The following is a 57,671-nucleotide window of genomic DNA, read 5'->3' as shown; positions in this document are numbered from 1 at the left end:
CATCGACCCGCGCGCCGTCGGGCCGTTCGCCCTCACCCCGGACGAACGCGCCCAGCTGCGCGCCCAGGCCGGCGCGACCGCGGACTGCCTGCGCACCCGCGGATTCGCCGCCGAGACCGGCACCGACCCGAGCGGCCGACCGAACGTGACCGTCGCCGGACCGACCCCGGACGACGGGACCGCCGCCGCCTGTGCCCTCCCCCAGCTGTCCGCACCCACCCCGACCGAGCAGCAGGCCCTGAGCAGGCTCGGCGAGCTGGTCGACGCCTGTCTGTCGCCCGAGGGGCTGGGGCCGGTCAAGCTCGGCATCGACCCCAGCGGAGTCGTGCCGGGCCCCCAGGTGCAGGGCGCCGGTCGGCCCCCGGCGAGCAGCGTCATCCCGCCCGGCCCGGTCGTCTCCCCCGCCGCCCCCAGCGCCCCGGCCGCCACGCCCGCGCCCCGGCCGAACCCGAGCGCCGAGCGGGACGACCAGGCCGTGGCGGCCTGTGTCGACTCCAGCCGCCGCCAGCAGCTCGCTCCCTATGTCGCCCCCGCCGCACTGCTGTTCATCAGCGACAGCAGCGGAACCACCGCCCCCGCCTTCCACCTGACCCGGGCCGGCACGCTGCGCATCGCCGGTGTCAGCGGCCTGGTCCTGGCCCTGACCGTGGCGCTCTCGGTCCTCCTCGCCACCCGGCTGGTCCGGCCGCTGCGCGCGCTGACCGACGCCGCCCAGCACCCCACCGAGCCGCACGCCCGCGTCCCGGTGACCGGCGACGACGAGATCGGCTACCTGGCCGCCGCGTTCAACGACCTCTCCGAACGCCGCGAGCGGATCGAGGAGCAGCGCAAAGCGATGGTCAGCGACGTCGCGCACGAACTGCGCACCCCGCTCAGCAACATCCGGGGCTGGCTGGAGGCCACCCAGGACGGCGTGGCCGTCCCGGACCAGGCGTTGATCGCCTCGCTGCTGGAGGAGGCCCTGCTGCTGCAGCACATCATCGACGATCTGCGGGACCTGGCGGCGGCCGACGCGGGCAGCTTCCGCCTGCACCGCGAGCCGGTCCGGATCGCCGAACTCCTCGACCAGGTCGCCGAGGCCCACCGGGCCCGGGCCGAGGCCGCCGGCGTGCTGCTGAGCGTGCCGCCCGCGGACGGCGGGACCGAGCTGGTGGCCGATCCGGTGCGGCTGCGCCAAGCCGTCGGCAACCTGGTGGACAACGCCGTGCGGCACACCCCGCGCGGCGGGAGCGTCACGGTGGGCGCCCGCCCGGCGGGCGATGAGCTGCTCATCGAGGTGGCGGACACCGGCACGGGCATCGCCGCGGCGGAACTGCCGCACGTCTTCGACCGGTTCTGGCGGGCCGAGAAGTCCCGCAGCCGGCAGACCGGCGGCAGCGGCCTGGGGCTGGCCATCGTGCGCCAGCTCGCACACGCCCACGGCGGCACGGTGACCGCGACCAGCCGGCCCGGCGAAGGCGCGGTCTTCACCCTGCGGCTGCCGAGGACGCCGGCGAGCGCCACGGACTGACCGACTCCCCCGGCGGCTCAGTCCCGGCCGGCCAGCTCCGCCACCGCCCGCCGCCGGACCTCGGCCACCGCGGCGGCGCCGCCGAAGGCCTCGGTCACCTGGATCAGCCAGTCCGCCTCGGCGTCCACCGTGCCCGCACCGGGCACCGGCTGGGTCACGCAGGCCGCGGCCGCCGTGGTGTCGCGGGCCCGGCGGCCCGCCCGCCCCGCCTCCAGTGCCGCCGCCAGGGTGGCCGCCTCCACCAGCGCACCGTGCGGCGGGCCGCCGACCGCCTGGGTCACCCAGCCCGCCACCTCGGGGTGGACGTAGGGGCGCAGCGCCAGCTGCCCGTCGCGGATCTCGATGATCCGCCGGTAGAGCGCGAACTCCGCGTCCCGCAGCGCGGGCCGCCGCCCGGCGCCGGCTCCCTCGCCCAGCGCGATGCCGGGCACCGCCGAGTGCAGCGCCGACCAGAGCGGCTCCAGCGCGGTGTAGCGGCGGCGGGCCCGCAGCCAGCGGGCGGGGGCGGTGATCCGCGCACCCCAGCGGGTGCCGCCCCAGACGGTGGCGGTGGCGCCGCTGACGGTCAGTCCGGTGCAGAGCGCGCCGAGGATGTTGGAGAGGGTGTCCTCGCTGTCGCTCTGGCTGCCGTGGACGATCAGCCGCACCGCGTCGTCCAGCGCCCACAGGCTCCACAGCGCACCGACCGCCGCCGCCAGCGTCATCAGCCGCAGGCCGGTGCGCAGCAGGTTGCCGGCCGCCAGCCGGGTCTGGTGGGTCAGCACGCCGCCGAGCACCAGCAGGCAGCTCACCGAGTAGCCCGCGAACAGCAGGTTGTAGCCGACCAGGAACCAGCGGCCGTCGCCGTGCACCATCAACTGCCCACCGTGGTGGGAGGCATCGGCACCGCAGAAGAGCAGCACCAGGCAGAGCGGCACCACCGTGGCCGGCACCGACCAGCGGCGCAGCCGGGCCCGCACCACCAGCGGGTCGCTGCCGCGGGCCTGGAGCAGCAGCGCGACCAGCACCAGCAGGCTCACCGCGCCGATCTTCATCACGTCGCCGACCAGCAGCAGCAGTCCGGAGCCGATGCCGGTGGGGCCGGTGGCGGCCACCAGGCCGGGTGCCCGGGTCACCAGCGCCACGCCCATGCAGAACGCGAAGCCGCAGGCGTAGCGCTGCACCAGGTCGCCACGGTTGGCGCGGACGGCGGCCAGGCGCTGGCCCGCGAAGCCGAGCAGCAGCGCGGCGGCGCTGTACGCCGCGAGGTCGGCCGGACCGAGCTCAGCCACGGCCCGCCCCCGGACCGGCCGGCCGGCCGGCCGTCGGCTCCGGGCCGCCCGCGCCGAAGACGGAGTCCGACCAGGAGCCGGGCGTGCCGCCGGCGTCGAGCACCGCGCGGTGCAGGATCAGCGAGGCGACCAGCTCCGCCTCGCGCTCCTGCGGTTCGGAGTAGACCGTGCGCCCCAGCACCCGCTGCACCAGGCTGCCGTTCAGGTGCGGCAGCAGGGTCTGGGTGGCGGGCGCGCTCTCGTGGTGACGGCAGATCAGGTGCGCGGCCTCGTGCAGCAGGATGTGCTGCTGGTGCAGCGGCGTGGTGTCGGCGGCGTACAGGATGCAGTCGGCCTCGTCGGTGGTGACCAGCAGGCCGCACGGCAGGTTCGGCCGCCCGCTGACCGGGATCAGCTCGATCGGCCGCCCCCGCTGCTCGGCCAGCCCGGCGATGAACCGCACGGCGTCGAACGGAGCGGGTAGCTCCAGCGCGTCGACCGTCTGCTGACATCGCTGCCAGGTCCTGCCACGCCGCGTCCGCCACCCGATCCGCACCGCGCATCCTCTCTTGGAGCCGCCGGACCCGCGCAGGCCCGTGCAGGTCCGGTCCCCCCGGCGCGGTCGGCCGGCGGGGACCGTCTCACCCTCTCCCGCCGCCCTCGCGCCGGGCGATCACGTCGATCAGGTCGTTGATCGTCCCCACGCCCTCCGGCGAGAGGTTGACCGCCCGCAGCGCCATGCTGCGGACCCCGGCGTCGCGCAGCGCGCCGAGCAGTTCGAGCTCCTGGGCGATGGCTGCACCCTGGTCGTCGTCGAAGAAGTAGGCCACCGGGACCTGGAAGAACTGGGCCAGCGCCTCCAGGTGGCGCTTGGTCGGGTTGTCCCGGCGCCCGGTGCGCAGCTGCCAGAGATAGGTGGCCGAGAAGCTCTCGCCGGTCGCCTCCCGACAGGCCTTGGCGACCTCCTCGTGGCTGTACTGCTCGCGGTTGGACCGGCGGACGACGCGGAAGAGGCCGTCGATCTTGTCGGCCAGCGTCGTAGCCCCGATCACGGCACCCGGTGCCGCACCCTCGGCTTCCGTCATCCCACACCTCCCGGTCCGCCCGGCGCGCGCGGACCCGACATCAGTGGCGTTCATCCTAGTTCACGCCGTGACCCGCTGTCAGCGCACCGCTTCGCATCCGATCCAGAGCGCTGCCCGCCGACCGGCTGCGGGACAAAGAAGTTGATCGGTCATCCACCCAGGGCCTGTGCCGGCCCGCGGGTCCGCCGGGTCGACCGCCCGCCACCCTTGCCAGCGGCCACCGATGGGAGTTGGATGACCGGTATCGGGTCAGTTGCGCCGATTGCTCCGACCGGCGCCTGCCCCGGGCCCGAGGAGTGTCGCCATGATCACTGAACTGGCTGTGGAGCACGTCGAGTTCACCTGCGGACACTGCTGGCACCAGTGGAGCGCCGACTACGACGTCCAGCACTACCGTGACGAGAGCGGAGCCGACTGGGAGAGCTTCTCCCGCGCCGGCATCCCGGCCGACTCCCCCTATTCGACGGACGGCGCGCCCGCCTGCCCCGAGTGCCACCGGCACTGGCTCGGCCACCTGGCCGGCCGCCACCTGCTCCCGCTGCCCACCGCGCAGTAGGGGCCCGGCGGCGCAGCGGTAGCCGCCCGGTGACGCAACGGACGCGCCCGTCACCGGGCGCGTCCGTCACCGGGCGCTTCGCCTGCCGAAGGCCTCAGACGCCGACCGCCGCCTCCTCCTCTTCCTCGATCTCCTCCTCGACCGCCGCGGCCGACACCGCGGCCGGGGTGGCCGGCGCCGCCGCCGGGTGCCGCCGCTCGAAGCGGGCCGCACCGGCCAGCGCGAGCAGTCCGGCCGCCAGCCAGAGCACCAGCGAGAGCACCCGGCCGCCCAGGCCCGCGCCGCCGTCGAAGTACAGGACGCTGCGCACCCCCTCCACGAACCCGGCGCCGTTCCAGAAGTGGTGCAGCACGCCGAACATCCCGGGCTGCAGGTCGGGGCGGAAGATGCCGCCGGAGCTGGTGAAGTTGAGCATCACGAAGAGCACCATCAGGGTCAGCGTGGTCCAGCGCCGCAGGAAGGTGTGCAGGCCGATCCCGAGCAGCACGATGCCCGCCGAGTAGAGCCAGGCCAGTGCCCAGACGGCCGCGTAGTCGTGGTCCACCACATGGAAGACCGGCCCGGCGGTGACGATCCCGATCACGCTGACCACCAGTGCGGTGACCACCCCGACCGCCGCCCGCAGCCGCACGCTCAGCGCGGCCCCGGCCGCGCCGATCACCGCCACGCTGCCGTAGGAGCCGATGCTCAGCGCCACCAGCAGGAAGAAGACCCCCTGCCCGGTCGGGTCGCCCGGCGCGGTCGGCACCAGGTCGGTGACCTGGAGCGGGCTGCCCTGGGCGGCCGTGACCTGGCGGAACACCTGCTCGGCCGCGGTCGCGGAGGTGTCCGAGCCGGCGGTGGCGACCAGCAGTTGCGGGCTCTTCTGGTCCGGCAGGAAGGCACCGACCAGGTCCCGGTCGCGCAGCTGCTGCTCGGCCGCCGCCCGGGTCGGCACGCTGCTGACGTCCAGCGCCGGGCCCGCCTTGGCCTGGATGCCCCGGGTCAGGGCGAGGGCCTGCGGCGACTGGCCGACCACCGCGACCTTGAGGTGGTGCGGGGTGGGCTGGTGGAAGGCGCCCTGGTAGGCGAGCGCCATGCCCAGGCACATCAGCAGCGGGGTGAGCAGGTGGGTGGCGAGGTGGCGCAGCGTGTGCCGCAGGTCGGGTGTGCTGGTCATGACGGTGAGCAACCCTTCTGGCGAGAAAGCTAGGTGGTAAATGCAACCGATAGTCCGCATGAGCCGTTGGTTTTTACAACTCATCTTGATGCACTTTACAACCAAACACTCGACGAGCCTATTCCTCGCCCACCCTGCGGCCACGCGTGCGGCGGCCGGCGTGCGGCGTGCGGCGTGCGGCGTCCGGCGTCCGGCGTCCGGCGTCCGGCGGCTACGGCACCACGGTGACCGGCCAGCGTCCGGCCCGCACCAGCCGCACCGCCAGCGACCCGATCAGCCGGTGCCCGAGGTGCTCGGAGGCCCCCACCACCAGCGCGTCCGCCCGCACCTCGTCCGCGAACCGGGTGATCTCGGTGTACGGGTCCCCGGTGCGGGTGCAGAAGCGGATCGCCACCCCGCGGTCGCGGGCCGCCTGGTCGGCCAGCTCCTGCAGCAGCTTGGCGGTCTCCTCGGCGCCCTGCCGCAGCGCCAGCGCCGCCTCCGCACTGGTGCCGGCGAGCGCGCCGATCACCGGGACGTAGACCGCCAGCAGCTGGGCGTGCTGGCGCCGGGCCATCCCGGCCGCGTAGGCGCAGGCACGCAGCGAGGTCACCGAGCCGTCCACCGCCGCGACGATGGTGGTCGGGCCGTCGGTGCCGATTTCGAAGAGGTTCTCAGGCGCGGACATGGCCTCAGTATCGCCTGTCCACTCCTGGCACCCGAGCCCGCCCGGCCCCACCGGAGCCCAGGCTGGGCACGGCCGGGGGTGCGAAAATGGCCAGGCGGGCAGCGCCGCGGAGCGGATGGTCGACCATGGGCGAAGTCGAGCACGGCAGTGGGCAGGGCCGGAACCCCGACCCCTGGGGTGGTGCCGGTGCTGCCCCGACCCGCCCCGAGGCCCTGCTGATGCTCCCGATCGCCACCGCCCTGGTGCAGAGCGACGGCCGGATCCTGCACTGGAGCCACGACGCCGAGGAACTGCTCGGCTACTCCGCGAAGGAGGCGATCGGCGCCCCCGCCGCCCAGCTGCTGGTGCCCGAGGAGCTGCGCCCCCGGGTGCTCGCGCTCTTCGCCCACATCCTGGCCGGGCACGACTGGGCCGGGGTCTCCCCGGTGCGCCACCGCGACGGCCACCTGATCACCCTGGAGTTCCGCACCCACCTGCTGACCGCCCCCGACGGTCAGCCGCTGGTGCTGGCGCTGGCCGCCGACGTCACCTCGCTGCGCCGGATCCAGAGCGATCTCGCCATCCTGAACGGGTTCTTCACCCAGTCCCCGGTGGGCATGGCGGTCTACGACGACCGACTGCGCTTCGTGCGGCTCAACGAGGCACTGGCCGCCATCAACGGGCTGCCGGTGGCCGACCACCTGGGCCGGCGGATCACCGAGCTGCTGCCCGGACTCAACGCCGACGAGATCGAGACGGTGATGCGCCACGTGCTGACCACCGGCGAGCCGGTCCTGGACGCCCGCTCGCACGGCAGCACGCCCGGCGATCCCGGACACGAACACGCCTGGTCCGCCTCGTACTTCCGGCTCGAGGGACCGCCGGGCGAGGTGCTCGGGGTCAGCTCGACCGTGGTCGACGTCACCGGGCGCTACCTCGCGGAGTCGCGCGCCGCCAAGGCGCAGGAGCGGCTGGCCCTGCTGGTGGACGCGACCGCCTCGATCGGCACCACGCTGGACCTGCGCCGCACCGCCCGGGAGCTGGCCGAGGCGATGGTGCCCCGGGTGGCCGACCTGAGCGGGGTCTTCGTGCTGGAGCACCTGGTCAGCGGCGTACCGGAGGACGAGGACCAGGTCGCGCCCCGGGTGCGCCGCCTCGCCATCGCCAGCGCCGACCCGTCCTACCCGATCGAGATCCTGCCGGTGGACGAGGTCTACACCATCGCCGCCAGCTCCCCCTACGCCCGGGCGATGGACGGCGGACGCACCGTGGTGGTGCCCTCCTGGGACCTGCCGCCGCTGACCACCCGGCTGCGCGGCGACGCGCTGCGGGCCTTCCTCGGCCGCCGCTCGCGGTCGGTGCGGATCACCCCGCTGACCGCCCGCGGCACGGTGCTCGGCATGGTGGTCTACTCCCGGCGCGGCGAGCGCGAGTCGTTCGCCGAGGCGGACATCACGCTGGGCGACGAGCTGGCCTCCCGGGCGGCGGTGGCGATCGACAACGCCCGGCTGTTCACCCGCGAGCGGGAGGCCGCCGAGGACCGCCGCCGGGCGCTGGACGAGGTGCGCAGCGCCACCCAGCGCCTGGCGCTGCTCAACGAGGCCAGCTCGCGGATCGGCACCACGCTCGATCTGCCGCGCACGGCCGAGGAGTTGGTGGAGGTGGTGATACCCCGGTTCGCCGACTTCGTCACGGTGGACCTGCTGGACGCGGTGCTGGCCGGCGACGAGACGCCGACCGTGCCGCCCTCCGGCTCGGCCACCATGCGGGCGGTGGCGGTCGGCGAACTCGGTCCCGACGGCCTGCTGACCGGGGCGGCCGATCCGGTCGGCGGCACCTCCGAGTCGGCCAAGCTGTACGCGCAGAGCCTGCGCACCGGGCGCTCGATCCTGGTGGCGGAGGTGAACGAGGAGAACCTGGCGCTGATCGTGGCCTCCCCCGACCGGATCCAGCCGGCCCTCGACTCGGGCCTGCACTCCTACGTGATGGTCCCGCTGCTGGCCCGCGGGCGGGTGCTGGGCGGCGCGGAGTTCATGCGCCTGGGCAACCCCGAGCCGTTCACCCCCGCGGACGTGGCGCTGGCCGAGGAGCTGGCCGCGCGGGCCGCGGTCTGCATCGACAACGCCCGGCTCTACCGGCGCGAGCGGGACACCGCGCTGACCCTGCAGCGCAGCCTGCTGCCGCAGCGGGTGCACAACCCGCCGGGCCTGGAGATCGCCTACCGCTACCTGCCGGCCAGCCAGCTCAACGAGGTGGGCGGCGACTGGTTCGACGTGGTGCCGCTGTCCTGCGGCCGGGTGGCGCTGGTGGTCGGCGACGTCACCGGGCACGGGCTGCGCGCGGCTGCCACCATGGGCCAGTTGCGCACCGCGGCCCGCACGTTGATCACCCAGGACATGGACCCGGCCCGGGTGCTGCGACGCCTGGACGAGGCGGCGACCACCGCCGGCGACGGGTCGGACGAGGGCCAGTACGCGACCTGCGTCTGCGTGGTGCTCGACCCGGTGGACCGGGCCTGCACGGCCGCCTGCGCGGGCCACGTCCCGCCGCTGGTGACGGCGGCGGACGGTTCGCTGCGGGTGCTCGAGCTGCCCACCGGGGCGCCGCTGGGCGTGGGCGGGGTGCCGTTCGAGAGCGTGGAGTTCGAACTGCCCCCGCAGGGCCTGGTGGTGCTCTGCACCGACGGCCTGATCGAGCGGCGGGACCGCGACCTGGACGAGGGCATCGAGCTGCTGCGCGCCACGGTGGCCGCGCAGCACGGCGGGCTGGAGCGCTCCTGCGACGCGGTGCTCGCCTCGCTGGTCACCGGCTCCCGGGAGGACGACATCGCGGTGATCATGGCCCGCTCGCACCCGATCGGCCCGGACCAGCTCGCCATCCTGTCGTTGACCGGGGATCGTGCGATGGTCGGCCACGCCCGGCGGTTCGCCCGGCGCACGCTGTCCGCGTGGGGGCTGTCCGCGCTGACCGACCAGGCCGAGCTGCTGACCAGCGAGCTGATCACCAACGCCCTGGTGCACGCCGGGGCGCCGACCCAGCTGCGGCTCTTCCGCGACCACGTGCTCACCGTGGAGGTCTCCGACGTGGACAGCCACGCGCCGCGGCTTCGCCGGGCCCGTTCCGACGACGAGGGCGGGCGCGGGATGCACCTGGTCAACGAACTGGCGCACCGCTGGGGCAGCCGCAGCACCCGGCTCGGCAAGGCGGTCTGGTTCGAGCTGGAGCTGCCGATCGGCACCGCCGGCTGAGGGCGGGCGGGCCCTGCCGGCGGATTCTCCTACCGCGTCCAGCCCGCCGCCGATCCGGTCAGGCGCTGGCGCAGTTCGCGCTTGAGCAGCTTGCCGGAGGCGTTCTTCGGCAGGCCTGCCACGAAATGCACCGTCTTGGGCGTCTTGTAGGCGGGCAGCCGCTCGCGTGCGAAGGCGATCAACTCCTGTGCGAGGGCCGGCTCGTGCTCGGGTCCGACCGGCTCGCGGAGCACCACCACGGCCGTCACCGCCTCGATCCAGCGCGGGTGCGGCACGCCGATCACGGCCGCCTCGGCCACCGCGGGGTGCCCGTAGAGCACGTCCTCCACCTGTCGGGAGGCGACCAGCACACCACCGGTGTTGATCACGTCCTTGACCCGGTCCACCACGAAGAGGTAGCCCTGCGCGTCGCGCCGCACCAGGTCGCCGGAGTGGAACCAGCCGCCCTGGAAGGCGGCTTCGGTCTCGGCGGGCTTGCCCCAGTAGCCGGTGCACAGCTGCGGGGAGCGGTAGAGCACCTCGCCGACCACGTCCGGGCCGACCTCGGCGCCGCTCTCGTCCACCACCTTGACCTTGACGAAGAGCACCGGGCGGCCGGCCGAGTCGGGCCGCTCGGCGTGCTCCTCCGGGCGCAGCACCGTGGTCAGCGGGCCGGCCTCGGACTGCCCGAAAGCGTTGTAGAAGCCGGTTCCGGGCAGCGCCCGACGGAGCTTCGCGAGCACGGGGGCGGGCATGACCGAGGCCCCGTAGTAGGCCTTGGTCAGTGCGCCGAGGTCGCTGCCGGCGAAGTCGGGGTGGGCGGCGACGGCGCCCCAGACGGTGGGCGGGGCGAAGAAGCTGGTCAGCCGCTCCCCCGCGAGCAGGGCCAGCAGCTCGCCCGGGTCGGGGGCGGCGACCAGGTGGTTCTCCGCGCCGAGCAGCAGATGGGGCATCAGGAAGACGTGCAGCTGAGCGGAGTGGTAGAGCGGCAGCGCGTGCAGCGGGCGGTCCCGCTCGGTCAGGTCGAGGCCGGTGATCGCGGAGAGGTACTCGTGCAGCAGCGCCCGATGGGTCATCATCGCGCCCTTGGGGGCAGCCGTGGTGCCGGAGGTGTAGAGCAGCTGGGCCAGGTCGGTGTCCCGCACCTGGACGTCGAGCGCGGGGACCGGCCCCGCGGCGGCCGCCTCGCGCAGCTCCTCCAGGGTCGCGCGGGGCAGCGGGTCCAGCGCGGCCGCCGCGGCGGTGTAGTCGGCGTCGTGCAGCAGCAGGGCGCTGCCGGACTGGGTGACGAAATACCGCAATTCCTCCGTCGTGGCGTTGTAGTTGACCGGTACGTGCACCAGCCCGGCCCGGCCGCAGGCGAGGAAGAGGATCAGGTAGGCGTCGGAGTTGCGGCCGAGCGCGGCCACCCGGTCGCCCGCGCGCAGGCCGCGGTCCAGCAGTGCGGCGGCGGCCCGGGTGACGGCGGCGTCCAGCTCCCGGTAGCTCCAGCGGCGGTCCGCGAAGTGCAGTGCGATCCGCTCGGGCACCCGGGCCGCAGAGCGGCGCAAAACGTCCGGAACGGTACTCGGATGAGTCAGGTTCATGCCGGTGGGTATGTCCTGGCGAGCTGTGCGTGACGCCACGTCAGGCCGTCCTTTACTCTTGCTTGACCTGACATTCGGTCAGCGTACATCGAGGTTCAAACATCACAATCTTGTGATCTTCATAAAAAACTCACGGCGCGTCGAGCCGTGACAGGGCCTCCTATCTGCGATTGTCCGTCTATCGGACATCACTCCCCGATTAACGAAACCCACACCAGGTGTCAACCCCTTGTCGTGGCGGGCTTCGACACGATGAAATGCGTGAGCTTGTCGGGACGGGCGTTCCAGAAGCACGCGTGCGTCCGACCCCGGTACGCGCGGTCTGGCCGCGCCCCCTGACGTCTTATCAGACGAAGGGATGTTCATGATCGGCTGGCGCAAGTCGCAGCTCGCAGCCGTCACCCTCACCGCCGCATCCGTGGTCCTCGCTTTTGGGACCAACGCCATGGGCGCCCCGGCAGTTCCCGCCCCGAACGCCCAAGCGGCTTCGGAGAGCGGCGCGCCGGCTCCGGTGATCGTGATTCTGAAGGACCAGCTCTCCAGCACCCCGGCCGACGCCGGTCACCTGGACGCGCGCAAGCAGGACGCCGCCAAGGCCCAGGCCCCGCTGCTGGACCAGGTGAAGAAGTCCGGCGGCACCGACGTCAAGAGCTTCGTGGTCGGCAACGCCTTCTCGGCCACCGTCAGCCCCGCCCTGCGGGCGCAGCTGGCCGCCAACCCGGCCGTCGCCTCGGTCGTCGACGACCAGACCATCAAGGTCGCCCCGCCGGCGCCCAAGCCCGGTGCCGACCAGGACACCGCCGGCACCACCGCCCCCACCGGCGGCACGTCGAACGCGAAGGTCGCCGCCCCGGACACCAAGGGCGACTCGTACGACCCGAACGCGGTCTGCCCGAGCGACCCGTCCAAGCCGCTGCTCGAGCCCGAGGCGCTGTACTCGACGCACGCCGAGAGCACCCCCGGTCAGCCCGGCGCGCACGAGATCGCCGACGGCAAGGGCGTCAAGGTCGCCTACATCGCCGACGGTCTGGACCCCAACAACCCGGACTTCATCCGCCCCGACGGCTCGCACGCCGTGGTGGACTACAAGGACTTCTCGGGTGACGGCTTCTTCGCCCCCTCCGGTGGCGGCGAGGCCTTCGGCGACGCCTCGGCGATGATCGCCCAGGGCCGCCAGACCTACGACCTGTCGAAGTTCGTGAACCCGAGCCACCCGCTGCCGGCCGGCTGCAACATCCGCGTCGAGGGCATCGCCCCGGGCGCCTCGCTGGTCGCCCTCAAGGCCGGTGGCGAGCTGCTCCCGAACTCCGCGATCCTGCAGTCGATCGACTACGCGGTCTCGGTCGCGCACGTCGACGTGCTCAACGAGTCGTTCGGCAGCAACATCACCCCGGACAGCGGCGCGCACGACACCATCTCGCTCTTCAACGACATGGCCGTCGCCGCGGGCGTCACCGTCGCCGTCTCCAGCGGTGACGCGGGTGTCAACGGCACCGTCGGCACCCCGGCGACCGACCCGAACGTCATCTCGGCCGGTGCCTCGACGGACAACCAGAACTACGCGCAGACCGGTTACGGCGCCTTCCAGTTCTCCAACGGGACCTGGGCCGACAACCGCATCTCGGCGCTGTCCTCGGGCGGTGTCACCCAGGCCGGGCGCACCATCGACCTGGTCGCCCCGGGTGAGTCGGACTGGGCGCTCTGCTCCCCCGACAACAACACCTACGCCGACTGCACCAACTTCAACGGCCAGGGATCGGGCATCCAGCCCTTCGGCGGCACCAGCCAGGCCGCCCCGATGACCGCCGGCGCTGCCGCCGACGTCATCCAGGCCTACCGGGACAGCCACAACGGCGCCTCCCCGAAGCCCGCGCTGGTCAAGCAGTTCCTCACCGGCACCGCCGCGGACCTCGGCCTGCCGGCCGAGGAGCAGGGCGCCGGTCTGCTGAACGTGCGTGCCGCCGTCGAGGCCGCCCGCGGCTACCAGAGCCCGGCCGGTTCGCAGGACAGCAGCACCGTCGCGGTCACCAGCGGCCAGGTCACCGTGACCGGCCAGGCCGGCTCGGACCACACCACCGACGTCACCGTGGTGAACACCAGCTCCAAGCCGCAGACCGTGAGCGCCTCGACCCGCGTCTTCGCGCCGCAGAGCGACGCGAAGCAGACGGTCGCGCTCAACTCCTCGACCGACCCGCAGTTCCCGTACGCCACCAACGGCGCTCCCTGGGTCGCGCACAAGGTCACCTTCAACGTGCCGACCGGTGCCGACCGCCTGGGCGCGTCAATAGCGTGGCAGGGCGCGGCGCAGAAGTCCGGCAACAACGTGGTGACCCCGGTCGTCCGTCTGACGCTGCTGGACCCGTCCGGCCGCTACGAGACCAACACCCGTCCGCAGGGCGGCGCCACCTCGGCCAACTTCGGCTTCGTGGACGTCCCGCACCCGGCCGCGGGCACCTGGACCGGCATCCTCTACACCCCGGTCGGCGCCAACGGCTTCACCGGCCCGGTCCAGCTGGACACCTACACCCAGCGCGCGGTCCCGGCCGGCTCGGTCAGCCCGCAGGTCACCGACCTCAAGCCCGGTGAGACCAAGAAGCTGCACGTGCAGGTGACCACCCCGGCCACCGGCGGCGACACCACCGAGAACGTCGTGGTCGCCAGCTCCAACGGCGCCACCACCAGCGTCCCGGTCGTGCTGCGCAGCCTGGTCCCGCTCAACGGCAACAGCGGCACCTTCACCGGCACCATCACCGGTGGCAACGCCCGTAGCTCCTCGCCGGCACAGTCCAACTCCTGGGCCTTCGACGTCCCGGCGGGCAAGAAGGACCTGCGCGTCGGCGTGACCGTCGCCAAGGACCCGAACCTGGTGATGCAGGGCGTGCTGATCAGCCCCAACGGCACCCCGATCGACGCCGAGACCAACGTCGCCTTCGACGGTTCCGGCAACATCGCCTCCTACGCGGCCGGCGTCTCGGCCACCACCGTCAACCCGGCCGCCGGCCGCTGGCGGTTCGTGCTCAACGTGCTCAACCCGGTCAGCGGTGCCGAGCTCGGCCAGACCTTCAACGGCCAGGTCGCCTTCGACCAGGACCAGGCCACCGCGCCCGGCCTGCCGAACAACACCAAGACCAAGCTGGCGGCCGGCAAGCCGGTCACCGTCAACGTGCAGTACACCAACAACACCGCCGCCGTGCAGCAGCTGCAGGCCGACGGTCGTCTGAACAACCGCGTCGACCTGCCGCTGCTCCCGATCGGCGCCTCGGCCACGATCGCGCTGCCGCAGAGCACCAGCACCGTGACCCCCACCTTCATGGTTCCCCCGGGCACCGACAAGGTGACCACGGTGGCCGCCTCCACCACGCCGGCGCAGCTCGAGTTCAGCGGCCCGACCGCCTCGCCCGACCTGTTCGGCGACCTGAAGCGGGCGCAGAACGGCTCGACCGTCTCGGTCGTCCAGGACAGCGGCAGCGCCTCGCAGCCGATCGTCCCGGGTCTGTGGGGCACCTACGTCCAGCAGATCGGCCCGTTCCCGACCACCGGCGCCCCCGCGGGCAGCTCCACGGTGTCCGCCTCCGCGCACACCCTGGCGTTCGACCCGGCGCTGACCTCCAGCACCGGTGACCCGTACGCCGCCGCCTTCAACGCCACCGCGCCGGCCGTCACCCCGGTGGCCGTCCAGCCCGGTGCGACCGGCAACCTGCAGATCACCCTGACGCCCAAGGGCGCCAAGGGCACCCAGGTGCACGGCGTGCTCTACCTGGTCTCCGGCCCGGCCTCCAACCCGGTCGCGAACAGCGCGCTCAGCATCACCGGGTCGGTCCTGGCCCAGATCCCGTACAGCTACACCGTCAACTGATGCCGGGCGTCGATGACGCCTGATCGGTAGAGGCCGAGGCCGTCCCCGCTGCTGCGGGGGCGGCCTCGGTCGTTCGTCCCGCGGCGGGTGTGGCACCCTCGTGGGGTGAATCCCCCAGCTCAGACCGGTGCCCCGGCAGGCGTCCAGGCCCTCCTCCGCAACCCGATCGGCGCGCACGTGCCGGTGGCCGGGCGCGGGCTGGTCGGCACCGGGCTCGCCTACCTGGAGCAGATCGGGGGCGAGGCCGTGCAGGTCTTCGTCGCCAACCCGCGCGGCTGGGCCACCCCGGCCGGCGACCCCGCGCAGGACGAGGCCTTCAGGGCGGCCTGCGCCGAGCGCGGCATCCCCGCCTACGTGCACGCCCCCTACCTGATCAACTTCGGCTCGGACAGCCCCGCCACCCGCGAGCGCTCCACCGCCTCGCTGCGCCACTCGCTGCTGCGCGGCCGGGCGATCGGCGCGCTCGGCGTGGTCGTGCACACCGGCTCGGCGGTCGGCACCGCCGCCGACGGCTCCTCGCGGCGCGCCGAGGCGATGGCCCAGGTCCGCGACGACCTGCGCCCGCTGCTGGCCGAGCTGGACCGCCTCGGCGAGGACGCGCCCTGGCTGCTGCTGGAACCCACCGCCGGACAGGGCCGCTCGCTCTGCTCCCGGCTGGAGGAGCTGGCCGAGTACGCCGAGGCGCTGGACCACCACCCCCGGGTCGGGGTCTGCCTGGACACCTGCCACGCCTTCGCCGCCGGGCACGACCTGGCGGCCCCCGGCGGCGTCGGGCAGGCACTGGACGCGCTGACCGCCGCGATCGGCCCCGGGCGGCTGCGGCTGATCCACGCCAACGACTCCAAGGACGTGGTGGGCGCCCGCAAGGACCAGCACGCCAACATCGGCGACGGGCACATCGGCACAGGCGCCTTCCGCGAGCTGCTCGCGCACCCGGACACCGCCGGGGTCCCGCTGATCCTGGAGACGCCCGACCGCAGCGCCGCCCCCGGCTTCGGCCACGCCGCCGACGTGGCCCGGCTCAAGGAGCTGCGCGCGGCAGCCGGCGCCCCACCGGCGCGCTGACCGACCGCCGTTTCGCCTCCCCGACCACCCTTTCGCCTCCCCCGCGCACCGGTTCGCGCCCGCACCGCACCTGCGGTGCAGGAATTCTGCAAGGGTCCGGCAGGGCTTTCGCCAGCCCACCCAGGAAGGCCTCCTTCGGCCGCCGCACAGCGGCTGAACTTCCATGCTTCAAGGGGGAATTGACCATGTCGTCGGTTCAGACGCCGTCCCGCCCGGTGCACCGCGATCCCGGCCAGTGGGCGACCGTACCCGACTGCAAGAAGGTCCTGGTCGTCATCCACACCCTGGTCTACGGGATGCGGATCAAAGACCTGCTCGTGCTCTTCCGCGCCGATCTGCGGGTCAGCGTGGTCTTCACCGTCGCCCCGCACGCCTTCAACGACGGCACCGAACGGGTGCTCGCCGAGCTGGGCGGCACCGTGCTCCCCTGGGAGCGCGCCGTCGCGACCGAGTTCGACCTGATCCTGACCGCCGGCTCGCAGGGCATGGAGCAGCTGCGCGGGCCGCTGGTCCGACTGCCGCACGGCGCGGGCCACATCAAGATGTCCCGGCGCGGCGACGCCGCCGAGGGCAGCATCGGGGGCCTCGGCCGCGGCTACCTGACCTGGGACGGCAAGGTGGTGCCCCGGGCCTTCGCCGTCGCGCACAGCGAGGACCTGGACACCCTGGCGCACTCCTGCCCCGAGGCGCTGCCGATCACCGAGGTGGTGGGCGACGCCAGTTACGACCGGCTGGCGGCCGGCCTGCCGCACCGGGCCGCCTACCGCCGGGCGCTCGGGCTGCGCGAGGACGAGCGGTTCGTCCTGGTCTGCTCCACCTGGGGCCTGGGCTCGGCGTTCCACCGGCTCGACTCGCTGCTGCCCCGGCTGCTCACCGAACTGCCCGAGGGCTGCCGGGCCGCACTGCTCGTCCACCCCAATGTCTGGTCCGGCCACGGGGGTTGGCAGGTCAGGTCATGGCTGGCCGACGGCGCGGGCGGGCGGCTGCCGCTGCTGGCACCGGAGTCCGACTGGCGACCGCTGCTGATCGCGGCCGACTACATCCTCGGCGACCACGGTTCGGTCACGCTCTACGGGACGATGACCGGCGCGCCGATCCTGATCTCGCAGTACCCGTTCCGCACCGTCAACCAGAACTCCCCTGGCGCGCAACTCGCCCGCACCGCGCCGTCCCTGTCCCCGACCCGGCCGCTGACCGAGCAACTGGCGTACGCTGCCGAGCAGTACCGCCCCGAGGAGTACGCGGCGATCGCGGCCCGGATCTCCTCCGAACCCGGCGCCTTCAATCCCAACATGCGCCGACTGCTCTACCGGATCCTGGAGTTGGGCGAACCCGCGCACCGGCCGGAGACCGAGCCGCTGGAGCCGCCCAAGAGGCTCGACTCGAAGGAGGCCCGATGAACGGCGTGTTGGACGGCCAGGTGAGGGTGGCCCTCACCCCTGCCGGTCCGGACCGCAGCAGCCTGCTGGCCCAGCTGGAGCCGCCCGCGGGGGCCGACGCGGCGCCGCTGCTGGCCCAGTTGACGGCCGCGGCGCCGTACCGGGGCCCCCGGGTGGTCGACGAGCACCTCAGCGTCGACCTGGCGGGCCCCGGCAGCCGCGAGCCGGCCGATGTGCTGCACGGCGGCCCCCGCTTCGCCGGCTGCGAGGCGGAGCTGCTGACCGCCCACCCCGGCTGCCTGGTGGTGGCGGTCAGGCAGCCGGACGGGGCGGTGCGCACCCGGCTGGCCGGGACCAGCCTGTGCTGGCTGCCCGGCCCCGGTGATCGCCCGGTGCCCGCCGCGCTGCTCGGCTCCCTGCTGCACACCTGGCTGGTCGCCGGCCTGGCGCCGGGGGCGCTGCACTCGGTGGCGCTGCTCACCCCCGGGGGCGCGCTGCGGATGAACGCTCAGTCGGGTGCGGAGGCGGGCTCGGACGCGGGCGCGGGTGCGGGCTCGGGTGCGGGCGCGGGTGCGGGGGGCGCCTCGCGCAGGCGGTCGAGCTTCGCCGTCAGGCGCTGGACGTCGGGGGCGCCCAGCGCCTGGTAGCGCGCCAGGGAGGCCTCGTAGCAGTCCAGGGCCTGCTGCGAGGCCTCGCGCGCCTCGGCCAGCTCTCCGTGCAGTTCCAGGGTCCTGGCCTCCCAGGTCGGCGATCCGGTGCTGCGGAACAGGTCGGCGGCCTGGTCGAGCACCCGCTCGGCCGCCTGGTGGTCGCCGAGCGCGGTGTGCGCCCGGCCCAGGTGGGCCAGCGCCCGGGCGGCCTCGTAGGGTTCACCGATGTCCATCAACGTCTGGTACGCGACCGTGAGTTCGGGCAGCGCGAGGTCGGGTCGGCGCTGGGCGAGCGCGACATCGCCGAGCACCACCCGGGTCAGCGCGGCACCGCGGGCGTAGCCGACGGACAGCCGCAGCGCCAGATCCTCACGGAAGCACCGGGTCGCCTCGGCGAGCCGCCCGGCGAGCAGGTGCGCCTGGCCGATCCCGTGCAGCGCCTGCGCCTCGGCCTTGGCGTCACCGTCCGCCTGGGCCAGCTCCAGCGCCTCCTGGTAGCGGCGGATCGCCTCCTCGGGCCGGCCGAGGTTGCGCAACCGGCCGCCACCATCGGTCAGCATCCTCGCCAGCGCCGCCGGATCATCCGCCCTGCGGGCTGCCGCCAGCCCCAACCGGTGCGCCTCGTCCTGGAGTTCGAAGGCCCGCAGGCGGTGGAAGAGGGGATACATCGCGTCGACCAGCTGCCAACCGAGCGGGAACCAGCCGTGCGCCGCCGCTGCCCGGACGCCTTCCAGCAGGTGGCCGCGCTCCAGGTCCAGCCAGCGCAGTGCGGCCTGGGAGTCCGCCGCCCCGAACGGCGGGGCAGCGGGCGGGCAGGTGTGATCGCGCCTCAGGGTGGCGTGGTTGGGCGTGAGCAGCCGCTCGGCCGCGGTGGCAGTGGCGAGGTACCACTCGAGTATCCGGCGCAGGACCGCGTCCTGCTCGTCCTTCGCCAGCTCTCCTCGCACCTGGTCCCGCGCGTGCAGCCGGACCAGGTCGTGGAAGCGGAAGCGGCCGGTCCCCAGGTCCTCGATCAGGTTCGCCTCGGCCAGTTCGTCGAGCAGGGCGTCCGCGTCCGCGAAGGCGGCTCCGGTGAGCACCGCCGCGTCGTCGGTGCTGAAATCGGTGAACGGGAGCAGGCCGAGCAGTTGGTAGAGCCGACGGACCCCGGGCACCAGGCCGCCGCAGGAGGCGTCCAGCGCACTGCGCACCGCGGGTTCCCCGTCCACCCGCAGGGCGGTCAGCCGCTCGCTGTCACTCGCGAGGGAGGCGGCGGTGGCCGCCAGGGTGAGCCGGGGCCGGGCGGCCACCCGGGCGGCGACCAGCGAGACGGCGAGCGCCAGTCCCCCGCAGTGCGCCGCCACCTCGCGCACCGCCTCGGGCTCGCGCCCGGCCCGTGCCGGACCGATCCGACGGGTCAGGATCTCGGCGGCGGCCGACTCGTCCAGCAGCCCCAGCGGCTGGAACACCGCGCCGTCCACCCCCAGCCCGGAGAGCCGGTTGCGGCTGGCGACCACCACCAGCGCGCTCTGCGAACCGGGCAGCAGCTGGCGCACCTGGGCGGCGGTGAGTGCGTTGTCGAGCACCAGGGCGATCCGCCGACCGGCACTGACGGACCGCCACAGCGCGGCGGCCTCGGCCGGCGCCCCGGGCACCCGCTCGACCCCGAACGCGCGCAGGAGCGCCCCGAGCGTCTCCCCGGTCGGCGCCGGACCGCCGGGTGCGTGGCCGCGCAGGTCGGCGTAGAGGAGGCCGTCCGGACAGTCGGCGGCCAGCGAGCGCACCCATGCGAGGACCAGCGCCGTCTTGCCGACCCCCGCGGGGCCGTTCACCACGATCAGCCGGCGGCAGTCGGCCGGCCCGCCGCGCAGCTCCCCCAGGGCCGCCAATTCGGCCCGGCGGCCGACGAAGGGGCCAGTGGGCGGCGGCAGTTGTTGTGGCACCGGCGGCGGTGCGGCGGCAGGCCCGGCGCCGTGCAGGTGGACCGTGCCGTGGATGGCGCCGGCCTGGATCACCCCGCCGCTGATGCGGGCGGCGCCGGTGATGAGGTTGCGGGTCGCGCTCTCGTCTTCGATTGTTCCCATGAGTTACCCCCCAGATCACTCATTTGCCGATCAACCGTTCATCAGTTACTGCTCCGTTCAGTCGATTCCGGCCTAATGCTTTTCTCAACTCGAAAGAGGTGATGCAGTGTCCTCTACCCCGCTACCACTCGTGCTATTGCCCTGGCCGCCCTCCAATCTGTCATGAGCACATGCGGGGCACGGGCGGCAACCGACCAGAGGAGGAGCATCTTGCTGGAAGTACGACTCCTGGGAACGGTCGAACTCCTGGTCGGCCGCGCGGCGTTCGCGGTCAGCCCGGAAAAGGTGCGCTGCCTGCTGGCAGCGCTCGCCTGGGACGCCGGACGTCCGCTGTCCCTGGACACCTTGGCCGACCGGCTCTGGGACTCCCACCTGCCCACCGACCCGGCAGGCGGCGTGCACTCCAACATCTCCAAGCTCCGCAGGCTCCTGAACAATGCCGCGAAGGGTGGGGGCGGCTGCCCCGCGCCGCTGATCCTCTCCCGCGGCCATGCCTACACCCTCGAAGTCGACCCCGGCATCGTCGACTACCACCGCTTCCGCCGCCTGACCCAGCGCGCCCGCGACGCCGCCGAACACGGCGACGACGTCACCGCTTTGACGCTCCTGACCCAAGCCGCCACCCTGTGGGCCGGCGATCCCCTGGCCGGCCTGCGCGGCGAGTGGGCCAGCGCCGCCCGCGCCACCCTCACGGACGAGCACCTGGCCGCTGCGGTCACCCATGCCGAAGTCGGCATGCGGATGGGCCACTTCGCCGAGCTCGTGACGGATCTTGCCCCGCTGGTCGCCGCACATCCGACCCACCAGACCCTGGTGGCCCGGTTGATGCTCGCCCTGCACGGCGCCGGCCGCCAGGGCGAAGCGCTGGCCCGGTACCGGGCCACCCGCCGGACCCTCGACCAACACCTGGGCACCGCCCCCGGGCATGAGCTGACCGAGCTGCACGCGCAAATCCTGGACGGAACACCAGCGGAGCGGCTGGTGCCGAGGGCACGGAACCTGGCCGCGAAAGCGCCGGCACCGGCCCCCACACCGTCGCGGCTACCGCAGTTACAACCCCTCGTCGGGCGCGAACAGGACCTGGCGGACCTGGTCCGCGCGGTCACAGGTTCCAGCCACACGCGAACCGTCGCCATCACGGGCACCGGCGGAGTGGGGAAGTCCATGCTGGCCCGCCATCTCGCCGAGCGGCTACGCGATCTCTTCCCCGAGGGGCAGTTCCTGGTCTCGCTGCACGGCTTCTCCGCCACCCGGCAGCCGCTGACCGCCGAGGGCGCGGTAATGGAGGTGCTACGGGCCATCGGGGTGCCGCTGACGAGGCTGCCCGCCGACCATGAGCAGCGCGTCGACCTCTGGCTGCGGATGCTGGCGGAGCGCCGCTATGTGATCGTGCTGGACAACGTCGCCCACGCGGACCAGGTACGACAGTTGATCCCAGCGGACGCGAACTCGCTGCTGATCCTCACCAGTCGAGTGAATCTCAGTGAACTCCCCGCAGTCCACCAGCACGGCGTGGGCCTTCTGACGATTGCGAGCGCGGTCGAGCTCTTCCAGCGGCTGGTGGGCGAACGGGCAGCCGACCAGGAGATCGTCCGGGAGATTGTCGCCCGCACCGGCTACCTGCCTCTGGCAGTCGAAATCCTTGCGACCCGCTTCCGGTCTCGGGCGGCCTGGACCCTCCAACACCTCGCGCAACGCCTGTCCACCACCTCCTCACTGATCGATGAATTCCACTACAAGGAAAATGATCTGACGATCCATCTCGCTCTCTCCTATCGCGCCCTCAGTACCGATCACCAGCGCGCCTTCCGGCTCCTCGGACTCCATCCCGGCCCGCGGTTCGACCAGTTCGCCGCGGCAGCGCTGCTGGGCTCCCCGCTGCGGCAGTCCGAGCGTGCGCTCGAAGCACTTCTCGACTCCCATCTGATCCAGGAGCCCAGCTTCGAGTCCTACGCCTTTCACGACCTGTTGGGCGCCTTCGCAGCGAGCCTGGCCGAGTCGGAGAGTTCGACCGAGGAGCGGGCCTCGGCAGCGAACCGGCTCACCGCGTACGCCCTGTGCGCGACGGACCATGCCGACCGGCTGCTCTATCCGCACCGGCTGCGGCTCCACTTCGCCGACCTGCCACCCGGTCCGGCGACGGGCCTGTCGTGGAACTCGCCTGCACAGGCGCGCCGTTGGCTTCTCAACGAGCAGGCAAGTCTGCTGGCGATCCAGCAACGTGCCGTGAACGATGACAACCGAGCCGACGCGTTCCGCCTCACCCACCTACTGGCCGGCTTCCTTGACGCCGAATGCTTCTGGGTCGACTCCGTACGCCTCCACCAGGCCGCTGCCGAGTTCTGGCACGCGACGGGCGAGCAGCAGGCCGAGGTGCGGGCCCTGCTGGATCTGGCCTATGCCCACCAGCGCGGCACGCAGTACCCGCAGGCGGATGCGATCACGGCAAGAGCACTGAGACTCGCGAGAGCGGCGCATGACGTGGAGGGTGTGGCGGAGGCACTCAATCAGCGCGGGATGCGGCATGCCCGAGAGGGTGACCAGTTGATCGCGCTGGAACTCCAACACGAGGCGCTCGCCGCCAACCAGCGCACCGGAAACCAGCGGCAACGTGATCGGATCATCAACAACATCGGCATCTCCTTCATGCACATGGGTCAGCAGGAGCGGGCGATCGCCGCTCTCGACGACGCGTTGGCCGGATTCCATGCAGCCGGGAACTCACGGCTTTCCGCACAGCTGCTCAACAACCTTGGCTATGCCCAGTCGAAATCCGGTGACACCGCGACAGCACATGCGACCTTCAAGCGTTCCTTGTCCACCGGCACCGGTGTGCTTTCCGAGCTGGAGATCGCCATGATCCAGAACAACCTGGTGGCAACCACCCGACTGCCTGCTGACCTTGATCAAGCGCGCACGCTTCAGGAGTCGGCACTGACGACGTTTCGAAGCGCGGGTGACCGTTGGAACCAAGCCGAGGGGATGATCACCCTCGGCAACCTCCACCAGCGGGCCGAGCACCCGCGGATGGCCGCAGCGCTGCACAGCGAAGCATTGACCCTGGCCAGCCGCATCGGTGCCGACCACAAGCAGGCAGCCGCACTTCTGGGCCTCGGACTTGCCGAGGCACAGCTGGGTCACGATGAGTCCGCGCGGCGGCACCTCCTGGCAGCCGCTGATCTTGCCGCACGGATCCAGGCGCCGGTGGAGGAGGCCCAGGCGCGCACCGCGTTGGCCGAACTTCGTGACCACAGCAACGGAAATCCCAAGGGCGAGCAGCATCGGGCGCTCTGAGCATGCCAAACAGCGATAGCTTTATATTACTTTCCCAGCCGCCTCACCCGGGTCGTGCTTCACCATATCCCCATTTGCCCCAGGGGGTGACAGCTCTGTACGTTAATCCCAACGTTCTGACGATCAGTCAGGATGATGAGATGGATACGTGCATATGGAGCAAGCCAGTTGAGACTCTTTGTCAGCACTGCCCTCATACTCGGGGTAGTGACTGTGGGTACCATCAGCACTGCACCACTGGGAGCCGCGAGCACCATCACGCACCCCATGGCGGTCACACTCGCACATCAGCCGCCAGCAGCTGATCTGTCTGCCGCCGTTGGCGTGACACGGATGCGCACCCAGGAAACAGTGTTCTGGATGTGACGCAAAACGGGCTCCTCCCGCACCCCGCACGGGAGGAGCCCGCGAGCCTGGCCCAGCTCAGAGTCCGACCCTACGGTCCCCCATCCCGAATGGCGGGGTGCTCGGCCGAGACCACCGGCCCCGCCCTCTCGGCCCTCTTGCAAAGGAGTCCGAGTGAAGCACAGTGCACAAGGCAGCCAGGATCTGCGCTATGCCGTGTGGCGGAAGAGCAAGTTCAGCGCTGACCAGGGCAACTGCATCGAGGTTGCCGACGGTTTCCGGGACATCATGCCCGTCCGCGACTCGAAGAACCCCCAGGACCCGGCGCTCGTCTTCACCGCCGACGCCTGGTCGGCCTTCGTCGCGTGCGTCAGGGCTGGCGCTCTTCCGCTCGCCTGACGTGTCGGTGCCGCGTGGGAGACTCCCGCGCGAGTGCAGCGATCACGATGCGGAGGATGTGCGATGGGCATGCAGGCCAAGGGGACGTTCGAGCTCACCTCGTTCGAGCCGGAGGTGCTCGACGAGGGGCCCGGGGCCGCGCTTGGGCGGGTGCGGATCAGCAAGTCGTTCCAGGGCAGCCTGAACGGGACGAGCACGGTGGCGATGCTGTCGGTGGCCGACGTCGAGGGCAATCCCGCCGCCTACGTGGCCGTGGAGCGGTTCACGGGAGAAGTGGACGGCCGGGTGGGCTCCTTCGTCCTGCAGCACAGCGCGCCCGGCAGCCATGGGGAGCGGCTGGCGATCCAGGTCGTTCCTGGGACGGGGGCCGGGGAGCTCGTGGGGATCACGGGCAGCTTCGAGATCATCCAGTCCGGGGACAGCAGCCACTCCTACGTCCTGGAGTACGCGTTGGACTGACTTCCAGGGGCGTGATGGTGATGACGTCGGCAGGCACACGCGCCCGGCGGTGCCGCGGAAAGCGGCAGGGGGAAGCGTGGAGAGTCCACGCCAGACCCCGGGGCCAGCGCTGCTGCGTACGCAGGCTGTGACCGGCGTCTCTTGACGCACCCGGTTATCATCGGGCGTATCTCACACAAGCCGCTGGTGATCCGGGTCACGGCTCCGTAGACTTTGCGGGCCCGCCAAGAGTGAGCCGAGGGTCGTGTGGGGTACTGGAAGAAGCACACCAAAGATCATCAGCAGGTTCTGGAGCTTTTTCACCGGAATGGGTGGACAGTCGAGGACCCGCCGAAGTACTACACCCTGAAGTGCCCCTGCGGAGTACACAAGCGGTGGTATCACTTGACTCCTAGCGGGGCAGACTACGCGAAGAACGTGGTTAGCTGGGGGAAGCGTCAGCCATGTTGGAAGGGGATCCCGTGAACGAGAATCTCCGAGCGAGTGTGCGTTGGACCTTCAAGGTCGTCGGACCAGAGAGCGCCGACGAGCTTTCTGACAGTGCTGAGCGCGTGATGGATGCTCTACTCGATCTTGAAGCGTGCGACCCGCGACTCTGTGACGCCGGCGTGGCCATGGACGCAGACGCCATGACGGTTGACGTGGAGCTGACTGTTACAGGTCCAACCGCTCCTGGGAACCTGGAGCACGCTCAAACAGCGATCCGCGCGGCTATTCACGCTGCTGGAGACGCAACTCCGGACTGGCCCAATGAGCCGTTCTCACCTGGTGGTGAGCCCGCTGTGGTTCCACGACACACCGCCGGGGAGTACCACCAGAAAGAGATCGAGATGCTTGCCTCCTGAGCCGAGGATCCAGAAGCCGCCTGCCGCCTCTGCGCTAGGCGGCTTCTTCGTATCGCGAAGCCCACGTCACCATCCGTGCAGAAGCCTCCCGATGCCCCACAACCCAGTCCCTCGCTCGGTGATCCGGTGGGCGACTGGCTGCCGTGGGTGCCGTCGGCGAAGGGCCGGCGGGACGGCGACCGCGACCAGGGGCGTACGGGAGCGCGACGGGGTGGCCCGGCTGCGGGGGCGGACAGGTCGGTCCCGCCCCGCGCGGGAGTGACGCGGTCGCGACGCCCGTCGGTGCGCGCGAGGATGGGGAGACGGCCGGACGCGAGGAGGTAGGCATGACGACCGACGGATTCACCACGTGCCTGTGGTTCGACGGGCAGGCGGAGGAGGCGGCGAACTACTACGTGTCGATCTTCAAGGGCGGGAAGCTGGGCCGGATCGGCCGGTACACCGAGGCGGGACCGGGGCCGGCCGGCAGTGTGCTGGCGGTCGAGTTCGAGATCAACGGCCAGCGCTTCGTGGGACTCAACGGCGGGCCGCAGTTCACCTTCAGCGAGGCCATCTCGTTCCAGATCGGCTGCGCGGACCAGGCCGAGGTGGACTACTACTGGACCAGGCTGAGTGAGAACGGCGGCCAGGAGGGCCCCTGCGGCTGGCTGAAGGACAAGTACGGCGTCTCCTGGCAGGTGGTGCCGACCCTGCTGCTCGAACTGGTCAGCGACCCGGACCCGGTGAAGGCCGTGCGGACCACCGAGGCGATGTACAAGATGGGCAAGCTCGACATCGCCGCCCTGCAGAAGGCCTACGACGGCGGCTGACCGGAACGGCGGGCCTCAGGCGGGATCGGCCCGGCGCCCCAGGTGGTTGAAGAGCAGGTTCAGCGTGATCGCCGCCAGGCAGCCCGCCGAGATGCCCGAGCTCAGGATCGTGGCGATCTGCTGCGGGAAGGCGTGGTAGAAGTCCGGGTAGGCGATCGGGAAGATCCCGAGCGCCAGACTCACCGCCACGATCAGCGCGTTGGAGCCGGCCGCCAGGTCGGCCTTGCCCAGCGTCCGCAGTCCGGCCACCGCCACCGAGCCGAAGAGCACCACTCCGGCCCCGCCCAGCACCGGCTGCGGGACCAGCGAGACCAGCCCGCCGACCACCGGCATCAGGCCCATCACGATCAGGAAGGCGCCGCCGAGCGCCACCACGAACCGGCTGCGGATCCTGGTCAGCGCCACCAGGCCGATGTTCTGCGCGAAGGCCGAGCAGATGAAGCCGTTGAGCGCCCCGCCGAGCGCGGTGGCCAGCCCGTCCGCGCGCAGTCCGGCCGCGATCGTGCGGTCGTCGGCGGGGCGCTCCACCACCTCGCCGAGCGCGATCATGTCGGCGGTGGACTCGGTCATCGCGACCAGCATCACCACCAGCATCGAGACGATCGAGGCGGTCTCGAAGCGCGGCGCACCGAAGGCGAAGGGGTGCGGCAGCTCGAAGAACGGCAGCGAGGCGAGCGCGTGCAGGTCCACCCTGCCGAACGGGATCGCCACCAGGGTGCCGATCAGCAGGCCGAACAGGATCGCGATCCGCTGCAGGAAGCCCCGCAGGAAGCGGTTGAGCAACAGCACGGCGAGCAGCGTGACCCCTGCGAGGCCGAGGTTGCCCAGCGAGCCGTAGCCCCGCGCGTGCGAGTCGCCGCCCTGTGCCCAGTTGCCGGCCACCGGCAGCAGCGAGACCCCGATCAGGGTGATCACGGTGCCGCTGACCACCGGCGGGAAGAAGCGGACCAGTCGGCAGAGCAGCGGCGCCAGCAGGAAGCAGGCCACCCCCGCGACCAGGGTGGAGCCGAAGATCAACGGCAGTGCGGCCCCCTGCTTCGCCGCCACCACGGCCAGCACCGGCGAGACGGTGGCGAACGAGACGCCGTTGACGAACGGCAGCCGCGAGCCGATCCGCCACACCCCGAGCGTCTGCAGCAGGGTCGCGAGGCCGGCGACGAAGAGGTTCGCGGCCAGCAGCGTGGTCAGCTGGGACGGCGTCAGGCCGACCGCGCCACCGATGATCAGCGGCGGCGCGGCGACCCCCGCGTACATGCTGGCCACGTGCTGCAGCGCGACCGCCGACATCCGCCCGAGCGGCAGCACTTCGTCCACGGGGTGCACGGCGGGCGGCGCGGCGACGTCCGGTTCTGCGACGGCGGTGTCCGGGTGCGACACCAGGTCCTGACGGCCCATGACTGTGGTCCCTCCACATCTGACCGATGGTGGCTTCGGGTCCGGGAACGACGACCGAAGTGCGGGACGGAGCACGGTGACGCTGGGACGACCCTGGCGGACGGCGGGACGGCCGTCCGCCCACCGGTACCTGCGGCGAACAGGACCGGCCCAGGCGAGCAGAGCGAAATTCCAGGAACTCCAGAGGTTTCAGGAGCTCCGTAATTCCATGATGCGGAAGCCGACTTCCGCGATGCAGTGAATCTAGGAAGCCCGGCCCGGCTCGTCAATAGCTCCTGCAGGATCGGCAACGACCAGCCGGACTCTTGGACCTTCCTCCAAGCGCGCTCAGTACCGCATCCCCATCGCCCGCGTCACCTCGGCCAGCGTCGCCTCGGCGACCTCGTTGGCGCGGGCGTTGCCGCGAGCCAGGACCGTGCGCAGGTGGCCGCGGTCGCCTTCGAGGGCGGCACGGCGTTCGCGGATCGGGCGCAGGTACTCGTTGACCGCCTCGATGACCACGGCCTTGAGGGCGCTCGCACCGCCGTCGCCGATCTCCTCGGCGACCGACTGCGGGTCGCGGCCCTGGCAGAGGGCGGCCAGTTGCAGCAGGCTGGCCACCTCGGGGCGGCGCAGCGGGTCGTACCCGATCCGGCGGTCGGTGTCGGTCCTGGCGCCGCGCAGCAGGCGGGCCGTCTCGTCCGCGCTGGCCCCCAGGGCGATCGCGTTGCCGCGGCTCTTGCTCATCTTGCCGCCGTCGGTGCCGAGCAGCAGCGGCAGCGCCGACAGCAGGGCCTGTGGCTCCGGGAAGAGCGGCGAACCACCATGTGGATAGCGGGCGTTGAAGCGGCGGGCGACGGTGCGGGCGACCTCCAGGTGGGGCAGCTGGTCCTGGCCGACCGGGACCAGGGCGGCCTTGCAGAACAGGATGTCGGCGGCCTGGTGCACCGGATAGGTCAGCATCAGGCCGCTGACCTGGGACTGGCGCGAGTGCGCGATCTCGTCCTTGACCGTGGGGTTGCGGTGCAGTTCGGCGGCGCTGATCAACGAGAGGAAGGGCAGCAGCAGTTGGTTGAGGGCGGGCACCGAGCTGTGTGTGAAGATCACCGCGCGCTCGCCGTCGATCCCCACCGCCAGGTAGTCGAGCAGCAACTCCTCGACGTACTCGGCGAGTCGGTCCGCCACGTCGCGGTCGGTGAGCACCTGGTAGTCGGGGATCACCACGAACAGCTCGGCGCCCTCGGCCTGCAGGCGGACCCGGTTCTGCAACGAGCCGAAGTAGTGGCCCAGGTGGAGCGGGCCGGTGGGACGGTCGCCGGTCAGCACGCGCGGGCGGGGCTGGATGGTCATCTGCTTCTCCTGTGGGGTGGCACGGGGTTGGCCGTCCGGCGTGGGCCCGTGCGGTGGAGCAAGCAGAAGGGCCGTCCGTCCGGACGGCCCAGGGCATGCGGGATGCGCGGCCGTCCTAGGACGGCCACCAGCTGATCGGGAGCATCGGCGTGCGCATGGGAACCACTGTAACCCCCGCCGACAGACCCTCCAAGCGTTCAGGGCGGCGCCGAACTCCGTTCACCGGGGCGGTGTAGGCGGCCGCTAGCGTGAACGGCCGTCAACGACCCCCCAGACGAGGAGTTTCCGTGGAGCAGTCCCATGACGCCCCCGAGCAGCACAGTGGCGCCGGCAGCGTGAGCCGGCGGGCCGCGCTGCGACTGACGGCCGGGGTGGGCGGTGCCGCGCTGACCGCCGGGCCGTTGCTCGGTGCGACGCAGGCGTCGGCCGACGACGGGTCGGGCGCGGGCGCCGCGCCCGATCAGGGCCAGGGCTCCCCGCTGCTGCTCACCCGGCCCGAGTCGCTCGGCGCACCGGCGGTCGAGGGGCTGCACCTGACCTTCGGCGCCGACCCGACCCGCCAGATGAGCGTCTCCTGGACCACCGACGGGCAGGTCCGCAACCCCCGGGTGCGCTTCGGCACGCTGGAGGGCGGCTTCGGCCACACCGTGGCCGCCGACACCCGGACCTACACCGACGGCATCAGCAACCGGGTCGTCCACACCCACCACGCGCGGCTGACCAACCTCAAGCCCGGCACCTACTACACCTACGTCGCCCTGCACGACGGCGGCCGTCCGGACGCCGGCACCTTCCGCACCGCCGCGCGCGGCCGGCAGCCGTTCACCTTCACCAGCTTCGGCGACCAGGCGGTGCCGAACACCACCTGGCAGCCGGACGGCAAGGGCGGCTACACCTCGGTGCCCAGCGGCATAGCCTCGCCCGCCTCGGCGGACATCGTGGCCGGCATCGAGCAGGTCGACCCGCTCTTCCACCTGCTCAACGGCGACCTGTGCTACGCCAACATCTCGCCGGACCGGCTGCGCACCTGGCAGGGCTTCTTCGCCAACAACACCCGCTCGGCGCGCTACCGCCCGTGGATGCCGGCGGCCGGCAACCACGAGAACGAGAAGTCCAACGGGCCGATCGGCTTCACCGCCTTCCAGACCCGCTTCGACCTGCCGGACAACGGCGGGGACGACGAGACCAAGGGCCTGTGGTACTCCTTCACGGTCGGCTCGGTGCACGTGGTGGTGCTGCAGAACGACGACGTGGCCTACCAGGACGCCGGCGACGCCTACGTGCACGGCTACAGCGGCGGCGCCCAGCGCGCCTGGCTGGAGAAGGACCTGGCCAAGGCCCGGGCCGACCGCTCGATCGACTGGGTGGTGGTCTGCATGCACCAGGTCGTCATCAGCTCCTCGGACGCCAACGGCGCCGACCGCGGCGTACGCGAGCAGTGGGGGCCGCTCTTCGACCGCTACCAGGTGGACCTGGTGGTCTGCGGCCACGAGCACGACTACGAGCGCTCGCTGCCGGTGCGCGGCACCGTCTCCGGCTCGGAGACGCTGACGCCGAACCCGGTCTCCACCGCCACCGACGTGATGGACACCTCGCAGGGCACCGTGCACATGGTGCTGGGCGGCGGCGGCAACTCCTCGCCGAGCAACAGCCAGTTCTTCAAGCCCGCCCAGGCCAAGGTGATCACCGGGGTCGGCGCGGTGGGCGCCAACGGCAAGCGCACACCGGTGTACGTGCACGAGGACGCACCGTGGATCGGCGTGCGGGACCTGGACCACGCCTACGGCTTCGCCGCCTTCACCGTGGACCCGGGCACCAAGCCGGGCGGCACCACCAGCATCCACGTCACCTACTACCGGGTGGCCCAGCCGGACGGGTCGATCAGCCCGATGGAGAGCTTCGTGCTGCACCGCAAGCGCTCCGACGGGCACTGAGAAGTCCGGCGGAGCCAGGGGCCGCGTCCACCACGGGTGGGCGCGGCCCCGCTGTTTTCGTTGACATCCCCCGCCAGGAGCGAGAGGCTAAGCAAGCGCTTAGTCAGTCCCACTCTCGCCGAGGATGCCATGACCGACAATCCCCCCGGACTCGACCTCGCCGCCCTCCGGGCCCACCTGGGCACCGGAGCGCTGAGCGCCGAGCTGATCGAGGGCGGCCGTTCCAACCTGACCTACCGGCTGACCGACGGCGAGCGGCGCTGGGTGCTGCGCCGCCCGCCGCTGGGGCACGTGCTGGCCACCGCGCACGACATGGCCCGCGAGTACCGGGTGATCGGCGCGCTCGCCGACTCGCCCGTCCCGGTGCCGCGCGCGGTGCGGCTGACCGAGGACCCGTCGGTGATCGGCGCGCCGTTCTACCTGATGGAGTTCGTCGAGGGCACCGCGCACCGCGACAGTGCGGCGCTGGCCGCGCTCGGCCCGGCCCGGGTGCGCGCGCTGGCCGACCACCTGGTGGACACGCTGGTCGCGCTGCACGGCGTCGATCTGCAGGAAGTCGGGCTGGCCGACTTCGGACGACCGGAGGGCTTCCTGGCCCGGCAGGTGCAGCGCTGGGGCAAGCAGCTGGCGGCCTCCCGCAGCCGCGAGGTGGCCGGCATCGACGAGCTGGCCACCAAGCTCGACGCGACCCTGCCGCCCTCCCCCGCGCCCACCCTGCTGCACGGTGACTACCGGCTGGACAACGTGCTGGTCGGCCCGGACGACCGGATCACCGCCGTGCTGGACTGGGAGATGTCCACCCTCGGCGACCCGCTCACCGACCTCGGGCTGCTGGTGATGTACACCGAACTGGCCGCCGAGTTCGCCGGGGTGATCCCGGGCGTCGCGCTGGCACCCGGCTTCCCGTCCGGCGCCGAGCTGATCGACCGCTACGCCGGCCGCTCCGGGCGGGACGTGGCCGCCGTCGACTGGTACGTGGCCTTCGCTTCGTTCAAGCTCGCCGTGGTGCTGGAGGGCATCCACTTCCGCTACGGCCAGGGGCGCACCGTCGGGGCCGGCTTCGACCGGGTCGGCGAGCTGGTCCCGCTCTTCGTCGCGCACGGCCTGACCGCACTCAAGGAGCGCTGACCCGCATGGACTTCGCCTTCGACGCCCGCACCGAGGAGCTGCGCGAACAGCTCTCGGCCTTCCTCACCGAACACGTCTACCCCGCCGAGTCGCGCCTGGTCGTCAACGAGGACTGGTCGACGCCGGCGGTCGTCCGCGAACTCCAGCAGGAGGCACGGGCGCAGGGCCTGTGGAACCTCTTCTGCGAGCTGCCCAACCTGCAGTACGCGCCGCTCGCCGAACTCACCGGCCGCAGCATCCTGCTGGCGCCCGCCGCGGTCAACTGCGCGGCCCCCGACACCGGGAACATGGAGCTGCTGGCGCAGTTCGGCGACGAGGCGCAGCGCAAGCAGTGGCTGGAGCCGCTGCTCAACGGCGAGATCCGCTCCGCCTTCGCGATGACCGAGCCGGAGGTGGCTTCCTCGGACGCCTCCAACATCGAGACCCGGATCGAGCGGCACGGCGGCGACTACGTGGTCAACGGCCGCAAGTGGTACATCACCGGGGCGATGAACCCCGACTGCCGGATCTTCATCGTGATGGGCAAGACCGACCCGCACGGCGACCCGCGCCGCCAGCAGTCGATGATCCTGGTGCCGCGCGACACCCCGGGCGTCACCGTCAAGCGGGCGATGACGGTCTTCGGCTACGAGGACCGCGACCACGGCGGCCACGCCGAGGTGCTCTTCGAGGACGTCCGGGTGCCGGCCGCCAACCTGATCGGCGAGCCGGGCTCGGGCTTCGCGATCGCCCAGGCCCGGCTCGGCCCGGGGCGGATCCACCACTGCATGCGGGCGATCGGGATCGCCGAGCGGGCCCTGGAGCTGATGTGCCGCCGGGTCACCGAGCGGGTCGCCTTCGGCAAGCCGCTGGCCGCGCAGGGCGTGGTGCAGGACTGGATCGCGGAGTCCCGGGTGCGGATCGAGCAGGCCCGGCTGCTGGTGCTCAAGACGGCCTGGCTGATGGACACCGTGGGCAACAAGGGCGCGCACACCGAGATCCAGGCGATCAAGATCGCGGTCCCGCAGACCGTCGAGTGGATCCTGGACAAGGCCGTGCAGGCGCACGGCGCGGCGGGGGTCAGCCAGGACACCCCGCTGGCCCAGCTCTGGGCGGGCAACCGCACACTGCGGCTGGCCGACGGACCGGACGAGGTGCACCGGCGCTCGCTGGCGCGCCGCGAGCTGAGGAGGTACCAGGGGTGAGCGAGGACGATCTGCGGGCGCGGGTCCAGGAGTTGCTGGCCGCCTACCCGCCGCAGGAGGTCGACCGGCTCGACTTCCTGCGCGCACGGTTCGATGCCGGCCTCGCCTGGGTCCACTTCCCCGTCGGGCTGGGCGGCCTCGGCGCGCCGCGCGCGTCGCAGGCCGTGGTGGACGCCGAGCTGGCCGCCGCCGGTGCGCCGGACAACGACCCGCGCCGGATCGGCATCGGCCTGGGCATGGCGGCGCCCACCATCCTGCGCTACGGCACCGCCGAGCAGCAGCACCGCTGGCTGCGGCCGCTGTGGACCGGCGAGGAGGTCTGGTGCCAGCTCTTCAGCGAGCCCGGCGCCGGCTCCGACCTGGCCGCGCTGGCCACCCGCGCGGTGCCCGACGCCGACGGCAGCTGGCTGGTCAACGGCCAGAAGGTGTGGACCTCCTCCGCGCACACCGCGCGCTGGGCGATCCTGATCGCCCGCACCGATCCGGCGGTGCCCAAGCACCAGGGCATCACCTACTTCGTCTGCGACATGACCGACCCCGGTGTGGAGGTCCGCCCGCTGCGGCAGATCACCGGCGAGGCGGAGTTCAACGAGGTCTTCCTGACCGACGTGCGGATCCCCGACACCGACCGGCTCGGCGCCGTCGGCGAGGGCTGGCGAGTGGCCACGACCACGCTGAACAACGAACGGGTGGCGATCGGCGGCCAGCGCACCCCGCGGGAGGGCGGCCTGATCGGCATCGTCGCCGAAACCTGGCGCGAGCGGCCCGAGTTGCGCACCGCCGAGCTGCACCAGCGGCTGCTGCAGCACTGGGTGGACGCCGAGGTGCTCCGGCTGACCGGCGAGCGGCTGCGCCAGCAGCTGGCGGCCGGCCAGCCCGGGCCCGAGGGCGCCGGCGGCAAGCTCGGCTTCGCCCGGCTGGCCCAGCAATTGACCGCCTTCGAGGTCGAACTGCTCGGCGAGGAGGGCCTGGGCTACGACGACTGGACGCTGCGCCGCCCCGAACTCGTGGACTTCAACGGCCGCGAGGCCGGCTACCGCTACCTGCGGGCCAAGGGCAACTCGATCGAGGGCGGGACCAGCGAGATCCTGCGCACCATCATCGCCGAGCGGGTGCTCGGCCTGCCGCCCGAGCCGCGCACCGACAAGGACGTCCCGTGGAAGGAGCTGTCCCGGTGAACCTGCTGTACTCGGAGATCGAGGAGGAGCTGCGGGCCAGCGTGCGCGACCTGCTGCACGACCGCAGCCCGGCCGAGGCGGTGCTGGCCCGGGTCTCGGCCGGCCAGGGCTACGACCCGGCGCTGTGGCGGGCGTTGGCGGTGGAGCTGGGCGCGGCCGGGCTGCAGGATCCGCAGGCCGGCGGCTCGCTGCGCGAAGTCGCTGTGGTGATGGAGGAGTTGGGTCGCTCGGTGGCGCCCACGGCGTTCCTGGGCAGCGCGGTGCTGGCGACGGCGGCGCTCGGCGCCGAGGACGGGCGACTGGCCTCGGGCGAGCGGACCGGGACCTTGGTGGTGCCGTTCTCGGGCGGGGCACCGAGCGTGCGGGCGACGGGCGGCCGGCTGACCGGGCGGGTCACCTCGGTGGCCGACGCGCTCACCGCCGACCTGCTGGTGGTGCCGGCGGCGGGCGGATCGCTGTGGGTGGTGGAGCGCGGCTTCACCGTCGTGCCGCGCACCTCACTGGACCTGACCCGGCCGCTGGCGGACGTCGTCCTCGACGACGCCCCGGGCGAGTTGGTCACCGAGGACCCGACGGTGCTGGAGCGGGCGCTGCTCACCGGGGCCGGGCTGCTCGCCTCCGAGCAGCTGGGGATCGCCGAGTGGTGCCTGAGCAGCACGGTCGCATACCTGCGCGAGCGGCGGCAGTTCAACCGCCCGCTGGGCTCGTTCCAGGCGCTCAAGCACCGTCTGGCGGACCTCTGGCTGGAGGTGGTCGGCGCCCGCGCCGCCGCCCGGGCGGCAGCCGACGCGCTGGCGAGCGGGGCGGCGGACGCGCCGCTGCTGGTCGCGGTGGCCGCCTCGCACTGCGGCACGGTCGCGGTGCGGGCCGCCGAGGAGTGCATCCAGCTGCACGGCGGGATCGGGATGACCTGGGAGCACCCGGCCCACCTCTACCTCAAGCGGGCCAAGGCCGACCAACTGGCGCTCGGCACGCCGGGCCACCACCGCGCCAGGCTGGCCGAGCTGGCGGACCTGCCTGGCTGACACGTGCGTTGAGCACGGTGAGCACGGCGATGCCCCGGGGAGCTGCTCCCCGGGGCATCGACGGTCCATCGCCGGTCTTCAGACCAGGATCACCACGCGCCCGGTGGTCCGTCCCTCGGCGACCCGCTGCACGCCGTCCGCCGCCTGCTCGAAGGCCAGCCGCTCGCTCACCAGCGGGCGCACCAGGCCGGCCTGCGCCAGCTCGGTCAGCTCCTGGTGGGCGGCCCGCACCGCCGCCGGGTCCTTGGTGGCGTAGAGGCCCCAGTGCAGCCCGAGCACCGAGTAGTTCTTCACCAGCGGGTGCCCGAGCGCGGGCGTCGGGATGCTGCCGCTGGCGAAGCCGACCACCACGATGCGGCCCTCGAAGGCGACGCACCGGGTCGAGCCGGTGTAGGCGTCGCCGCCCACCGGGTCGAAGACCACGTCCGCGCCGCGCCCGCCGGTGGCCTCCTTGACGGCGGCCACGAAGTCCTCGGCCGTCCGGTCGACGACCAGGTCGCAGCCCAACTCCTTGGCCACGGCGGCCTTCTCGGCACCACCGACCACGCCGATCACCCGGGCCCCGGCCGCCCTGCCCAGCTGCACGGCCGCGCTGCCGACGCCACCGGCCGCCGCGTGCACCAGCAGGGTCTCCCCCGCCCGCAGCGCGGCCCGGCGGTGCAGCGCGAACCAGGCCGTCTGGTAGCCGATGTGCAGCGCGGCGGCCTGCGCCTCGTCCAGCGCCGCGGGTGCCGCGAAGAGCGCGCGCTCGTCCAGCAGCGCGTACTCGGCGAACGCGCCCGTGCCGGCCACCGGATTGCCGATCACCAGCTCGCCGGAGGGCAGTTCGCCGCAGAGCTCGACGCCCGGGGTGAACGGCAGCGGCGGCTTCACCTGGTACATCCCCAGGCACATCAGCGCATCCGGGAAGTTGACCGCCGCCGCCCGCACCTTCACCAGCACCTGGTGCTCACCCGGGACGGGCACCGGCGCGTCCTCGACCAGCCGCATCACCTCGCGCGGCAGCCCCAACTCGCCCACCTGCCACGCCCTCATGCCTGCCCCTCCACGATCTTGCGCTGCAGGTGGTTCATCGCGCCCAGCCAGCCGTCCGGATCGGTGGCGCGGTTGGCGTAGTAGGCGGCCACCTCGGGGTGCGGCAGGATCAGGAACCGCTCCTCGGCGATCGCCCGCAGCACGTCCTGGGCCACCGCCGCGGGCTCCAGGGCGGTGGCGCCCATCAGCGCCTCGCCCACCGCGCCCGCCTCCTCGAGGATCTTGGTGCGCACGCCCTGCGGACAGAGCGCGTGCACCCGCACGCCGCGGTGCCGGTAGGTGGCGGAGAGCCACTCGGCGAAGGCGAGCGCGGCGTGCTTGCTGACCGAGTAGGGCGCCGAGCCGAGCATGGTGAGCAGGCCGGCGGCCGAGACGGTGGCGAGGAAGCGGCCCTCGCCGCGCTCCAGCCACTCGGGCAGCAGCAGCTCGGCGGCCCGGACGTGGGCCATCACGTTGACCTCCCAGGCCGCGCTCCAGGCGGACTCGGGCGCGTCCGCGCCCCCGCTGGTGCCGACCCCGGCGTTCGCGCAGTACACGTCGATGCCGCCGAGCTCGGCGCGGGCCGCCGTGATCAGCGCCGCCACGCCCTCGCGGCTCGCCGCGTCGCCGGGCACGGCCACCGCGCCCAGCCGGGCGGCGGTCGCCCGGGCCGCCTCGGCGTCCAGGTCGTTGACCACCACCTGGGCCCCCTCGGCCACGAAGGCCTCGGCCAGCGCCGCGCCGATCCCGCGCCCGGCGCCGGTCACCACGCAGCGCCGGCCGCTCAGCGGGCCACCGGGCCGCGCCGTCACAGCCCGCCGCCCAGGGTCACGCCGCCGTCCAGCACCAGGGTCTGCCCGGTGATCCAGGCCGCGTCCTCGGAGAGCAGGAAGGCCACCGCACCCGCCACGTCCTGCGGCACGCCGAGCCGCTTGAGCGGGTAGGGCGCCGCCGCCTCCTCCTCGCGCCCGCTGAACAGCGCCTCGGCGAACTTCGTCTTGACCACGGCGGGCGCCACCGCGTTGACCCGGATGTCCGGTCCGAGTTCGCCGGCCAGCTCCATGGTGAGCCGGGAGAGCGCGGCCTTGCTGACCCCGTACATCCCGATGCCCGGCGAGGTGCGCAGGCCCGCGATGGAGGAGACGTTGACCACCGCGCCGCCGTGCTCGCCCATCCAGGCCCGGTGGGCGAGCCTGGTCCAGGCGAGCGGTGCGAGCACGTTGACGGCCAGGATCTTGGCGGCGGCGGCCGGATCGGTCTCCAGCACCGGGCCGAAGATCGGATTGATCCCGGTGTTGTTGACCAGCAGGTCGAGCCGGCCGAAGGCCGCCATCACCTGGTCCACCGTGGCCTGCTGGTGCTCGGGGTCGTCCGCCTTGCCGGCCACCGCGATGGCGTGCTCGGGACCGCCGAGGTCCTTGACCGCCTCGGCGAGCGGCTCGGGGTTGCGGGCGGTGATGCAGACCCGGGCCCCGTGGGCGACGAGCTCGCGCGCGATTGCCAGGCCGATGCCCCGGCTCGCACCGGTGACCACGGCCACCTGTCCCTTGAACGAAAGCGTCATGGCCGTCCTCAACTAGTAACTAAGCGCTTGCTTAGCATCTGGGCCCCGGGGCACACTGTCAACACTCCGGCGCCGGGAACAGCGCGCCGCCCGTGCGAGGATGTCGCCCATGACCACCGCGCAGCACCTGGCCGAGCTGTGGCCCGGGGAGCGCCCCGAGGCCGCGCGCCGACTGCTGCTCGCCGCCGTCGACTCCTTCGCTTCCCGCGGCTTCCACGCCACCACCACCCGCGACATCGCCACCGCCGCCGGGATGAGCCCGGCCGCGCTCTACATCCACTACCCCTCCAAGGCCGCGCTGCTCGCCGAGATCAGCCGGCACGGACACGCGGCCACCCTGGCCCTGGTGGAGCAGGCGGTGGCGGGCGAGGGCGACCCGCGCTCCCGGATGCGGCAGCTGGTCGAGGAGTTCACCGCCTGGCACGCGCGCGGCCACACGGTGGGCCGGATCGTCAACTACGAGCTGCGCGCGCTGCCCGAGGCGGACTTCGCCGAGGTCGCCGAGCTGCGCCGGCGGATCGAGGAGTCGGTCAAGCAGCTGATCGAGGAGGGCGTGGCGGCCGGCCACTTCAGCGTCGTCGAGACCCGCACCGCGGCCCGCGCCGTCACCTCGCTCGGCATCGACGTCGCCCGCTGGTACAACGAGCGCAGCAGCGAGAGCCCCGAGGAGCTGGGCACCCGCTACGGCGACCTGGTGCTGCGGATGCTGGGCGCTCGGCTCGACTGACCCGCCGCCCAGGTCCTCAGATCCCGGCGCTGAGCGTGTTGGCGAGGTGCGGGCCGAGGTAGCCGAGGTAGATCCGGCCGCCGTGCGGGCTGTCGTCCAGGAAGTGCAGCCGCGGCGCCTTGCTGTTGCCCGCGCCGATCCGCAGGTGGGCGCCCATGAAGGCGGCGCCGCTCGGGTCCACCGCCACCGGCACCGGGAAGGTGCGCTGCCGGCGCCAGCTGCGGCGCCCGGCGGTCTGCGGCGACTCGTCGCGCACCACCTTGCCGGGCGGGAACCGGTGGCCGCCCGCCGGGGTCTCCCGGCACCAGTGCAGGAAGTCGCGCACCGGCGCCCCCTCGCGGCGGGCCCGCGCGTAGTCCTGCAGGGCCAGCAGCGCGTCCCAGGCGGTGGCGGCCCAGTGCGGGCCGAGCACCTGGGCGTCCAGCTCCACGGTGATCCGGCGGCTGCCGGTGAAGCGCAGCTCGGACAGTTCGGCGATCCGCTCCAGCAGCGCCGCGAAGCCGCCCGGGTTGCCGTGCGCGGGGTGCGGGGCGGGGTCGGCGTACGGGGCCGGGTGGGCGCACGGGGCCGGGCGGGCCTGGTGCGGATCGGCCTGGTGCGGATCGGCCGGCCCGCGCCGCAGGTCGCGCAGCTGGGCGCTGGTGCGCCGCAGCTCCTCGGCCTGCTCGGCGAGCTCGACGCTCAGCTCGAAGGCGTGCTCCTCCTGGGCGCGCAGCTCCTGGCGCAGCTCGCCGATCTCCCCGCGCCGCGCGCTCTCCTCGTGGCCGGCCTCCTCCAGCAGCCCGTTCAGCAGCGCGTTCTCCTCGCGCAGCCGCTCCAGCTCGGCCCGGCTCGCGACGGCGGGCGGCTGCGGGCGGCCGTGCAGCGCGGGGACGGTGGCCAGCTCGGCGGGCAGCGGGGCACGGGCGGCCAGCCGCCTGGGCAGCCGGGCCAGCAGGCGGCCGACCCGCTCCAGGTCCTCGCCGAGTCCGGGGCGCGGCATTGCGGGGTGCCGGAACCCGTCGGCCGCCTGGTCCGGCTCGACGCCGGGCAGGTAGCTGCGGGCTCCGCCGCTGGGCACCTGGTGGTGGGCGAGCGCCTGGTTGACGGCGGCCCGGGCCTCGGGGGTCAGCAGGTAGCAGACCGCCAGGCCCGGCAGGTGGCGGGTCAGCGCCTCGGCCGCCGGGGGCGCGGTGGCGAGCAGCACGATCGGCAACCGCCGCTCCGGGTCGCGCAGTTCGGCCAGCAACCGGTCGAGGTCCGCCGGCCCGAGCGGGCGCGGCCCCGCGGTGACCGCCACCCGGCCGTCGCGGGCCGCCAACCCCGCCAGCAGCGGGCCAACCAGCGTCGGCGCCTCGGACCAGCCGGGACGGGCACCGGGCGCGGCGGGCAGCTGCTCGGCCGTCAGGCACACCCGGGGCGTGGCCGCCCCTGGCCTGGCCCGGACCAGCAGCGTGGTCTGCCGCAGCCCCTCGGGACCGCTCTCCCGCAGGCGCCAACGGGTGTACGCGCCGGTGCGGTCGGCCTCGGCATCGGCGTCCAGCCAGGCCCCCGGCGCGAGGCGGACCCGCCCGGGCCCGTCCGCCGCGGCGCCGGTGTCGTAGCCGGCCTCGCCCAGCCAGCCGCGCAGCCGCTCGTCGGCGACGGCGCAGCTGCCGAGGTGGTCGAGTCCGCTGGTGACGACCATCCGGTAGGTACTGGTGTCCACGCGAGCAGAGTCTGTCAGGACACGGACCGCCCGACCAGTAATCCGCCTGGAAGCACCGGGACTTGACCAGGTTGCCAGGGCTTGTCCGGCAAGCCCTACGTCGTGGCGGTCACCGCGGCCACGGCGAGCAGCAGGACGGCCGAGGCGGTGGAGACGCGGCGGGCGCCCTGTTCGGAGCCTGCCAGCGAGCCGCCGGCGCGGCCGGCGAGCAGTGCCACCGCGCCGTATATGCCCGCGCAGGCCAGGATGTTGAAGGCGCCGAGCACGGCCACCTGGCCGCCGATCGGCAGCGCGGCGTGCGGGGAGATGAACTGCGGGATGAGGGAGAGGTAGAGCAGCAGGCCCTTGGGGTTGAGCAGTGCGGTCAGCAGGCTCTGCCGCAGCACGGCGGCGGTCGAGCGGCCGGCGGCGGAGGCGGCCAGGGCGGGGGTGCCGCGGCGGGCGGCACGCAGCATGTTGACCGCGATCAGCACCAGGTAGGCGGCGCCGACGTAGCGCAGCGCGGGCAGCGCCGCGGGTATCGCGCGCAGCGCGGCGGCCAGGCCGGCAGCCGCGAGCAGGGTGTGCACGGCGTAGCCGGCGCAGATGCCGGCGACCGCGGTCAGACCGGTGCGGCGGCCCTGGCCGAGGCTGCGGGCGACCACGTAGAGCCAGTCGGGACCGGGGGTGCAGACCAGCAGCAGGTCGACGCCGAGGAAGAGCAGGAGCAGGTGCGTGTCCATGATGGGGGCGACGCTAGCGGAGTGGCGCTAGCAGCCGATGCCCCGTTCATGCGGCTCCACCGGCGAGCATGGCAGGATAGTGCGCCATGGACCGCATCGACCGCAGAATCTTGCGCGAACTCCAGCAGGACGGGCGTCTCAGCAACGCCGAGCTGGCCGATCGGGTGGGGCTGACCCCCTCACCCTGCCTGCGCCGGGTGCGCCAGCTGGAGCAGGACGGGGTGATCCGCGGCTACCGCGCACTGCTGGACGGAGCCTCGCTCGGCCTCGGCCTCCAGGCCTTCGTGACCGTGGTGATGCGCCAGGAGGACAAGCCGACGGTCACCGAGTTCGAGCGGCAGGTGGCGGCGCTGCCCGAGGTGGTGGAGGCGCACCGGTTGTTCGGCGACCCGGACTACCTGCTCCGGGTCGCCGTGGCCGACCTGGCCGCCTACGAGCGCTTCCACACCGAGGTGCTCTGCGGGCTGCCGGGGATCGCCCAGGTCAACTCGCACCTGCCGCTCAAGCTGGTCCGCCCGGACGAGGGCATCCCGACCGGGGCCTGAGCCGGGCCCGGCGCACCGCAGCTACTGCGGCTGGGGCAGCACGCAGCCGGGCAGGCCGAGGTCGAGCTTGTTGCCGGGATCGAAGCAGGCGTCCAGCAGGTAGGTCTCCTCGGCGTAGTTGGTGCCCTGATGGACCGTCACATTGCCGTTCTGGTCGACCTCGCAGGGGTTGTCGACGGTGCAGGTCTCGCCGTCCTCGTTGCCGGTGTTGTTGACCGCGACCAGCAGACCGGTACTGGTGTCGATCACCGGCGAGCCCGAGGTGCCGCCGATGGTGTTGCAGGTGGAGGTGTAGCGGACCGAGTCCTTCCAGACCCAGTCGCCCTCGTGGAGCTGGTAGACGAAGCCGTCGATCGAGCACGAGTAGGTGGTCTTCCAGTAGCCGGAGACCACCTTGATCGAGGCGCCGGCCGTCGGGTGGTCCGGCGATATGGTCAACGGGCTGATGCCGTAGCGCTGCTGGATCGACGCGTAGCTGGTGCCCAGCTGATAGAGCGTCACATCGGTGTCGGTCATGGTGGAGTAGACGACCTTGCTCGCGCGCAGCGTGGCGACGCCCCGGCCCGAGGCGTTCAGCAGGGTGAACGTGCGACTCGACGGCTGGTTGACGATCACCTGACCGGGATCCGGCATGCCGGTCTCCAGGCAGTGGCCGTTGGTGAGCACCAACGCGGGGTCGCCGGCCTGGGAGTTGGGCAGTCGGACCACCGAGCCGGAGCAGTCGTCCAGCGCGACGGTGCCGGCGAAGCTCACGGTCACCGCGGGGGCGTGGGCCGGGGTGGCAGCACCGGCGGGCGCCGCGCCGGCCAGCGCGCTCGCGCCGCCGAGCAGGGCGGCGACCGCCGCGGCGGCCAGGGGTTTGGGCAGGGCGCGGGAGATCTGCACGGCGGGACTCCTCAGCTGTGGGGGTCCCGCAAATTTGGCCTGGACATGACAGTTGTCAAGGGATCCGGCACCCCGCCGTGCCCCGGATTCCCTTGGGCGCAGGTGAGTTGGGGCCGGCGGGTCGGGCCTCAGGCCGGGTCGATGATCCGGCGCGCGACCTCCTCGGGCCGCATCGGCCGCCCGAAGTGCCAGCCCTGCGCCCGGTCGCAGCCCATCGAGCGCAGCCGCTCCGCGTGGTCGGCGTTCTCCACGCCCTCGGCGGTGACCGACAGCCCCAGCGTGTGCGCCAGCGAGACCAGCCCGCCCACGATCCGCCAGCCCAGCACCTGCTCGCGCCCGGAGTCCTTGAGGTCCTGGACGAAGGAGCCGGCGATCTTCAGCCCGGAGACCGGCAGATCACGCAGGTAGGCGAGGTTGGACCAGCCGGTGCCGAAGTCGTCCACCGCCAGCGAGACGCCCATGTCCACCAGCGAGTGCAGCGCCCGCAGCGAGGAGTCCTCCGGGCCGACCACGGCGCTCTCGGTGATCTCCAGCTGCAGCTGCTTGGGGTCCAGGCCGGTGTCCCGCAGGATCCGGTCGATGTCCGTGACCAGCCCGGCGTTGCGCACCTGGCGCACCGCCAGGTTGACGTTGACCTGCGGCGCCCGGTCACCGAACTGCCGTACCCAGTCGGCGCCCTGGCCGCAGGCCTGCTCCAGCACCCAGCGGCCCAGCGGCATGATCAGGCCGGTCTCCTCCGCGGTGCCGATGAACTCGTCCGGGCCGAGCACCCCCAGCTGCGGGTGGCGCCAGCGCACCAGCGCCTCCACCGCCGAGAGCGAGCCGTCGGCCAGCAGGCACAGCGGCTGGTAGTCGATGAAGAACTCGCCGCGGTCGAGGGCGACCGGCATCCGCACCGAGACCGCGTAGCGGCTCACCGCGCGGGCGTTGCGCTGCGGGTCGAAGAGCGTCCAGCGCCCGCGGCCCTCCTCCTTGGCCCGGTACAGGGTCAGGTCGGCGGCCCGCACCGCGGCCATCGGCGTGGTCGCCGCCACCGGCCGCTCCAGCACGCCGACGCTGGCGCCGATCGCCAGCCGGTGCCCGTCGATCGGCACCGGCTTGGCGAGCGCGGCCAGCACCGTCTTGGCGGCGGCCACCGCCTCCTGCTCGCCCCGGCAGTCCTCCAGCAGCACCACGAACTCGTCGCCGCCCAGCCGCGCCACCAGGTGGCCCAGCGGGCGCAGCGCCGCCTCCAGGCGCAGCGCCACCGCGGCCAGCAGCTGGTCGCCCATCTCGTGGCCCAGCGAGTCGTTGACCACCTTGAAGCCGTCGAGGTCGACGTAGCACAGGCCGAACCTGGCGCCGGGCTCGGGCGTGTCGAACAGCGCCTCCAGCCGCTCGAAGAAGGCCGAGCGGTTGGGCAGGCCGGTCAGCGGGTCGTGGGTGGCCTGGTGGCGCAGCCGCTCCTGCAGGCGGTAGCGGTCGGTGATGTCCTCCAGCATCGCCACCTGGTAGACCGGGGCGCCGTCGTCGTCGCGGATCAGCGAGACGGTCAGGTGGGTCCAGATCACCTCGCCGTCCTGGCGGTAGTACGGCTTGTCGATCGAGAAGTGCTCGATCTTGCCGCTGACCAGCTCCTCGTAGGCCTCCCAGACCCCCGGGGTGTCCTCCGGGTGCACCAGGTCGTTGACCCGCCGGCCCTGGATGTCCTCGGGGCGGGCGCCGAAGAGGTTCTGCAGCGCCTTGTTGGCCGCCAGGATGGTTCCCTCGACGTCGCCGATGCCGATGCCGATCGCGGCGCTCTCGAAGAGTGCCCGGAACCGGGCCTCCGACTCGCGCAGCGCCCGCTCGGCCTCCCGGCGGGCGGCGTCGGCGGCCAGCCGGATCGCCTCCTGCTCGTGCAGGGTGCGCTCGCGCAGCGCCGCGGCCCAGCCGGCCGCGAAGGCGCCGGAGAGCTCGGCGCCGCGCGGGTGCGCCTGGCCGTCGGCCAGCAGCACGATCGCCTTGGCCAGCAGCTCGGGGTCGGTGAAGTGCGACTCGACCAGCAGCGCGCCGGCCTCGGCGGCCGGGCCCGGGTCCAGCGGCTCGGCGCGCTGGGAGTCCAGCAGCAGCTCGATCACCTCGGCGACCAGCCGGTTCAGGGCGCCCGGGTGCATCGCCGCGCCCTGGCTGCTGTTGAGCAGCCGCGCCCACTGCTCCGGGTCGGTGGTCCCGGCGGCGGCTGCTCTGTCGCCCTCCGGCGGCGGCGCGGTCACTTCAAGAGCCCCACGCCCGCCAGACCGACCATCCGCTCCGGGTTCTCGCCGACCGCCGTCGGCTCGTCCGGGTGCCACTGCGGCAGGTAGACCACGCCGGGGTCGAGCAGCTCGAAGCCGTCGAAGAAGCCGGTGATCCGGTCCAGCGAGCGCATGGTCAGCGGGGTGGGCGTGCGGTTGTAGAGGTCCTGGTGGGTGGCGGCCTGGTCCTGGGCGCCCTCCAGCGAGGCGTGGCAGATGGCCAGCGCGCTGCCCGGCGGCAGCGCGGCGCGCAGGGTGGCCAGGATGCCCTCGGGGTCCTGCTCGTCGGTGACGAAGTGCAGCACCGCGACCAGCAGCAGCGCGACGGGCTCGCCCGCGCCCAGCAGCTCGGCCACCTCGGGGCGGGCGAGCAGGCCCGCGGGGTCGGTGAGGTCGGCGTCGACCACGGTGCTCAGCGGGTCGTCCTGGAGCAGCAGGCGGCTGTGCGCGACGGCCACCGGGTCCTTGTCGACGTAGACCACCCGGCTGTCCGGCTGGATCTCCCGGGCCACCTCGTGCACCGCGCCGAAGGTCGGGATGCCGGAGCCGATGTCCAGGAAACGGGTGAAGCCGCGTTCGGCCAGAAACGTGACGGAACGGCGCAGGAAGGCCCGGTTGGCGCGCATGATCAGCGGCAGGTCCGGCCACATGGTGATCGCCTTGCGGGCCATCTCGCGGTCCGCCGCGAAGTTGTGCGAGCCCCCCAGGTAGTAGTCGTAGACGCGGGCCGCGGCGGGCCGGTCAAGATCCATGTCCTCGGGCACCCACGGTGGTCGCCGCATCAGGGACCCCTTTCGACACAGAAATAGACAAGAGGCACAAAGATCATCCTATGAACCCAGGGCCTACCGCAACCGTACGGCCACCCCCGCGGGGCCCCGCAACAGCAGGCCGGACCCCTGCCGTCGGTCGACGGCAGGGGTCCGGCGGGGAGCTGCGGGCTGCTCCGGGGACTACTCGACGGTGACCGACTTGGCCAGGTTGCGCGGCTTGTCGACGTCGCGCTCCAGCGCCACGGCCGCGTGGTAGGCGAGCAGCTGGAGCGGGATGTTGAGCAGCAGCGGGTCCAGCTCGGGCTCGTTCCTGGGGACCAGCACCGTGTGGTTGGCGAACTTGGCGTCCGGGGTCCGGTGCGCGACGGCCAGCACCCGCCCGGCCCGGGCCCGGATCTCCCCCAGCGTGGTGAGGTTCTTGTCGAGCAGCTCGTCGTCCGGCAGCAGCGCCACGGTGGGCAGGTCGGGGCTGATCAGGGCCAGCGGGCCGTGCTTGAGCTCGGAGGCCGGGTAGGCCTCGGCGTGCACGTAGCTGATCTCCTTGAGCTTCTGCGCGCCCTCGCGGGCCACCGGGTAGCCGCGCACCCGGCCGATGAACATCATGCCCTGGCAGTCGGCGTACTCGGCCGCCAGGTCGGCGATCTCCTTCTCGTGCTCGAGGATCTCGCGGATCTGCCCGGGCAGCGCCTTGAGCCCCTCGACGATCCGGCGCCCGTCGGCCGGCGAGAGGTCGTTGATCCGGCCGAAGTGCAGGGCCAGCAGGGCGAAGGCGACCACCGTGGAAGTGAAGGCCTTGGTGGAGGCCACCGAGATCTCCGGGCCCGCGTGCAGGTAGATGCCGCCGTCGCAGGCACGGGCGATGGCGCTGCCGACGGTGTTGACCACGCCGAGCACCCGGCCGCCCTTGCGCTTGACCTCCTGGACGGCGGCCAGCGTGTCGTAGGTCTCGCCGGACTGGCTGACCGCGACGTAGAGGGTGTCGGCCTCGATCACCGGGTTGCGGTAGCGGAACTCGGAGGCGGGCTCGCTGTCGGCGGGGATCCGGGCCAGCTCCTCGATCAGCTGGGCACCCATCTGCCCCGCGTAGTAGGCGGAGCCGCAGCCGATGATCTTCACCCGGCGGATGTCGCGCAGCTCGCGGGCGTCCATGTTGAGGCCGCCCAGGTGCGCGGTGGCGAAGCGCTCGTTCAGCCGGCCGCTGAGGGTGCGCTCGACGGCGGCGGGCTGCTCGTGGATCTCCTTGATCAGGAAGTGCGAGTGCCCGGCGGTGTCGTAGGAGTCGATCTCCCAGTCCACGGTGGAGGGCTGACGGTTCGTCGGGCGCGCGTCCTCGGTGAAGGTGCGGAAGCCGTCGGCGCGGATCACCGCCAGCTCGCCGTCCTCCAGGTGCACCACCTGGCGGGTGTAGCGGACCAGGGCGGACACGTCGGAGGCGACGAACATCTCCTTCTCGCCGATGCCGAGCACGATCGGGCTGCCGTTGCGGGCCACCACGATCCGGTCGGGCTGCTCGGCGTCGACCACCGCGATGCCGTAGGTGCCGACCACCAGGGCGAGCGCGGCGCGCACCGCCTCCTCCAGCTCGGCGCCCGCGGCGGCGTGCGCGGCGATCAGGTGGACCAGCACCTCGGTGTCGGTCTCCGAGGCGAAGACCGCGCCGTCGGCGATCAGCTTCTCGCGCAGCTGGTCGGCGTTCTCGATGATCCCGTTGTGCACCACGGCGATCCGGCCCGCGTTGTCCAGGTGCGGGTGGGCGTTGGTGTCGCTCGGCTCGCCGTGGGTGGCCCAGCGGGTGTGGCCGATGCCGGTGCTGCCCTTGAACCGGGCCGGCACGGCGGCGGCGAGGTCGGCGACCCGGCCCTTGGTCTTGCGCACCTTCAGGCCGCCGCCCTTGCCGGTGACGGCGACGCCGGCCGAGTCGTAGCCGCGGTACTCCAGCCGCTGCAGACCTTCGAGCAGGAACGGGGTGGCGTCTTTGGGGCCGATGTAGGCAACGATTCCGCACATGGGGACATGGCTCCTGAGGGTGGAGGGACGGGTGGGACGAGACGCGGGCCGGGCCGCGGGCCGCGCGGGTGAGGGTGGACCCGGCGGCGCGGCGCCTGCGGGTCAGCCGTAGACGAGGCGGCGCAGCTGGCGGGCCGAGAGCTCCGGGGCGACCACCCGGCGGGCGGCCAGCTCCTCGGCGATCCGGGCGAAGCTCTGGTCGTTGGTCAGCCCACGGGACTGCAGCTCCCCGTGCCGGCGCTGGACGAACTCGGGCGTGGTCTCGGAGAAGTACGCCAGCACCTCCGCGACCACCCGCGCGGCCTCGGCCGGGCCCAGCACGCTGGTCCGGGTGAGGTGCGCCAGCAGGTCGGCGAAGAGCGGCTGGGTTGGCTGCGGTGAAGTGGGCACGGAGCGTGAGCCTAGGTGGACCGGCTGAAAAAACAAAGAATCCTGCCCGATAGCGGGCAGGATTCTCAGCTTTCCGGTCGAAACCTGGGTGTCAGCCGGGTGAGCGGCGGCCAGGGCGCACCGGGCGGGGCTACGCGGAGACCGAGTGGTCGCGGCGGAACAGTTTGCGGCGGGCCGGCTGCTCGGGCGCCCAGCCGAAGGCCAGACTGCTGCCGATCAGGCCCAGCAGCATGCCGATCAGGAAGCCGCCCAGGTTGGAGGTGACCCAGGTGGCCAGGGTGGCCAGGATCGCCAGGATCGAGTAGAAGAGCCGCTGGGACGGGTTGAAGAGCAGCAGCAGGCCGCAGAGCACGAGGACGCTCGGGACCAGGTAGGCCGCCAGCCCCATCATGCCGACGTGCAGGACGACCGGCAGCGGCGCCTTCTCGGTGACCAGGATCTCGGCTCCCGCCAGCGTGGTCAGCAGCCCGCCCCAGAACGGGCGGCGGCCGCGCCAGGCCTTGAAGGAGCGGCGCGGGCGCTGCGGCGCGGCAGCGGGCGGCTCGACGGCAGGTGGCGGTGCCGCCTCAGCGGCGGCCACGGGCAGCTCGGTGGTCGGCGCCTCGGTGGTCGGCGGCTCGGCGTCCAGCGGTCTCTCCTCGGGCGACGGCTGCGGGTGCGGAACCGCCGGCGGGGGCGTGGAGGCCCCCGCCGGAAGGTCGTCCGTCATCTCAGCAACCCTGCGAGCTGAAGCTCAGGTGCAGGTTGGGCAGGGTGAACGAGCCCGCCGTGGTGGCGTAGTTGTGCTGCCGCAGGTTGTTGATGGTCACGTGGGTCGCCTGCTGGCCGAAGGAGTACATCGGGCCCTTGACGCCTGCGTCGGTGAAGGTGCTGGCGTCACCGCCGACCTCGATGTTCGAGAAGTTCGCGTCACCGCTCATCGTGTCGGAGTCGGTGGTCAGGTTCTCGGCCGAGACCGGGGTGCCGTTGTCACCGGCCGTGATCTTCAGGTTGGTGCCGCCCAGGTTGACGCTCTGGCACAGGTTGGTCAGCTTCCCGTCCTGGATCACGGAGACCGCCACCACCTGCTGGCCGCCGTTCGCCTTGCCGGCCGGATTGCCCTTGAGCATCGTGTCGAGGCCGCCGAACTGCTCGAAGCCGTTGCCGTCCAGCGAGGTGGCGGTGACGGTGAAGGCCATACCGGAGATCTGGAACTGGGCGGCGAGCACGCCCTGGGCGGTCAGCGCCATCAGCACGCCGCCGGCCACGCAGGCCGGTATCGCCATCAGGGCCGCGCGGCGCAGCCGGACCCGGCCGCGCGGGGCGGGTGTCGCGGCGACGGCGCCGGACGCCTCGTCGGGTATCTCTGCGGACGGGACCATGAATACTCCAGGGAGACGAGTGGGAGACCTGTGATCGCTTTGCACGGCGTCCTGGCGCGGACGACTCCCACGGCGAGTGGCCTGATTGCCGATCAGTTTCCGTCCCTGGCAGAGGATTTGGTGATCTTGGCCGTTGACGTGGTAGTGCCTGGAAGTTACCTCGGGGTAAGCAGAGGGTCAAGACTTCGCGCGCGTCGCGGCCGAACCACTCACCGACCCGACACGAATCGATCCTCCGGGGCCGTCGAGCACGCACGGAAGAACGGGTTTTCTCCAGCCCGCCCCGGCCGCCTCGGCCCGCGCCAGCCGCCGCGTCGCCTCGACGGGGCCGACGAAGGCCGCGATCGCGAAGTGCGCCAGGGTGGGGAGCAGGCCGGGGAGTTCGGCGTGCCGGCCGGCGGCGATGTAGCGGTAGAGGTTGGCGTAGATCCCGCCCACCACGCTGTCCACCAGCAGTTCACCGGAGACCGGGGCCGGCGGCGCGGGGCACTCGGCGAACAACCGCCTCAGCCGCACCCGCAGTTGCTCGCGCACCAGGCGTCCCGCCGGCCCCACCGCGTCCACCTCCACCACGGCCAGGGTCGCGAAGGCGGGCACCTCGGCGAGGATCGCCAGCACCACCCGCAGCGCCGCGTACACCCCCTCGCACCAGTCGCCGCACGCCCCGACGGCCTCCTCCATCCGCCGGATCACCACGGCGGTGCCGTGCCGGTGGGCGGCCAGGAACGCCTCCTCCTTGCCGCTGAACTGCTCGTAGAAGACCGGCCTGGTCACCCCGGCGGCCTGGCAGATGTCGCTCACCCGGGCACCGGCGTAGCCGTAGGCGGCCACCGTGTGCACCACGCCGTCCAGCAGCCGGTCGCGCTGGGTGGCCGCCACCACCTCCGGCGGCACCCGGCTGGGGCCGCGCCGGATGGAGCGGGCCGGGTCGCGACCACTGCGGGTACCGGGGAGCACGGCGTCTTCCGGAACGTCACCTGCTTCAAGATTTATCTGCAACTTACGCACCATCCCTTGACGTTGGCCTGAGCCGGGTTTAGAACCTTCCCAGGTTTCCAATATTGCGGCGCTGTTGCGATCCGCTCACGGCGACGCCGGCGAGCGGCCCGTGCCACGGATCGATCGGCCCGCTCGCGACGCCCCCCACCGGGCGTCCATGTTGATGCGCGGCCCGGGCTCCGGAGACCGGCGGTGGCAGCCGCCGGCCAGGTCGTACCGGTCCTGGGCACCGGACCGCCGAACTCGCTCGTGGCGCCGAGCGGTTCGGCGGCCAGGGCCTGCCCTTCGGCTGTCCGCGCGGGCCCCGGCCCCATGGTCGGCCCCATGGCCGCGTCCGCACTCCCGTCCACCCGCCGTGTCACGAGGAGTCCCGCCATGCTTCGAACTGCCCTGTCCGCCAAGCGACTGCTGCCCGCCCTGGCGGCCGCGGCGAGCGCCGCACTGCTGGCCACCGCCGCCCCGGTCCAGGCGGCACCCGCCGCCGCCCCCGGCGGCCCGTACACCGGGATGGGCAACTGCCCTGTCAGCTCAGCCGCGTTGAGCGATCCCACCAACCTCCAGGTGGGCTGCGTGGTGTCGGTCACCAACAGCGGAAGCTTCACCATCGGCTCCACGACCGTGCCGCTCACCTCCCCGATCACGCTGCAGTTCGGGGTCTACTGGGGCAAGTCCGCCCCGGTTGTCACCTTCCCCGACGGCAGCAAGGCCAACCAGTACGCGACCGTCGCCCCCACCGGCGCCCAACTGCTGACCGGCCAGCCGGCCCAGATCACCATTCCCGGGATCATCAACTTCCTGCCCGGCGTGACCAGTGTCTTCGCACAGGTCGAACTCGCCGGTCCGGTAACCGACTTCACCCCGCTGGCGGCCGGCGAGTCCTACCCGGTCTTCAAGCTGCCGGTCAAGCTCCACCTCTTCAACGCCTTCTTCGGCGACGACTGCTACATCGGCTCGGACAGCTCGCCGATCGTGCTGCAGCCGACCACCGGCACCACCGCCCCGCCCGCACCCGCCCAGCCGATGACCGGCAGCCCGGGCACCATCGCGCTGAAGGGCGACCCGAACGGCCACCACGCGCTGATCGCCTCGTTCACCGGCGCCAAGCTGGTCGACAACACCTTCAGCGTCCCCGGTGCCTCGGGCTGCGGCCTCGGCGGCATCCTGGACCCGATCATCGACTGGACCATGGGCATCCCCTCCGGCGCGGGGCAGGGCTCGGTGACCTTCCAGCAGACCAACACCTCGCTCGCCCTGGACGGCAGCCTGAGCGACCTCACCGGTGCGCTGAACGCCTCGGCCGGTCAGTAGCGGCACCCCCTCAAGACCCGTGCGCGGTGCGTCATCCGTGCACGTCCACCCACCGGAACAGACAGAGGATCCCTCATGCGCAAAAGCCTCTACCTCGGCGCGGCGCTGGCCGCCGCCGGGCTCGCCATCCTGCCCGCCCTGCCCGCCTCGGCCAGCGGCAACGTGCTGACCTACGGCAGCGCCGGCGGCAGCGCGGTCGCCGTCGGCGACGTGCTCACCGCCTCGCTGCCCAGCGGCGGCGCCGCCAACTTCTACTCCGACTCCACCGGCGGCACCGGCGTGAGCTGTGCGTCCTCCTCGTTCAGCGCGACGGTGACCAGCAACCCGGCCGCCCCCGGCACCGCCGTGGAGACGCTCAACAGCCAGACCTTCGGCAACTGCAGCGCCCTCAACATCCCCGGTGTCCTCGATGTGAACAGCATCAGCGTGGACAACCTGAGCTACACCAACAACGTCGGTGACAGCTCCGGCAACCCGGTCACCCTGTCGCCGAACTCCGGTCCGATCCAGACCACCATGGTGCTGGACACCTTCCTGGGCCAGGTGACCTGCACCTACCAGGCGGCCCCGGCCAGCCTGAGCGGCACCACCAGCAACGCCTCGCAGTCCATCAGCTTCACCAACCAGCACTTCACCCTGAGCAGCGGCGCCGGGGTCTGCTTCTCGGACGGCTACTTCACCGCCGCCTACGGCCCGGTGCAGGACACCAGCAAGAGCGGCAGCCCCGCGGTGTACACCAACTGACGCAGTACCGGTTCTGAAACGGCCCGGTCGGGGCCGGTCCGCGCCGGGCGACGAGCAGTGGCTCGGCGCGGACCGGCTCAGATCCTGGCGGCCGCCTTCCGGGCGGCCACCAGGACCGGGTCCCAGACCGGGGAGAACGGCGGGGCGTAGGCCAGGTCCTGGAAGATCAGCTCCTGCACCGTCAGCCCGCTGCCCAGCGCCATCGCGCCGATGTCGATCCGCTTCGCCGCGCCGGCGCCGCCGACGATCTGCAGGCCGAGCAGCCGACCACTGCCCCGCTCGGCCAGCAGCTTGACGGTCATCCAGGCCGCGCCGGGGAGGTAGCCCGCCTGCGCGGTCGACTCGACGACGGCGGCGGTCCAGTCCAGGCCCGCCGCCGTCGCCTCGCGCTCGTTCAGCCCCGTCCGGGCGATCTCCAGGTCGCAGATCCGGGTGATCGCCGTGCCCACCACGCCGGGGAAGGCCGCCTCGCCGCCGCCCAGGTTGGTCCCGATCACCAGGCCGTGCTTGTTGGCGTGGGTGCCGAGCGCGACGTGCCGGTGCTGCCCGGAGACCAGGTGGCGCACCTCCACGCAGTCGCCGCCCGCCCAGAGCCCGGGCAGCGGGGTGCCCGCGGCGTCCACCACCCGCATCCGCTCGTCGGTGCGCAGCCCGCCGTGCACGCCCAGCGGCAGGCCGGCGGCGCGGGCCAGCGCGGTGCGCGGACGGACTCCGAGGCCGAGCACCACCAGGTCGGCCGGGTGCTCGCCCGCCGTGCTGCGTACCGCGCGCGGGCGGCCGTCCGGGCCGAGCAGCACCTCGGTGGCCTCTGCCTCCGGCACCACCTCGACGCCCAGCTTGGCCATGCCCCGGCGGATCAGCGCGCCCATCTGCGGATCGAGGCCCGGCATCGGCTCGGGCGTGCGGTGCACCAGGGTGACCTGGTAGCCCTGCCGCAGCACGGCCTCCACCATCTCGATGCCGATGTAGCCGCCGCCGATCACCACCGCCCGGCGCGGGCTCGCGGCTGCGGCACCGTCCGTCTCGCCGAGGCCGCCCGGCGCGCGGAGGCCGGCGAGGGTGTCGAGCAGGGCCCGGCCGTCCGGCAGGGTGTGGGCGGTGTGCACCCCGGGCGCGTCGAAGCCCGGCAGCGCGGGTCGCACCGGCTCCGCGCCGGTGGCGATGACCAGGTGGTCGTAGGGGGTCCACTCCTGCGCACCGGTGTCCAGGTCGCGGCTGCGCACCCGGCGCCGCTCAGGGTCCAGCGCGGTCACCTCGGTGCGCAGCCGCAGGTCGATGCCGCGGGCGCGGTGCTGCTCCGGGGTGCGGGCGATCAGCTCGTCGGCCTCGGCGACCTCGCCGCCGACCCAGTACGGGATCCCGCAGGCCGAGTAGGAGGTGACCGAGCCGCGCTCGAAGGCGGTGATCCGCAGCTCCTCGGGGCCGCGCCGGCGCCGGGCCTGGGAGGCGGCCGACATGCCCGCCGCGTCCGCGCCGATGACCACCAGATGCTCCGTCATGCCCACTCCCGTTCCGTCCGTCTGCCGGTGCCTGCCCGGTTCTGTCCGGACCTGCCCGTACACCGATACCCGCACCCGCCAGGGCCGCTCACGCTCGCGGGCGCGCGCGGCCCCTCCTTAGACTTTCACGATGATCACTTCGCGTCAGCTCGAGTATGTCCGCGCCGTGGCCCGGGAGCTGCACTTCACCCGCGCGGCGCAGGTGCTCGGCATCGCTCAGCCTGCGCTCTCCCAGCAGATCCGCAAGCTGGAGCGCCAGTTGGGCGTGGTGCTGTTCGAGCGGAGCAACCACCGGGTCGAGCTGACGGCCGCCGGGGCGGCGCTGCTGGCCGGCGCGGAGCGGATCCTGGCCGATCTCGCCACGGTCGAACAGGAGTTGCGGGGCTGGGCGGACGGCACGCTCGGGCGGATACGGCTGGGCTGCCTGCCCGGACTGACCAGCCGGCTGGCCCGGGTGCTGCGCGAGTTCGGCGCGGCCTGCCCGGGGGTGGAGGTGGAGCTGCGCGAGCTGACCACGGCGGAGATGACGCTGGCCCTGCGGGCGGGGCAGCTGGACGCGGCGATCGTGGCGCGTCGTACGGACACGACCGAGACCGACGGGGACGGGCTGGTCCACCGCTCGCTGGGCATCGAGCCGCTGGTGCTGATCAGCGCCGCGCCGGTGGGCGCGGGCGCCGGGGCCGCGCCGGTCGAGCCGCCGGTGCCGCTGGGGACGCTGCACGGCACCGATCTGGTCGGCTACCCGGTGGGCTCGACCGTGCGGGAGATCGTGCTCTCGGCGCTCACGCTGGCCGGCGCCACGCCCCGGTTCCGCTTCGAGACCCGTGATCCGGCGGCGGCGCGGGCCCTGGCCGCCTTCGGCGTGGCCGCGGCGATCGTGCCGCGCGCGGTGGCCGAGGGGCCCGGCCACCCCGTGCGGATCCGCCGGCTGACGCCCGAACCGCAGTGGATGCTCACCCTGGCCTGGTCGGCGGAGCGGCGCCCGGGCTCGGCGCTGGCCACCTTCCTCGACTTCGCGGGTGACCACCCCGCGCTGCTGACGCCCGCTTCGTGATCGGCGGGCAGGGCCGGCCGATGCATCCGCCGAGCGGACAGCTCGCGCAAAAGTATTGACATGGCCTCGATTAATAAGGAAACTTTCCTAACTTTCGGAGGCAACCCCAGCTCACTTCTCATTCCCCCAAGGAGAAATGATGCCCCGTCGGATCGCCGCGCCCCCGGCCCGGTCCCTGCTCGCCGCCACCACCGCGCTCGCCACCGCCGCGCTCGGTCTCGGACTGGCCGGCGCCGCCCCGGCCGTGGCCGCCGCGCACGCCGCCCACGCGTTCCCCAGCCACACCGCCTACCAGGTGGGCGTGCTGCCCTCCGCCTCGCAGGCCAGCCGCGACGCGGCCGTGGAGAAGCAGTACGACTCCTGGAAGTCCACCTACCTGCACCACGGTTGCGCGAGCAACGAGTACTACGTCTCCAGCAAGGGCGACGACGACGCCCCCAACAACGGCCCGGTCTCCGAGGGTCAGGGCTACGGCATGAACATCGTGCCGCTGATGGCCGGTTACGACGCCAACGCGCAGACCGAGTTCAACGGCCTGTGGCAGCTGGTCAAGGACCACAAGGACCAGTACGGCCTGATGGAGTGGAAGCTGGACGGCAAGACCTGCAAGTACGCCGACAAGGGCACCCCCGACGGCGCCACCGACGGCGACCTGGACGTCGGCTACGGCCTGATCCTCGCCGACAAGCAGTGGGGTGGCTACACCGCCGACGCCAAGGCCTGGCTGGCCGCCTTCTACGCCCACGACGTGGCCCCCGACGGCCACCTCAAGTGCGAGGACGACGGGCCGAACACCGACACCCGGCCGTCCGACATGATGCTCGACCACCTGCGGGCCTTCGCCGCCTACGACACCGCGCACGACTGGAACAAGGTCGTCCAGCGGACCGAGGCGGTGATCAGCTCGTTCACCAAGTCCTACTCCCCCAGCGGCGGACTGCTCTCCGACTTCGTGGTGAACGCCGACACCAGCAGCCCCAAGCCCGCGCCCGCCGACTACCAGGAGAGCCAGCCGGACAACATCGTCGGCTACAACTCCATCCGCGTGCCCTGGCACCTGGGCACCGACGCGCTGCTCTACGGCGCCGGCACCGCGGCGGTCTCGCTGAGCACCGCCAAGCTCGAATCCGCCTGCCTGAAGAAGGAGTCGGGCGGCAACCCACAGAACGTCTACCCGCACACCAAGCTCAACTGCACCCCGTACAGCACCAGCGACCAGGCCGAGGAGGCCGGCGACTCGGTCGGCCCGGCCGCGATGGCGGCCGGCGACCAGGCCTGGACCGACGCGATCTGGAAGCAGCTGAGCCAGAACCCCTTCGGCGACGGCTACTACGGCGAGACCATCAAGACGCTGGTCTACCTGGTGATGGCCGGCGACTACTGGCGGCCGTGACCGCCGCACGCCACGCCGGACCGGCCCCGGGTCAGTTCCGCGGGCTGCGCCCACCTGCACCGCGCTCGCGCAGGTGCAGGTGGGCCTCGGTCGGGTGCGGCGGCTTGGGCGGGACCACCGCCGCCAGTCCGTAGCCCGTCTTCTGCGCCACCCGGCAGGACGCTGCGTTGTCCAGGCAGTGGAACAACTCCAGCCGCTCCAGCGGGAATTCCGCGAACGCCCAGTCGGTCAGCACGGCCAGCGCGCGCGGCGCCAGGCCCCGGCCGCGGGCCGCCCCTGTCGTCCAGTAGCCCACCTCGGCCGCCGGTGCGGCCGGATCGGGGCGCTTGAGCACGCTCAGGCCCAGGACCTCATCGCCCACCAGGACCGCGAAGGCGAACCGGTCGCCCCGTTCCCACGCCTGGCGCTGCGCCGCCAGCCACTGCTCGGCCTGCGCCCGGTCGGCCACCGCGAGCGTGTCGACCGACTCGGCAGCCGCCAGGACGGCCGGTGCGTCCTGCTCCGCCCAGGGGCGCAGCAGGAGGCCGTCCGCGCCGGTCAGGGTCATGTTCGGTGTCATGTGTTCTCCCCCGTCTCTCGTGGCCCCATTGGATCACGCGGATCAGGAGCGCGCGGGGGCGGTGGCTCTCCGGGGGTTTCTCTCCGGGGATCCTCTCCGGCGATTTCCCTCCGGCGATTTCCCTCCGGGGATCCTCTCCGGGGAGTTCTTACGAACCGCGAACGTAGCGCTCAGCGGCGGCAGTTCGCGGCCCGTCGCGGCTTAGCGTGTGGGGAGTACCGACGGCGCCCCGGTGCGGGCGCACCACGGGCACCCACCACACCTCCCCGAGGAGACTCCGCCATGCGCTCCACCCTGCGTTCCACCAGCGTCCTGATCGCCGCCGGAGCCGCGCTCGCCGCCACCGTGCTGGGGATCGGCCCGGCCTCGGCGGCCAGTGACCACCAGCAGCACGCCGCGCCGGTCTTCGTGCAGAGCGACAACCCGGACGGCAACACCGTCGTGGCCTACACCCGGGCGGCGGACGGCACCCTGCGCCAGGCCGGGGTGTACGCCACCGGCGGTCGCGGCGGAGTGCTGGACGGCTCGATGGTCGACCACCTCGCCTCGCAGGGCTCGCTCGCCTACGACGCCGCCCACCGCCTGCTGTATGCCGTGAACGCGGGCAGCGACACCGTCACCGTCTTCGCCGTGCACGGCGACCGGCTGGAGCGGCGGCAGGTGCTGTCCAGCGGGGGCAGCTTCCCGGTCAGCGTCGCGGTCCACGGCGACCACGTCTACCTGCTCAACGCGCTCGACGGCGGCTCGGTGCAGGGCTTCCGACTGGTCGGCGAGAAGCTGCGGCCGGTCGCCGACCAGCACCGCGCGCTGGGCCTGGACCCGTCCGCCA

The 57,671-nt window shown here is 72.7% G+C and carries 47 protein-coding genes (2 of these 47 only partly in view); 23 read left to right on the top strand and 24 right to left on the bottom strand.

All coding sequences use genetic code 11. The annotated features are described in order from the left end of the window. Positions 1 to 1,510, top strand: partial view of a HAMP domain-containing sensor histidine kinase gene (locus tag OG294_RS31085; protein ID WP_327069874.1) — the 3' portion only. It extends 401 nt beyond the left edge of the window; 1,510 of the gene's 1,911 nt are visible here — the last part of the coding sequence; its start codon lies beyond the left edge, outside the window; its stop codon occupies positions 1,508 to 1,510. Between the two features lie 17 nt (positions 1,511 to 1,527). Here OG294_RS31085 and OG294_RS31080 read toward each other — a convergent pair whose 3' ends face one another. The 3 genes from OG294_RS31080 to OG294_RS31070 form a co-directional block, all read right to left on the bottom strand. After that, positions 1,528 to 2,781 carry an MAB_1171c family putative transporter gene (locus OG294_RS31080; protein ID WP_327069873.1) on the bottom strand — a complete coding sequence of 418 codons (1,254 nt, stop codon included), beginning with the start codon at positions 2,779 to 2,781 and terminating at the stop codon, positions 1,528 to 1,530. Next, on the bottom strand, positions 2,774 to 3,316 hold the full coding sequence (locus OG294_RS31075) for a ParH-like protein (protein WP_327069872.1): 543 nt from the start codon (positions 3,314 to 3,316) through the stop codon (positions 2,774 to 2,776). The genes OG294_RS31080 and OG294_RS31075 overlap by 8 nt, the downstream gene beginning before the upstream one ends. Positions 3,317 to 3,401: 85 nt before the next feature. Continuing rightward, positions 3,402 to 3,845, bottom strand: coding sequence for a helix-turn-helix domain-containing protein (locus OG294_RS31070; RefSeq protein WP_327069871.1), 444 nt, complete (start codon positions 3,843 to 3,845; stop codon positions 3,402 to 3,404). Positions 3,846 to 4,149: 304 nt separating this feature from the next. Between OG294_RS31070 and OG294_RS31065 the strand changes: the two genes are divergently transcribed. Next, positions 4,150 to 4,401, top strand: a complete 252-nt coding sequence (locus OG294_RS31065; protein WP_327069870.1) for a hypothetical protein — start codon at positions 4,150 to 4,152, stop codon at positions 4,399 to 4,401. A 94-nt stretch (positions 4,402 to 4,495) separates the two neighbouring features. Here OG294_RS31065 and OG294_RS31060 read toward each other — a convergent pair whose 3' ends face one another. Together OG294_RS31060 and OG294_RS31055 are read right to left on the bottom strand one after the other, a co-directional pair. Continuing rightward, positions 4,496 to 5,560: a hypothetical protein gene (locus tag OG294_RS31060; RefSeq protein WP_327069869.1), complete on the bottom strand. Its 1,065-nt coding sequence runs from the start codon at positions 5,558 to 5,560 to the stop codon at positions 4,496 to 4,498. A 211-nt stretch (positions 5,561 to 5,771) separates the two neighbouring features. Beyond that, entirely contained in the window at positions 5,772 to 6,227 is a 456-nt protein-coding gene (locus OG294_RS31055) for a universal stress protein (protein WP_327069868.1), read from the bottom strand. A 125-nt stretch (positions 6,228 to 6,352) separates the two neighbouring features. On the opposite strand from OG294_RS31055, the gene OG294_RS31050 reads away from it, so the two are divergent. Then, the gene (locus OG294_RS31050; protein WP_327069867.1) at positions 6,353 to 9,454 is read left to right on the top strand and encodes a SpoIIE family protein phosphatase; all 3,102 of its coding nucleotides are present in this window, start codon (positions 6,353 to 6,355) and stop codon (positions 9,452 to 9,454) included. Positions 9,455 to 9,483: 29 nt separating this feature from the next. Here OG294_RS31050 and OG294_RS31045 read toward each other — a convergent pair whose 3' ends face one another. After that, positions 9,484 to 11,019 (bottom strand): fatty acyl-CoA synthetase, encoded by a 1,536-nt coding sequence (locus OG294_RS31045; protein ID WP_327069866.1) that lies wholly within the window; start codon positions 11,017 to 11,019, stop codon positions 9,484 to 9,486. 364 nt (positions 11,020 to 11,383) lie between these two features. On the opposite strand from OG294_RS31045, the gene OG294_RS31040 reads away from it, so the two are divergent. The 3 genes from OG294_RS31040 (at position 11,384) to OG294_RS31030 (ending at position 17,340) form a co-directional block, all read left to right on the top strand. Then, entirely contained in the window at positions 11,384 to 14,875 is a 3,492-nt protein-coding gene (locus OG294_RS31040; RefSeq protein ID WP_327069865.1) for a S8 family serine peptidase, read from the top strand. A 105-nt stretch (positions 14,876 to 14,980) separates the two neighbouring features. After that, positions 14,981 to 15,940: a deoxyribonuclease IV gene (locus OG294_RS31035; RefSeq protein ID WP_327069864.1), complete on the top strand. Its 960-nt coding sequence runs from the start codon at positions 14,981 to 14,983 to the stop codon at positions 15,938 to 15,940. A 185-nt stretch (positions 15,941 to 16,125) separates the two neighbouring features. Beyond that, positions 16,126 to 17,340, top strand: coding sequence for a hypothetical protein (locus OG294_RS31030; protein ID WP_327069863.1), 1,215 nt, complete (start codon positions 16,126 to 16,128; stop codon positions 17,338 to 17,340). 487 nt (positions 17,341 to 17,827) lie between these two features. Here the strand turns inward: OG294_RS31030 and OG294_RS31025 are convergent, their stop codons facing one another. Beyond that, positions 17,828 to 20,032: a tetratricopeptide repeat protein gene (locus OG294_RS31025; RefSeq protein ID WP_327069862.1), complete on the bottom strand. Its 2,205-nt coding sequence runs from the start codon at positions 20,030 to 20,032 to the stop codon at positions 17,828 to 17,830. Positions 20,033 to 20,242: 210 nt separating this feature from the next. Here OG294_RS31025 and OG294_RS31020 point away from each other — a divergent pair, with 210 nt between their 5' ends. The 5 genes from OG294_RS31020 (at position 20,243) to OG294_RS31000 (ending at position 26,183) form a co-directional block, all read left to right on the top strand. After that, positions 20,243 to 23,326: an AfsR/SARP family transcriptional regulator gene (locus OG294_RS31020; RefSeq protein WP_327069861.1), complete on the top strand. Its 3,084-nt coding sequence runs from the start codon at positions 20,243 to 20,245 to the stop codon at positions 23,324 to 23,326. A 519-nt stretch (positions 23,327 to 23,845) separates the two neighbouring features. Next, entirely contained in the window at positions 23,846 to 24,070 is a 225-nt protein-coding gene (locus tag OG294_RS31015) for a DUF397 domain-containing protein (RefSeq protein ID WP_327069860.1), read from the top strand. 63 nt (positions 24,071 to 24,133) lie between these two features. Then, positions 24,134 to 24,529: a DUF3224 domain-containing protein gene (locus OG294_RS31010; protein WP_327069859.1), complete on the top strand. Its 396-nt coding sequence runs from the start codon at positions 24,134 to 24,136 to the stop codon at positions 24,527 to 24,529. A gap of 461 nt (positions 24,530 to 24,990) precedes the next feature. Then, complete coding sequence (locus tag OG294_RS31005; RefSeq protein WP_327069858.1) at positions 24,991 to 25,374, top strand: hypothetical protein; 384 nt, start codon at positions 24,991 to 24,993, stop codon at positions 25,372 to 25,374. Between the two features lie 326 nt (positions 25,375 to 25,700). Beyond that, the gene (locus OG294_RS31000) at positions 25,701 to 26,183 is read left to right on the top strand and encodes a VOC family protein (RefSeq protein WP_327069857.1); all 483 of its coding nucleotides are present in this window, start codon (positions 25,701 to 25,703) and stop codon (positions 26,181 to 26,183) included. Between the two features lie 15 nt (positions 26,184 to 26,198). Here OG294_RS31000 and OG294_RS30995 read toward each other — a convergent pair whose 3' ends face one another. Together OG294_RS30995 and trpS are read right to left on the bottom strand one after the other, a co-directional pair. Continuing rightward, positions 26,199 to 27,578: a nucleobase:cation symporter-2 family protein gene (locus OG294_RS30995; RefSeq protein ID WP_442789250.1), complete on the bottom strand. Its 1,380-nt coding sequence runs from the start codon at positions 27,576 to 27,578 to the stop codon at positions 26,199 to 26,201. A 327-nt stretch (positions 27,579 to 27,905) separates the two neighbouring features. After that, positions 27,906 to 28,907, bottom strand: a complete 1,002-nt coding sequence (gene trpS, locus OG294_RS30990) for a tryptophan--tRNA ligase (RefSeq protein ID WP_327069856.1) — start codon at positions 28,905 to 28,907, stop codon at positions 27,906 to 27,908. A 287-nt stretch (positions 28,908 to 29,194) separates the two neighbouring features. Here trpS and OG294_RS30985 point away from each other — a divergent pair, with 287 nt between their 5' ends. The 5 genes from OG294_RS30985 (at position 29,195) to OG294_RS30965 (ending at position 35,356) form a co-directional block, all read left to right on the top strand. Next, on the top strand, positions 29,195 to 30,841 hold the full coding sequence (locus tag OG294_RS30985) for a purple acid phosphatase family protein (protein WP_327069855.1): 1,647 nt from the start codon (positions 29,195 to 29,197) through the stop codon (positions 30,839 to 30,841). A 129-nt stretch (positions 30,842 to 30,970) separates the two neighbouring features. Beyond that, a complete protein-coding gene (locus OG294_RS30980) occupies positions 30,971 to 31,969 on the top strand; it encodes a phosphotransferase family protein (protein WP_327069854.1) in 999 nt (332 codons plus the stop codon). A 5-nt stretch (positions 31,970 to 31,974) separates the two neighbouring features. Next, positions 31,975 to 33,153: an acyl-CoA dehydrogenase family protein gene (locus OG294_RS30975; protein WP_327069853.1), complete on the top strand. Its 1,179-nt coding sequence runs from the start codon at positions 31,975 to 31,977 to the stop codon at positions 33,151 to 33,153. Further along, positions 33,150 to 34,331: an acyl-CoA dehydrogenase family protein gene (locus OG294_RS30970; RefSeq protein WP_327069852.1), complete on the top strand. Its 1,182-nt coding sequence runs from the start codon at positions 33,150 to 33,152 to the stop codon at positions 34,329 to 34,331. Before OG294_RS30975 ends, OG294_RS30970 begins: the two co-directional genes overlap by 4 nt. Next, entirely contained in the window at positions 34,328 to 35,356 is a 1,029-nt protein-coding gene (locus tag OG294_RS30965; protein ID WP_327069851.1) for an acyl-CoA dehydrogenase family protein, read from the top strand. Before OG294_RS30970 ends, OG294_RS30965 begins: the two co-directional genes overlap by 4 nt. A gap of 78 nt (positions 35,357 to 35,434) precedes the next feature. On the opposite strand, the gene OG294_RS30960 is transcribed toward OG294_RS30965, so the two are convergent. The 3 genes from OG294_RS30960 to OG294_RS30950 are packed head-to-tail and all read right to left on the bottom strand — an operon-like array spanning position 35,435 to position 37,934. Beyond that, positions 35,435 to 36,391, bottom strand: coding sequence for an NADPH:quinone oxidoreductase family protein (locus tag OG294_RS30960; protein WP_327069850.1), 957 nt, complete (start codon positions 36,389 to 36,391; stop codon positions 35,435 to 35,437). After that, complete coding sequence (locus tag OG294_RS30955) at positions 36,388 to 37,182, bottom strand: SDR family oxidoreductase (protein WP_327069849.1); 795 nt, start codon at positions 37,180 to 37,182, stop codon at positions 36,388 to 36,390. Before OG294_RS30955 ends, OG294_RS30960 begins: the two co-directional genes overlap by 4 nt. After that, on the bottom strand, positions 37,179 to 37,934 hold the full coding sequence (locus OG294_RS30950) for an SDR family oxidoreductase (RefSeq protein WP_327069848.1): 756 nt from the start codon (positions 37,932 to 37,934) through the stop codon (positions 37,179 to 37,181). Before OG294_RS30950 ends, OG294_RS30955 begins: the two co-directional genes overlap by 4 nt. A gap of 109 nt (positions 37,935 to 38,043) precedes the next feature. On the opposite strand from OG294_RS30950, the gene OG294_RS30945 reads away from it, so the two are divergent. Further along, positions 38,044 to 38,661, top strand: coding sequence for a TetR/AcrR family transcriptional regulator (locus OG294_RS30945; protein ID WP_327069847.1), 618 nt, complete (start codon positions 38,044 to 38,046; stop codon positions 38,659 to 38,661). Between the two features lie 16 nt (positions 38,662 to 38,677). Here OG294_RS30945 and OG294_RS30940 read toward each other — a convergent pair whose 3' ends face one another. Next, positions 38,678 to 40,348: a hypothetical protein gene (locus OG294_RS30940; protein ID WP_327069846.1), complete on the bottom strand. Its 1,671-nt coding sequence runs from the start codon at positions 40,346 to 40,348 to the stop codon at positions 38,678 to 38,680. Positions 40,349 to 40,443: 95 nt separating this feature from the next. After that, positions 40,444 to 41,070: a LysE family translocator gene (locus OG294_RS30935; protein ID WP_327069845.1), complete on the bottom strand. Its 627-nt coding sequence runs from the start codon at positions 41,068 to 41,070 to the stop codon at positions 40,444 to 40,446. Positions 41,071 to 41,156: 86 nt separating this feature from the next. Here OG294_RS30935 and OG294_RS30930 point away from each other — a divergent pair, with 86 nt between their 5' ends. Continuing rightward, positions 41,157 to 41,615, top strand: coding sequence for an Lrp/AsnC family transcriptional regulator (locus tag OG294_RS30930; RefSeq protein ID WP_327069844.1), 459 nt, complete (start codon positions 41,157 to 41,159; stop codon positions 41,613 to 41,615). A 21-nt stretch (positions 41,616 to 41,636) separates the two neighbouring features. On the opposite strand, the gene OG294_RS30925 is transcribed toward OG294_RS30930, so the two are convergent. The 8 genes from OG294_RS30925 to OG294_RS30890 form a co-directional block, all read right to left on the bottom strand. Beyond that, positions 41,637 to 42,482 (bottom strand): trypsin-like serine peptidase, encoded by an 846-nt coding sequence (locus tag OG294_RS30925; protein ID WP_442789370.1) that lies wholly within the window; start codon positions 42,480 to 42,482, stop codon positions 41,637 to 41,639. A gap of 146 nt (positions 42,483 to 42,628) precedes the next feature. After that, positions 42,629 to 44,734: a putative bifunctional diguanylate cyclase/phosphodiesterase gene (locus OG294_RS30920; RefSeq protein ID WP_327069843.1), complete on the bottom strand. Its 2,106-nt coding sequence runs from the start codon at positions 44,732 to 44,734 to the stop codon at positions 42,629 to 42,631. Next, the gene (locus tag OG294_RS30915) at positions 44,731 to 45,537 is read right to left on the bottom strand and encodes an SAM-dependent methyltransferase (RefSeq protein WP_327069842.1); all 807 of its coding nucleotides are present in this window, start codon (positions 45,535 to 45,537) and stop codon (positions 44,731 to 44,733) included. The genes OG294_RS30920 and OG294_RS30915 overlap by 4 nt, the downstream gene beginning before the upstream one ends. 171 nt (positions 45,538 to 45,708) lie before the next feature. Further along, a complete protein-coding gene (glmS, locus tag OG294_RS30910; protein WP_327069841.1) occupies positions 45,709 to 47,535 on the bottom strand; it encodes a glutamine--fructose-6-phosphate transaminase (isomerizing) in 1,827 nt (608 codons plus the stop codon). Positions 47,536 to 47,637: 102 nt separating this feature from the next. Then, positions 47,638 to 47,925 carry a hypothetical protein gene (locus OG294_RS30905; RefSeq protein WP_327069840.1) on the bottom strand — a complete coding sequence of 96 codons (288 nt, stop codon included), beginning with the start codon at positions 47,923 to 47,925 and terminating at the stop codon, positions 47,638 to 47,640. 130 nt (positions 47,926 to 48,055) lie between these two features. After that, on the bottom strand, positions 48,056 to 48,391 hold the full coding sequence (locus OG294_RS30900; protein WP_329587813.1) for a DUF6114 domain-containing protein: 336 nt from the start codon (positions 48,389 to 48,391) through the stop codon (positions 48,056 to 48,058). A gap of 244 nt (positions 48,392 to 48,635) precedes the next feature. Next, on the bottom strand, positions 48,636 to 49,286 hold the full coding sequence (locus OG294_RS30895; protein ID WP_327069839.1) for a DUF6230 family protein: 651 nt from the start codon (positions 49,284 to 49,286) through the stop codon (positions 48,636 to 48,638). Positions 49,287 to 49,463: 177 nt separating this feature from the next. After that, complete coding sequence (locus tag OG294_RS30890; protein WP_327069838.1) at positions 49,464 to 50,243, bottom strand: TetR/AcrR family transcriptional regulator; 780 nt, start codon at positions 50,241 to 50,243, stop codon at positions 49,464 to 49,466. 417 nt (positions 50,244 to 50,660) lie between these two features. On the opposite strand from OG294_RS30890, the gene OG294_RS30885 reads away from it, so the two are divergent. Both OG294_RS30885 and OG294_RS30880 read left to right on the top strand, forming a co-directional pair. After that, on the top strand, positions 50,661 to 51,593 hold the full coding sequence (locus tag OG294_RS30885) for a hypothetical protein (RefSeq protein WP_327069837.1): 933 nt from the start codon (positions 50,661 to 50,663) through the stop codon (positions 51,591 to 51,593). A 75-nt stretch (positions 51,594 to 51,668) separates the two neighbouring features. Further along, on the top strand, positions 51,669 to 52,337 hold the full coding sequence (locus OG294_RS30880; protein ID WP_327069836.1) for a Tat pathway signal sequence domain protein: 669 nt from the start codon (positions 51,669 to 51,671) through the stop codon (positions 52,335 to 52,337). A 77-nt stretch (positions 52,338 to 52,414) separates the two neighbouring features. Here the strand turns inward: OG294_RS30880 and OG294_RS30875 are convergent, their stop codons facing one another. Next, positions 52,415 to 53,836 (bottom strand): FAD-dependent oxidoreductase, encoded by a 1,422-nt coding sequence (locus OG294_RS30875; RefSeq protein ID WP_327069835.1) that lies wholly within the window; start codon positions 53,834 to 53,836, stop codon positions 52,415 to 52,417. Positions 53,837 to 53,966: 130 nt separating this feature from the next. Between OG294_RS30875 and OG294_RS30870 the strand changes: the two genes are divergently transcribed. Continuing rightward, complete coding sequence (locus OG294_RS30870) at positions 53,967 to 54,890, top strand: LysR family transcriptional regulator (RefSeq protein ID WP_327069834.1); 924 nt, start codon at positions 53,967 to 53,969, stop codon at positions 54,888 to 54,890. Positions 54,891 to 55,029: 139 nt separating this feature from the next. Next, positions 55,030 to 56,283, top strand: a complete 1,254-nt coding sequence (locus OG294_RS30865) for a glycosyl hydrolase family 8 (RefSeq protein WP_327069833.1) — start codon at positions 55,030 to 55,032, stop codon at positions 56,281 to 56,283. Between the two features lie 31 nt (positions 56,284 to 56,314). On the opposite strand, the gene OG294_RS30860 is transcribed toward OG294_RS30865, so the two are convergent. Next, a complete protein-coding gene (locus tag OG294_RS30860) occupies positions 56,315 to 56,842 on the bottom strand; it encodes a GNAT family N-acetyltransferase (RefSeq protein WP_327069832.1) in 528 nt (175 codons plus the stop codon). A gap of 282 nt (positions 56,843 to 57,124) precedes the next feature. On the opposite strand from OG294_RS30860, the gene OG294_RS30855 reads away from it, so the two are divergent. After that, positions 57,125 to 57,671: the start of a lactonase family protein gene (locus tag OG294_RS30855; RefSeq protein ID WP_327069831.1), read on the top strand. It continues 584 nt past the right edge of the window; the window shows 547 of its 1,131 coding nt (coding positions 1-547); it begins with the start codon at positions 57,125 to 57,127; its stop codon lies beyond the right edge, outside the window.

Origin of the sequence: Kitasatospora sp. NBC_01302, from assembly GCF_035976515.1 — a bacterium.
Lineage (GTDB): Bacteria > Actinomycetota > Actinomycetes > Streptomycetales > Streptomycetaceae > Kitasatospora.
Note: the sequence above shows the minus strand (reverse complement) of the source record. Positions and strands in the feature narration are given on the sequence as shown.

Excerpts from the sequence above, each read along its gene's own strand:
- OG294_RS31070 (WP_327069871.1), bottom strand. The coding sequence starts at position 3,845 with ATGACGGAAGCCGAGGGTGCGGCACCGGGTGCCGTGATCGGGGCTACG.
- OG294_RS31065 (WP_327069870.1), top strand. The coding sequence starts at position 4,150 with ATGATCACTGAACTGGCTGTGGAGCACGTCGAGTTCACCTGCGGACAC.
- OG294_RS31060 (WP_327069869.1), bottom strand. The coding sequence starts at position 5,560 with ATGACCAGCACACCCGACCTGCGGCACACGCTGCGCCACCTCGCCACC.
- OG294_RS31055 (WP_327069868.1), bottom strand. The coding sequence starts at position 6,227 with ATGTCCGCGCCTGAGAACCTCTTCGAAATCGGCACCGACGGCCCGACC.
- OG294_RS31050 (WP_327069867.1), top strand. The coding sequence starts at position 6,353 with ATGGGCGAAGTCGAGCACGGCAGTGGGCAGGGCCGGAACCCCGACCCC.
- OG294_RS31045 (WP_327069866.1), bottom strand. The coding sequence starts at position 11,019 with ATGAACCTGACTCATCCGAGTACCGTTCCGGACGTTTTGCGCCGCTCT.
- OG294_RS31040 (WP_327069865.1), top strand. The coding sequence starts at position 11,384 with ATGATCGGCTGGCGCAAGTCGCAGCTCGCAGCCGTCACCCTCACCGCC.
- OG294_RS31030 (WP_327069863.1), top strand. The coding sequence starts at position 16,126 with ATGTCGTCGGTTCAGACGCCGTCCCGCCCGGTGCACCGCGATCCCGGC.
- OG294_RS31025 (WP_327069862.1), bottom strand. The coding sequence starts at position 20,032 with ATGGGAACAATCGAAGACGAGAGCGCGACCCGCAACCTCATCACCGGC.
- OG294_RS31010 (WP_327069859.1), top strand. The coding sequence starts at position 24,134 with ATGGGCATGCAGGCCAAGGGGACGTTCGAGCTCACCTCGTTCGAGCCG.
- OG294_RS31000 (WP_327069857.1), top strand. The coding sequence starts at position 25,701 with ATGACGACCGACGGATTCACCACGTGCCTGTGGTTCGACGGGCAGGCG.
- OG294_RS30995 (WP_442789250.1), bottom strand. The coding sequence starts at position 27,578 with ATGGGCCGTCAGGACCTGGTGTCGCACCCGGACACCGCCGTCGCAGAA.
- trpS (WP_327069856.1), bottom strand. The coding sequence starts at position 28,907 with ATGACCATCCAGCCCCGCCCGCGCGTGCTGACCGGCGACCGTCCCACC.
- OG294_RS30980 (WP_327069854.1), top strand. The coding sequence starts at position 30,971 with ATGACCGACAATCCCCCCGGACTCGACCTCGCCGCCCTCCGGGCCCAC.
- OG294_RS30975 (WP_327069853.1), top strand. The coding sequence starts at position 31,975 with ATGGACTTCGCCTTCGACGCCCGCACCGAGGAGCTGCGCGAACAGCTC.
- OG294_RS30960 (WP_327069850.1), bottom strand. The coding sequence starts at position 36,391 with ATGAGGGCGTGGCAGGTGGGCGAGTTGGGGCTGCCGCGCGAGGTGATG.
- OG294_RS30950 (WP_327069848.1), bottom strand. The coding sequence starts at position 37,934 with ATGACGCTTTCGTTCAAGGGACAGGTGGCCGTGGTCACCGGTGCGAGC.
- OG294_RS30945 (WP_327069847.1), top strand. The coding sequence starts at position 38,044 with ATGACCACCGCGCAGCACCTGGCCGAGCTGTGGCCCGGGGAGCGCCCC.
- OG294_RS30935 (WP_327069845.1), bottom strand. The coding sequence starts at position 41,070 with ATGGACACGCACCTGCTCCTGCTCTTCCTCGGCGTCGACCTGCTGCTG.
- OG294_RS30930 (WP_327069844.1), top strand. The coding sequence starts at position 41,157 with ATGGACCGCATCGACCGCAGAATCTTGCGCGAACTCCAGCAGGACGGG.
- OG294_RS30915 (WP_327069842.1), bottom strand. The coding sequence starts at position 45,537 with ATGCGGCGACCACCGTGGGTGCCCGAGGACATGGATCTTGACCGGCCC.
- glmS (WP_327069841.1), bottom strand. The coding sequence starts at position 47,535 with ATGTGCGGAATCGTTGCCTACATCGGCCCCAAAGACGCCACCCCGTTC.
- OG294_RS30895 (WP_327069839.1), bottom strand. The coding sequence starts at position 49,286 with ATGGTCCCGTCCGCAGAGATACCCGACGAGGCGTCCGGCGCCGTCGCC.
- OG294_RS30885 (WP_327069837.1), top strand. The coding sequence starts at position 50,661 with ATGCTTCGAACTGCCCTGTCCGCCAAGCGACTGCTGCCCGCCCTGGCG.
- OG294_RS30880 (WP_327069836.1), top strand. The coding sequence starts at position 51,669 with ATGCGCAAAAGCCTCTACCTCGGCGCGGCGCTGGCCGCCGCCGGGCTC.
- OG294_RS30875 (WP_327069835.1), bottom strand. The coding sequence starts at position 53,836 with ATGACGGAGCATCTGGTGGTCATCGGCGCGGACGCGGCGGGCATGTCG.
- OG294_RS30870 (WP_327069834.1), top strand. The coding sequence starts at position 53,967 with ATGATCACTTCGCGTCAGCTCGAGTATGTCCGCGCCGTGGCCCGGGAG.
- OG294_RS30865 (WP_327069833.1), top strand. The coding sequence starts at position 55,030 with ATGCCCCGTCGGATCGCCGCGCCCCCGGCCCGGTCCCTGCTCGCCGCC.
- OG294_RS30860 (WP_327069832.1), bottom strand. The coding sequence starts at position 56,842 with ATGACACCGAACATGACCCTGACCGGCGCGGACGGCCTCCTGCTGCGC.